Here is a 56,125-nt window from a genome sequence, read left to right as displayed (position 1 = left end):
GTGCCGACAAAACCGCCTCATCCTTTGCGGGGTTCATCACTTTCGCCGCCCTCCTGGATAGAACTCACCTCGCTTGATTTGCAAAGACACCGCCTAGCACCAACGCCTTCAACAACAACGGCATCGTCCGCAACACCAGCGCCACCACGGATGTCACCTTCACGGTGGGCGGTGCCAATGGCACCGGCACCTCCCTCGGTATCATTGAGGACGGCGGAGTGGGCAAGATCAGCGTGGTTAAGGTCGGCACGGGTGGCCAGTCCTGGCTCGGCCTGAGCACTTACACCGGCAGCACAACGATCGGTTCGACTGGGATTGTGACCATCAACAACCTCGCGGACGGTGGATTCGCCAGCGGCATTGGCGCCTCGAGCAACGCCGCAGGCAACCTCATCTTCAATGGCACCAGCGCCACCCAAGCCTACGGCGGGCTCAGCTTCACCGGCACCACCAACGACAGCACCAACCGACTCTTCACCTTCGATGGCGGCGCCGATGGCGGGGTGCGCATTCAGGCCAACGGGGTCAATGGCGCGACGAGCAGTTGGACCAACACCGGAGCGCTCCTTTTTGGTGCCAATGCCACCGGCAATCCGCAAGGCCTCGTCTTCGGCGGGGCCTCGACGGGTGACAATCGCTTTTTCCCGATCATCAGCGACAATGGCGCGGCGGTGACATCGGTTTACAAGGCGGACGCGGGCGTCTGGTATCTGGAAGCAACGAACACCTACACCGGGGCGACGACGATTCGTGGTGGTGCGCTCTATGTGACGACCGGCACCAGCCTCCCGACGGCATCGAACCTCGTTCTCGATGGCGGTTCCATCGCCCGGACTGGAGCCTTCACCCGCACCCTCGGCACGGGTGCCAATCAGGTCCAGTGGACAGCCTATGCAGCGGGCGGTTTCTCCGCTGGAGGTTCTCAGTTGACCGTGGACTGGGGCACCGGGGCCGTCTGGGGCACCGGGCCGTTCCTCGGCACGGGGGCATTGCTGCTGAACAACTCCGGCGTCGCCAAATCGGACGTGGACATCATTAGCGGGTTTGAGATCACCCAGGGCGCGGCGAATGCGTTTAATGCAACAACCACGGCGGCGGGGACGACGGTGACGCTTACATCTGGCACCACCGTGGGACTGGCAATTGGGCAAAGTTTGACCGGTAATGCCAATATCCCGTCCACCGCCACCATCGCGACGATTACCGGCCCGACGACCTTTACCCTTAGCTCTGGAACCGGTGTTCTGGCTGGCACTAGCGTCGCGACTTCTGCCGTCGTTGGGGGCTATCGCCAGATCAATGTCGGCGACTTCACCAGTGTCGGTGCGGATTTCGGCTCGATCAGCGGTATCATCACCGGCGGGGGCAATCTTGCCAAGGAAGGCGCGGGCATCTTGAACTTGCGCGGTGCCAATACCTATACTGGCCAAACCTTGCTCCGCGCTGGCACTTTGGTGGTCGAAACTCTCGGCATCAGCACCGCTCCGGGAGCGACGAGCGTTGGTGATTCGATGCTTGGCAACACGAATGCCGGAGCCATCCTCATCGGAAACGGGGGAACTGGTGCGGGCATTCTGGAATACGTCGGCATCGGCGAGACCAGTGACCGTTATATCCGCCTCAACACCACCACTGGCAGCGTGCAACTCCACGCCGACGGCACGGGGCCGCTGATCCTCACCAACGTGGCCAATGATATGGTCGCCGGGGCCAAGACATTGTACCTGCGCGGCGTCAATGCCTCCGGCAACATGATCACCAGCCAGTTGTCGAACAACGGCGGGAACTTGGCCGTCGCGGTGGACGGCTCCGCCACCTGGATCCTGACCAACGGTGCCAATGATTTCTCCGGCACCATCTCGGTGAACGGCGGCGCGCTGGGGATTGGGCACGACAATGCCTTGGGGGACGGCACCGGCACCCTGTCGATCAGCAACGGGACCGTTTTCGCTTATGGCGGCGACCGCACGATCTCCAATCCCATCACGCAGTCCGCGACGAGCGGCACCATCGCGGGCTTCACCGGCGATTATAGCATCAACCTCACGGGACTCTGGACGGATCCCTCCACGACGAGCAGCACGCGTTTCATCCGAAACAACATCGTGTCTGGCAAGACGCTGACCCTCAGCGGTAACTACTCAGCGACCGCCGGAACCACCAGTCTGGGTATTGGATTCGACGGCTCGGGCGACACGATCCTCAATGGCATCTTCAGCAGCACGATGCCCAGTTTCGGGGTCATCTATGCGGGTACCGGAAGCCTCACCCTGGGTGGAGCCAATACTTACACCGGGCGGACAAGAATCACGTCAGGAACGATCCGTCTGGGTGCAAACGAAGTGATTCCCAACGGGGCCGTCAATCCCGCGAACAACGAGGTCGTCTTGGATCCCGGTTTGGGACTGACCGCCACCCTTGATCTCAACGGCAAAACGGAGACCATCAATGGGCTCACCGCAAACACGGCTGGCACCGCCATCATCGACAATACTTCCAGCACTGCGGCTTCGCTGACCTTTGGGGCGAACGATCAGGCCGTGACCATCGGTGGCATCGGAAATTACACGATTACTGACAGCGGAGCGGGTGCGCTCTCGATCACCAAGACGGGGACGGCCAGCGCCTCAATCCTCACGGGGGTGACGCTTACTTATCAAGGCACCACGAACGTCAACGGCGGCTCGATGAGCATTGCCTCTCCGCTTAATGGCACGACGGGCTTGAGCGTGACGAATAGCGGCAGCGCCCTGACCCTCAGTGGCGGGATCACCGCCCCATCTGTTATCACGAGCGTCGTCGTTGAGAACGGCGGGCTTCTCAACCTCCTTGACGGCGCGGGCAGCAAGTTCAGCGGGCTGACCAGCCTCCAACTTGGCTTTAGCGGCGGCACCATGACCACGCTCAACCTGAACGTCGGCGATCTTCTCGTGGACGGGGACGAACTGAACACCGATACCTTCACCCTCCTTACTGGCGGCACTTTGAGCCTTTTTACCGGGAACCAGATCACCTTCAATCTTACGGACACGGGTCTGAACGCCGGACAGACTTACGAACTGCTCAATTTTGTGGATGGCGGCTTCACCAGCGGACCTCTGGCCAACACGGATTACCTCCTGGGTGCCACTCCAGGCGGTTTCAGTTCGATCACACTGACAGCGAACAACAACAGCGTCTTCATCACCACTGGAACGCTCATCACCGGTTCCTCCTACTGGCGCGGACTGACCGACAACACTTGGAACGCCAATGCCAACAATTGGTCCCAAGACAAGACTGGCACCATTCCCGCCCTTTCCACCCCTGGGCAGGGCACAGATGTGATCTTCCAGTGGGACGCACTCACGAACGCCGCCGTGACAACAACGCTGGAGCAGAACTTCAAGGTCAACTCGCTGACTTTCGAGGCATCCACGACTCCTGCCAACACGCCGACTTCGGTGACGATCGACCCCGGCTTGATCGTGACGAACCGCATCGAGATTGCTCCACAACTTGCGACCGACGGCATCAAGATCACGGCGGGCGGCCCTGCGGCGGTGATCATCAGCGGCCCGGTGCGCCTCGGCGGTCTGGCCACGAGTCAGACTTGGAATGTGGCGGACGCTGGTTCCGTCCTGTCCCTGGGCTCGCTCATGGGCGAGAGAGACGTGACCAAGACCGGTCTCGGCAAGGTCACACTCACCGCTGCTGCCGACCCGACCTTCAACATCGGCGACACGGCCGACGTGACGGTCAATGCAGGCACGCTGGAAATGACCAATGTGGCGGCCCTCGGCGACGCGGTGAATGGCAACTTTGCCACTGTCACGGTCAATAGCACCAGTGCGTTCTACTTCAACAACGCGACGACCAGCACTGCGGTCACTCTGGCGATGCCGCTCACCCTCGCAGGGGGCACGCTCTCCGCAGGTGGGAACATACAGATTTATGGCGGTCCGGTGAATGTCAGCGCGAACTCGTTCATCAACATGCGGGACAGCAACTCCACCGTCACTTCCACTACGGCGCGGAGCATCACCTTTGCCGGAGTGCTCAGCGGTGCTGGCAGGTTGACGGTGGACAGTGTGGACACTCTCGTCGCCGGCAATGCGGAAACCGGAACCCTCACCCTCACTAATCTGGCCAATACTTGGAATGGCGAATTGCTATTCGAGCGCGGATCGGTGGACTTCACTTCCAGCCCCGGAACCGCAGCCAATGCGGGTCATACCGGTGCGGTCACGTTCAACACGCTCGGCCGGCTCATTTACCGGAATATCAACGGCCAAACCCTCAATCGCACCGGTGCCTTGACCTTTGCCGCGGGGTCCATTGGGGAGGTTTTCGTGGACAACATCAGTGCGGTATTAGGGGCGGACTACGTCATCAATCAGAATGGTGTCACCACCCTCGGTTCTGGTGGCATTGGTGCGACCGCTCGCTTTACCATTAACGATGCCGCAAGCACGCTGAACATCGCCGGTGGCGTGGTCCTCGGCGGCAACAGCAGCATCTCCGTGGACGGGGGCGATGCCGATTCGTTGGTGATCATCTCCAGCATCATCTCCGACGGCGGGTCCGGCTATTCCCTCGCCATCAACGACGACGCGGGTGCCTGGGCAGTGACCAATGACATCATCCGACTCACCGGGGCGAATAGCTTCACCGGGAACATCTCCCTCTCAGAAGGCACGCTGGAGTTCAACACCGTCACAAGTATCAGCGGCGGGGCCAGCGCCCTCGGCAATGGCACGGCGATCACGATGAATGGTGGCACGCTCCGCTTCATTGGCGGCTCTCCTCAAGCCACGGACCGTCCCATCACCACCGCCACGGGAGTCGCCACCCTCTCCGCTAACGGCGTGACCTCCGCAGACTCCATCACCTACAACGGAGCCATCACCGTGGGGCCCACTGCCGATGGTTCGCAGATTATCCTCACCGGTGCCGCAGGTCGCGTGGGCATCATCGCCGGTGGCATCACTCAGACGGGTGATGCCGCAGACATGACGGTCAACGGCGGTACTTGGACCCATCAGACGGCCACCAGCCGCATCGGTGACGGCCTGACGGTGACAGGTGCCGACACGATCCTGAACCTTAACAGCGGCCTGTTCCAGGTGCGTAATGATATCTTCGTCGTCTCTGGAGCTAATTTGAATCTGAATGCGACCGGTGCTCTCTCCTTCAACACCACCACATTGAGCGCGGATGCCTCCCTGCGCGCCTACACGGGCGGCATCATCACACTGGGAGCCAATGATGCCATCGTTTCCACAGAGTTTGACGGGCTTCGCATTGGCACGGACGGCACGGGAGTTGGCACGCTGAACATGAGCACCTTCAATCAAACCGTGACCGAATTCATCCTCGGCAACCGCAATTTTGACCGCACCGGGATCGTCAACGGCACTGGGATTCTGACCGTGACAGGGAACCTTGATCTCTACAAAGGCACCATCAACGCCAACCTCGCCAGCACGGGATCGACTGTTTTTGAGAAGCTTGGAAACGGAACGGTAACATTGACCGGCGATAACAGCGGTCTCGCTTCGACTGGAGCCACCATTCATTACGAAGGGGACCTCGTGCTCGACTACACTACGAGCAACACCACCAAACTGCGCGCCGCCTCACAGCTCGACATGCGCGGAAGCAATCTCATTCTAAATGGCAACGCCAGCGCCGCCACCAGCCAGAGCGTCGGCAGTTTCACCCTCGGCACTGGCGGCTCCAGCCGCATCACGCTGAATCCGGGTGCTGGCCAGGAGATCGCCCTGAACCTCAATGCCATCACCCGCGCCGTGAATGCGCAGGACGGCACCATCCGTTTTGTCCTGCCCACAGGCACCCAGAGTGCCACAAACGGCATCACGACTGATACGCTGAACACCATTGGCACGGCTCCGAATGCCATTCTTGGCGGTTGGGCCACGGTGGATAATGGCTCCGGGGTGTTTTTTGCCGCCAATGCCACGAACGCCGCCGATGGCAACATCATCGCCGCCACCACGACCCTTCAAGATACTGTCGGTGCCTGGCTCACGGGTGAGAACATCAGTGACTCCACTGGCTTCGCCGGCACGCTGAATGTGGCCTTCATCAACAGCCTGCGCCTGAATGCCGCGAGTGGCTCGGATGTGATTCTGGGCTCCACGGGTGTTCTCGGCATCAACAGCGGTGGCATCCTTGTCACCAGCAGCGTCGCTGGCACGCCCAGCATCGTGAACGGCACACTTTTCTCAGGTGCCGCAGCAGCCACTCCAGAGCTGATCATCACTCAGGACAGCTCTCAAGCTTTCCAGATCACTGCTGACATCCGTGTCAATCATGCGGTTTACAAGACGGGGGCTGGCACCCTGCTACTAAACGGCAACAATGTTTACACCGGAGTCACCGAAATCCAGGACGGCACACTTCAGGTCACCGGCAGCGGCATCGGCGACACTTCGGTCGTCACATTGTCGGCCAGCAGGCCCAGCACCTTGGAACTGCTGGCCGATGAAACCATCGGACGCCTGCAGGGGGGGAGCCGTAACACGGATTCTGATTTCGGCACGGTGGCGGTCGGGTCCAACACTCTGACCATCAACAACAGCGGTGGTAATACGACTTATGCGGGCTTCTTTACTGGCGATGGCAATATCATCAAGCAGGGGACGCACAACCTGAACCTGAGCAATCTCAGCACGGGCTTCACCGGAGTGCTCACGGTGGAGTCAGGGATGCTCCAGATGAATGGTCTCGGCCAGATCAACGCCAGCATCATCCGGATCAACAAAGGTGGTGCGATGATCTTTGACAACAACGGCACCACCGCCCCGTCCACCGCGCGCATCCTCGACACCACGCCGATCACCCTGAACTCCGCCGACGGCACATTTAACGGTCAGACCATCGTGCGCGGGCTCGCCATCCGCAATGACAACGACGCGACCCGTGATGAAACCGTCGGGCTTATCACGCTCAACACTGGAGCCAGCTACGTCGGTATGGAAGCCACCACGACCCTTGATGACTCGGACATCATCATCAATAATCTGGTGCGCCTCAACAGCTCGACCTTGAACGTGCGCGGCACGAATCTCGGTGGTGTCTCTTCTCAGGAAAACGAGTTCCGCATCGGTGACGCAACCAACCAGACCGCTTTCATTGCCAATTTGGCCAACCTCGTCGGCGGAGGAGGAGCGGCGGCCTCCCAAAACATCAGCATCGTCCCCTGGGCCATCGGTGAATCCACTGGCGGTGCTCTCGCCGCCACGCACATGGGCAACTCCCTCGTCACCTATGTCAGCGGCTCCGGCTTCCGCCCGCTCACTTTTGCGGAATACAATACCTTTGGCACCCAGGCGCTGGCGACGGATAATATCCGTGAGTCCCTCGCTGCCCCACTCTCCCTCGCTTCAGGCCCGGCCAAGACCATCAATGCACTCGTGCTGCACAATGCCAGCGTTGCCGCCGCCACACACGCTGTAAGTGGTGCTGGTGTCGGCGAGTCCCTCGCTGTAACCAGCGGAGCGATGCTGTTCACACTGGACCTTGCGGCAGTGGCCGGAGATTATGGCATCACCCTCGGCGGGTTCGATTCCGGGATCACCGTCGGTACCACGAATGAATACGTCATCCACGTCGTGAATCCCGATGCAGGCACCCCGACCAAGTCGCTCACGGCCACGATTTCCTCGCCCCTTACCTTTGCTGCGGACATCACCAAATCCGGACGCGGCACTCTCATCTTATCCGCCGTGAACACCGCTGGCGGCGGTGCCAACAAGACCACGATCAACGAAGGCATCCTCGAAATCGCCGACCTTGACAACATCGGCGGCAACACCGGTTCCCTCGTCTTCGCCGGTGGCACTCTTCGCCTCGGCACAACTTTGACTGACGACATTTCGCAGCGCACCATCACTCTGCTGGATGGTGGCGGTACTATCGACACCAACACCATCGCTCTCGCTCTTGCCAACAGCGTCGGCTCCGGCCTAGGCGGTCTTACCAAGGTCGGCTTGGGCAATCTCACCCTGAACGCTGCCGCCACCTATACTGGAGCGACAGTGGTCAGCGGCGGCACGCTGACCGTCGGTGCCAACAATGCCACCGGCAACGGCGGGGCGCTCAGCATCGGTGCAGGAGCCACTCTGGCTCTCGGCACCAACAGCATCACTGCCAGTCTTGTCTCCACGAGTGGTGCCAGCCCGGCGATCACTGGCGCGGGTACGATCAACGCCTCCACCGGCTTCTTTTTCAGTAACACAGGCGACATCACGGTTGACGCGGGGTTGGCCGGTTCTGGCGGCCTGTTCAAGAATCAGACCAACGTTCTCACCCTGACCGGTCTCAACACCTACTCGGGTACGACCGAAATTCAAAGCGGCACCCTAAGTTTCAACAGCATCTCCAATGTCGGAGGAGGCGCCAGTGCTCTTGGAAACGCTTCCAATGCAGAAAACGGCATCATTCGCATGGGGCTCACGACCACTGCCACCACCCTCAACTACATCGGGGTCGGCCACAGCAGTGATCGTCTCATCGGCATGCAGGGCACCACAGGCAGTGTCACCATCGATGCGGACGGCACCGGTGCTCTTGGGCTAGGCGGCGCTCGTTTCGAGATGGCCGGGAACAAGACACTGATCCTCCGTGGCTCTTCGAACGGCGCTACCATTGATAACACCATTGGCGCGATCTCCGAGACTGGCGGCGTGCTGACCCTGAACAAAGCAGACAGCAACACTTGGCTGGTCAATGGTGCCGCCAGCTACACCGGTGCCACTCAAGTGGACGACGGCACCCTCAAGATCGGGCTCAATAATGCCCTTCCTGTCGTCACTGCCGTCCGCGTCGGCACGGGTGCTACGGCGGGCATTCTTGACCTTAACGGCTTTGATCAGACCATCGGCTCGCTGGCTGTGCAGTCCACATCCAATGCCGCGACAAACCAGATAATCGTGGACACGGGCAAGACTCTGACGATCAACGGTGCGGTGACGCTGGGTATTGACGCCAACGGCTCGAACACAGCGGTGAATGCCACGGGAGGCGGTTCGATTGTGGTTAACAGCGGTGGAGCCAACTTCATAGTTGGAGCCGCCACTGGCGGGACCAACGACAGCCGAGTCGATGCCGATTTCACGGGACTCTCCAGTTTTACGGCCAATCTGGGTTCTGGAGTCTTTCGTTTGGGAGACGTGAACACCGGACTTGAGGTCAACCCCTCGACGTTCAAACTGGCCGCGAGCAACAGTATCACCGCCTCGCTCATCCGGATCGGCGACGGAGCGGGAGGCTCTGCTACCCACACCCTCACGTTAGGCAGCGGCACCAACGCCCTGAACGCCGACACTATCAACATCGGCTCTGCTGGCAGCACGAATCGCTCGGGTGGTGCCGTGGTTTTCGACGGACTCGACACCACCGGGGCAGTGACAGTACGAGCTTCGAACGGGACGGATCGTGCCGCCATCAACATGATCAACACAACAGGCAGCACCGCAGGCTCCATGGATTCCACCATGAATCTGACCGGACACACGGCGGATATCATGGCCTCGACCCTGACAATGGCCGTACGCACGCAGAATACCGGGGGAGCGACTGCGACCCTCACGTTTGATCAGGGCACAATGGACATCACCACGCTCACCATGGCTAGCCGCACAAGCACAGGCACGGGGAATGCAACGGCAACGGTGAATCTGGGTGACAGCGCCGCGCCTGGATCGCCCACCACCACCATCGGAACGGTGAACATGGCCGTGAACACCAGTGTCGGCGGCACGGTCACGGCGGACCTCAATGTCACCGGCGGCACCGTCACTATTGGCACCGGCAGCGGCACCGCCATCAACATGGCCAACGCTGGAACGGGGCGCACCGTCACCTCCAACATCAATCTCACCGGCGGTGCGGTCTCCGTGACGGGCAACATCATCCGCCAGGGGGGCGCTGGCACTGAAAATGCCACCGTCACGCTGAACGGCGCCACGCTCAACATGAGCGGCAACAGCATCGGTTCCGCCGTCAATCAGATTACCTTCCTTGCCCAGTCCGGCTCGCTGCGAAACCTCAGCGAACTCAATGGCGGCGGTTTGTTCGCCAAGACCACCAGCGGCACGCTGGTCATGGAGACGGCCAACAGTTACACGGGCGCGACGGTTGTTTCCGCAGGCGTTCTGGACATCTCTCATGGCAGCGCACTTGGCGGCACCGCCAATGGCACCAGCGTGGCCGCAGGTGGTACGCTGTCTATGTCCGGCGGCATCACTGTGACTGGGGAGTCACTCTCTCTCACCGCCGACGCGGGCGGCAGTGCCACACTCAACAATCAGAGCGGTAACAATACCTGGACCGGCAACCTTACGGTGGACACTGGTTCCGATGTTACGAATCGGGCTCTTCTGAATTCCGATGCGGGCAAACTCACCGTCAGTGGCAATGTCAATCTAAGCGCAGGCACCCAGGACTTCGTTCTGCGCGGTGATGGCAATGGCGAGATCAGTGGCCAGATCACGGGCTCGCAGCGCCTCTTCAAGAGTTCCGTCGGCGCAGGCACCTGGATTCTGAGTGGAAACAATAGCACGACATTCACCGGCAGAACCTCGATTGGCAATGGCACCATTGAGATTAGCTCCGAATCCAATCTGGGAGCTGCCCCCGGTTCCTTCGTGGCCAATCAGTTGACTCTTGGCGGCGGCAGTTCCAATGGGACGCTCAAGACCACGGCGTCCACGGCCTTGAGCGCCAATCGGGGGGTGACTCTTGGAGCAGTCGGCGGCACCTTTGAGACCGCTGCCACCACCACCTTGACGGTCAATGGTGTTATCGCAGGCACCACTGGAGCGCTGAATAAAACAGGGGCTGGCACGTTGGTTTTGACGGCTGCCAACACCTATGCAGGCACCACCAATGTCTCCGCAGGCACCCTGCAGGTCGGAGAGGGTTCCACAGGCTCGCTTGATGGCACGGGTGGTGTCAACGTCACCGGCTCAGGCAGCAAGCTTTCCGGCTCAGGCAGCATTGCAGGCAGCACCATCCTGGGCAGCGGCACCATTCTGGCTCCTGGCCTGGGTGATACCGATGGAAGCAATCAAATGCTCAACTTTAATGCGGTGGAAGTCCAAAGCGGCGGTCAGGTTCAGCTCAGCATCACCAGCCGCACAGAACAGCTTGGGTCGTCGGATATGACCACTCTCACCGATGCTTTGGCTGGCGGGTCTTACACCAGTGTCGCGGCTCTCTTCGCCGGTGGTCAGCTTGACGCTTACAAGACCACGGCTCCTGGCAATCACGATTTCATCAACATCTCGGGCACTTTCACCATCAATGCGGACAATCTGGCGACGCCGCTGTTCAAGGTGGTCAACCGCACGGGCTTCCCCTACACCACTGCGGCACCTTCCATTGGCGATGTCTTCAATCTCATGGACTGGACCACGCTTAGCTTCTCTGGCTCCAGCACGAGCCTGACGGAGGCCAACTTTGATTTCACCGGTGCCGGATTCACCGGGGAATTCAAATTCGACACCAGCGCCTTTGCCACCCACGGCATCCTTGTCGTCGTTCCTGAACCTTCCCGCGCCTTGTTCATCCTGCTTGGCCTTCTGGGCCTCCTGATGCGCCGCCGCCGGGCTCTCTGATCCGACCGGATCAAACCCAGTCAAAGTGAGTCAAACCATCTGATTTTTTCCGAACAGCCTCCTGCTGGGGGGGCTGTTTGGGGATGGAGAGGCGACAAATCGCAAACTCACGCCTGGAGAAAGGAAAGGTTGCCTTTCGCCCCACGTTTTGGCTAGGCTCGACAAATTCCTCGGCCGCGCTCTTTCTAACGTGGCAGAAACGTCTTTAACCTTCTCATCCCATGCAAACGAACCACACCCCAACCACCCGCCGCACCTTCATTCGCGGCACCGTCGCCGGCGCCGCCGGTCTCGCCGTTCTTCCTTCCTACTCGGCTCCGCTCGGTGCCAACGCGGATGTCCGCGTCGCCGTCATTGGCTTCAATTCGCGTGGCTCCGGCCACATCAGCAGCCTTCTCGGTATCAAAGGCGTCCGCCTCGTCGCCCTCTGCGATGTCGATAACAAGGTCATGGAGAAGCACGTCGCCGCTCTGGCGAAGAAAAACATCACCGTGAAGCAGTACAAGGACTTCCGTGAGTGCTGCGCCGACAAGGAAATCGACGCCGTCACCATCGCTACGCCGAACCACAGCCACACGCTCATCGCCATGACCGCGATCGCCAACGGCAAGCACGTTTACGTCGAGAAACCCGTCTGCCACAACATGTGGGAAGGCCGCAAACTCGTCGAGGCCGCCGCCGTCGCCGAAAAGCAGGGCCTCGTCGTCCAGCACGGCATGCAGCGCCGCTCCTCCCCCGGCTGGCAGGCCGCCATGGATTACGTTAAGAGTGGTGCCATCGGCAAAACCACCCTCTCCCGTGGCATCAACTTCAAGGCTCGCAAATCCATCGGCAAAGTCGCCGCTCCTGTTAAGCCGGACGCCGCAGGCCGCATCGTCGGCACCTTCCGCGACACCGGCGGCAAGCCGCAGCTCATTGATCTCGATTACACCCTCTGGTCCGCACCGCGCCCGGTGATGCCTGTGCAGCGCGAGCAGATGCACTACGACTGGCATTGGCAGTGGGCCTATGGCAACGGCGACATCGGCAACCAGGGGCCGCATCAGCTCGACGTCGCCCGCTGGGCGCTCGGCAATCCTGAGCTGCTTCCGAAGCGCGTCTCCAGCTTTGGCGGTCGCTGGGGCTACGATGACGATGGCGAGAGCGCCAACAACCAGCTCGCCTTCTTCCAGTGGGCCGAGGGTGCTCCCATGCTCTTCGACAACCGTGGCCTGCCCATGAAGGACATGAACTGGACCAAGGGCTACGAACCGGTCTTCCGCATCAACGGCAAAACCGCCGCCCCCCGCATAGGCAACGTCATTCACTGCGAAAACGGATTCGTCGCCGAGGCCAAGGCCTACGATAACGAAGGCAACACCCTCACCAAGTTCGACGACTTCGATGAAGGTGCCGACCACATGAAGAACTTCATCGAGTCCGTGCGCGCTGGGAAGATCATCAACAGCAACCTCCACGTCGCTCACGGCTACCATGCCGCCGCTCTGGCCCAGATGGCGAACATCTCCTACCGTCTCGGCAAGCAGCTCAGCAACGACGAGGTTAAGGAGCGTCTCGCCAACGACAAGGCCGGCCAGGAAACGTTGGCTGACTTCATCGCCAACCTTGAGGCCAACAAGATCGACCTCAGCGCCGAAAAAATCAGCGCCGGCCCTTGGCTCGACTTCGATCCGGCCACTGAGAAGTTCACCGGCGAGTTCGCCGTCGAGGCCAACAAGCTCGCCGAAGACGAATACGCCGCAGGCTTCGAGCTGCCGAAGATCGGTTAAAGTGCAGAACAAGCGTCCCGCTTGTTTTTCCCATGCGGAGCCAGGAAACTGGCTCCGCATTTGTATTTGGCCTTCATGCTGCTTCCTCACATAGAATCCGCCCGCCATGGAATCTCCCACACCACCCACTCTCCCTCCTCCCACGGTCAGCCAGGACGATAAGACCCTTGGAATCGTCATGCATGTGCTCTGCCTCATTGGCTTTCCCATCATCGGCCCGCTCGTCATCTGGCTCATGAAGAAGGATCAGAGCCCCTACCTCGACTCCCAGGGCCGCGAGCTGTTGAACTTCCAAATCAGCTACCTCCTTTACGGTTTCGCGGCCTTTCTGCTGTGTTTTGTGTTCATCGGGCTGTTGCTGCTGCCGGTGATCGTCCTTGCCACGATCATCCTGACCATCATCGGCATCGTCCGCGCCGCCGAGGGGCAGGTGTACCGCTTCCCGCTGACCATTCGCCCGCTGTGAGGCAAAACGGTTGCGACTCCAGTGCCGTGGTGTTAGCAGAGCGCCCCACTTTCCCAACCTCCCTAGATGCGTCCCAACCAACTCCTCCAAGCCATCGGTCCCGAACTGCGTGCGCAGATCATGTCCTACCTGCAGACCGAGCAGCGTCCCGCCTACAAAGCCGTCATTGACTCCCTTGCTCCGGCGCGTCGGCTGCGCCCCGCCTTCATTCTGGAAAAATCCCGCGCCAAGCAGGCCGAGTGGCTCCTGGAGCAGCTCAACACCAAGTCCAACGAGGAGGTCACCGCGCAGATCTTCCAGATCTGGCTTCTCAAAGGCCAGGCAGACATGCTCATCACCTTCCTCGACGCCGCTGAGATCGCCCACGATGGCAAAGGCGAGGTCACCGAGCTCCCCGAAGTAATCGCTGACGAAAAGGCTGAGGCCGCCATCGCAGCGCTCCTCGCCAAATTTCCTGCCAAGCAGGCAGCTTTGTATCTTCACATGTTTCAGCAGCAGCGCGAAGGTGGTTGGCTCTCGCTCACCAAAGCCATCGAGGCCCGCCCTGAGCTGAAACTCGAAGCCTGATCATTCGTGCCATGATGGACGCCCTCGACCGCGTCATCGCCGCCACCCAGGCCCATCTCGAAAGCCTGCGGCACACCAACGGCCACTGGGAGGGCCATCTCAGCAGCAGCGCCCTCTCCACGGCCACCGCCATCGTCGCGCTCTCCCTCGTGGATCGCGAAAAACACGCCGTCTTCATCCAAAAAGGCTCGCAGTGGCTCTGCGACCATCAAAACGCCGACGGCGGTTGGGGTGATACCACCCTCAGCAAGTCCAACCTCTCCACCACCCTCCTGTGTTGGAGCGCTTTGCATTTATGGAGTGCCGACGACTCGTCGGCCAAAAGGAATCCGGATGGGCGACGACTCGTCGCCACTCCTCATCAAACCGCCGCCGACACTTGGATCACCGCCCAGGTCGGCTCCCTCGAACCCCAGGCCATCGCCAAGGCCGTCGTGTCGCGCTACGGCAAGGACAAGACCTTCTCCGTGCCCATCCTTATGCTCTGTGCCTTGTGCGGCACCTTGGGGGACAAACCATGGAAACACGTCATTGCACTGCCCTTCGAGCTCGCGGCTCTTCCTCGCACTTGGTTCGGTGCCATCGGCCTGCCCGTGGTCAGCTACGCCCTCCCGGCACTCATTGCCATCGGCTACACCCGCTTTAAAAACGCCCCGCCCGCCTGGTGGAACCCGCTGCGCTGGATTCGCGCCCTCGCCTGGCCGCGCATCCGCCCGATGCTGCAAACCTTGCAGCCCAGCAGTGGTGGCTACCTGGAGGCCACCCCGCTGACCAGCTTCGTCACCATGGCCCTCGCCGGGGCAGGCCAGTTCGATCATCCCTGCCTACCACTCGCCGTCAAATTCCTCCGCCACTCCATGCGTGAGGACGGATCCTGGCCCATCGACACCAATCTCGCCACATGGGGCACCACGCTCGCCATGCGTGCTCAAGAAGGGAGCGCGGGCACTCCTGCCCGCAGTTCCGCCTCCAAGTGGCTCATCTGCCAGCAATACCGCGAAATCCACCCTTTCACCAACGCCCCGCCCGGCGGCTGGGCTTGGACCGACCTCCCCGGCGGTGTCCCCGATGCCGACGACACCAGCAGCACTCTCATCACGCTCAAACACATCGGTCACGTCGCTGACGCCGCCATTGAGCAGGGGATCGGCTGGCTCCTGAACCTCCAAAACCGCGACGGAGGCATCCCCACCTTCTGTCGTGGCTGGGGCACCTTGCCCTTCGACCGCAGCACGCCCGAAATCACCGCCCACGCCCTCCTCGCTTGGTGGACCTGGCATGATGAGCTTCCACCTGCGTTGCAAATCCGCATCGCCCAAGCCACCCAGCGCGCCCTGCGCTACCTCAAAACCTCGCAAACATCCGAACACGCCTGGATTCCTCTCTGGTTCGGCAACGAACACACCCCGGACGAGAACAACCCCGTCTATGGCACCGCCCAGGTCATCAATCACCTCAGCGGAAACGCCCAACTGGCCGCCCAAGCTTGCGACCTGATCCAAACCGGCCTGACTTACCTCCACTCCGTGCAAAAAACCGATGGCTCCTTCGGCGGCGACAAAAACGCCCCCTCCTCCATCGAGGAAACCGCCGTCGCTCTCCAGGCTCTGTCCGCCTCATCCAGCATCCAGCATCTAGGATCCAGCATCCAGTGGCTCTTGAGCGCCACTGCTCACGGCACCCGCTTCCCCACCGCCCCCATCGGCCTCTATTTCGCTCGCCTCTGGTATCACGAGCGCCTTTACCCCGTCATCTGGACTCTCGGTGCCCTTCACACGGCAAGGCAGGCGCTCCTTCGTGAGAAGCATTGACAATATGGGCGCGGCTCCTAGAATCCGGCTCGAATTCACCCAGCACCAACAGCGAATCGTCAGGCAGCGGAGGTTATCAGCATGAGGAACACAGAATTTGAAGATGAACGGCGTCCGCCTAATCCGCCGCTGCATTCGGAAAAAATCGTCACCGAGCGGAAGATCTTCTTTCTCGATCTCAAGGAGAACGACCGCGGCAAGTTCATCAAGATCACCGAGGACGTGCGTGGCCGCCGCGACACCATCATCCTCCCCATCGACGCCGCTCAGGAGTTCCTGGACGCCATGATGCGCACGCTCGACGCCGCAGGCGTGGATGAGTAAAAGTACGTCGGACACTCCTGTCCGACCGGTTCAAGTTATTCGCTGCTCACAGCAGCGCCCGCAGCGCCTTGCGATCCACCTTCTGGTTCCCTGTCTTCGGCAGTTCCGGCAGGAAGATCACGCGGTTTGGCACCTTCGCAGGCTCCAGTTTCGCGCTTAGCGCCATGACGATGGCCTTTTCATCCAAACCTTCACGCGAGACGGAAACAAACAGGCACAACTGATCCCGCGCCTCGTCCTTCACGCAGCCGGCTGCCACCACGTCGAGAATTCGGCAGGCTTCTTCTTCCACCTCCGCCGGACTCAGCCGGTGACCCTTGTGCTTGATCAGGAAATCGCTGCGCCCGTGGAAATGCAGAAAGCCCTCCGCGTCCACGCTGCCAAAGTCACCGCTAACCAGCACGCGTGAGTGGCCTTCGCCGATGAACTTGTAGCGCTTCGCCGTCTCCTCTGGCGCGCGCCAGTAGCCCAGCGCCAGATGCCGACCACGCACGCATAGCTCGCCCGTCTCGCCCGGTGGCAGGCGGTGGCCGTTCGCATCCATCGCAAACACCTCCGTGCCATCCAGCGCACGGCCTACCGACTCCGGCTTCGCCTCCAACTCCTCCGGCAGCAGGATCGACACGCGCTTGCACTCCGTCAGCCCATACATCGGGTAAACTCGTGCCTGCGGAAACAGCTCGCGCAGGCTTTGAATGTAACTCTGCGGGAGATGATCGCCCGTATTTGTGATCACCCTCAGTTTCGGCAACGCCACCGGGCGATAGCGCTGCATCTTGATCAGCCCGCCAAACAACGTCGGCACGCCCGGCAGCACGCTGATCTCCTGCACCGCGAGAATGCGCGGCAGCTCCGGCCCTGCCATCTCCGGCCGGCCGATGAACACACTCGAACCCACCATCGCCGCGTAAAAGAGCTGATACAGCCCGTAGTCGAACGACATCGGCAGAAATATCGCCACGCGATCCTCTGCTCGATACTGCAACCGCGTCTGAATCGCCGCTGAGACGAAGCGCACGTTGTCATGCGTCAAAATCACCCCGCGTGGCGTGCCCGTCGATCCCGACGTGAACACCAAAAACGCCGGATCTTGGTCAATCCCCGGAAACGGCACAGGTTTCGGCTCCGGCATCGCGATCAATTCAACAAACGGAGTGCGTCCGTTCCCGTCCGCCCACACGATCGGTGTTTCACCAAATTCTTCCCGAAGTGAGGCCGTGGACTGTTCCAGCAGGCCGAGCTTCGGCTCCGTCTGCTCCAAAATGCGCCGCAGCCCCTCCGGCTTCATCTGCGGATGCAAAATCACCGCGATGGCTCCGATCTGCGCCGCGGCGAAAAACAGCAGCACCGTTTCGATGCGGTTCTCCGTCACCATCACCACGCGGTCCCCGCGACCGATGCCTCTGGCATCCAGCCACGCTGCGATGCTCGCGATCCGCCGCCATGCCTCCGCATACGTGAGGGATTCATCTCCATGTCTCAAATACTCCTGCTCTGGCCAGTGGCGCGCTCCTTCGCGCACATAGCTCGCAATCGTCCACGCCGCATGCGGCCCGTCAGGCAAAAAGGAGTGTTCGTCGTGATTCATGGGGCAAATCTTCGAAAACGCTACGGTCCTGCCCGCGTGAAATCAACCATTCGTCATGCGCTATTCGGGTTTCGTCATTTCCCTACCCGCATCCATCTGACCGCCTCCATCCCGCTCGCGAGTTCCTTCACGCGAATTTCCCACGTCCCTGGATCTTCATTTGGCGCGAGGTTGAGACTGAGTTCGACGATGCCGTTCTCGGCGGCGTAGAAGCCGCTGCCTTCGGCTGCGCTGCCATTCGCGTCGCGAATTTCGACACGCACTGGGATGACCGCCTTCGTCGGGGCTTCCTGCGTGGTGGTGATGCGGGCGCTGACTTTGGCGGTGTTGTTCAGTGTCGCGTTCTCCGGCACGTCGAGCTGGATGCCGAGCAGCGGTTTGGGCAGCACCATGAAGATTTTGCCGTCGCAGGGGCCGAGCTCGACCGGCCAGCTCATCACACCGTCTTCACCGCGCTTCGGCACGATGAACTGCGTGCCGGTGAGCTCATACACATTGGCTGATTCCGCCTTCAGACTCACGATGCCCTTTGATGGCAGCCCGTTTTCCATCACCAGGCCGTGCTGGCCGACGTAGCTGCCGTATTCGCGTTTGTCGTTCACGACGAAGACATAAGTCGCGTCGCCGAACTTCCGCACGCGCGTGATGATCTCCGGGTTGTCGCAGGAAACCTTGTGCGGCAGCGCGCTGAAGGCTTTCGCCAGTTCCAGTACCTTTGCTTTGTCCTCGGCGGCTTTTTTCTCGCGCTTGAAGCTCTGGATCACCACATCGGCCTTCAAAGCGGGGCAGAGGAATTCATCCGCCACGATCTTGCCGCCCTTTTTCTGCCAGTCGGCGATGCGGGCCACGACGCTCTTCGTCAGCACATCGCAATACGGCATCACGAGCACCTTGCGACCACTGAGGCCGTTTTTGAGCAAGGTTTCCTCGAAGAGAATGTCCGTCTGCACGTGAGCATGCTGCAACGCCAGCCACACATCCGCCTCCCAGCCGATGTTCGAGCCGTAGCCGCCGCGTCGCGCGAACATTTGCGACGTGAAGCTCTCCAGGAACGCCACCTCGCTCCGCTCGTCAGGAATCGCCATCAGCGTCGGCCCCAGTGGCTCGATCACATCGTGAATGAGCTGCGTCAACACCGGCGCGGTGTTCGGATTGGTGAAGCGATAGGCACCCGGACTGTCCGTCTGCACCAGCGACTGCCAACCGTGATACATGATGCCCTGGATCGGCCGTGCGATCTTCGTCCACAGCGCCTCCTTCAAATGCATCGGCGCAATCGTGATGTAGGCCGCCTCCGGGTCATGATCTTCCCATGCCACGACCTCGCCCGGTGCCTTGCTGCCCATCGGCGCAGTTTGGGAGCGATACCAGATGAGCTGCGTCATCTTCATCACGCGCTGGTTCTTGCCGCTCGCGGCGCTCATCGCGAAAAGCTGATCTGCGCACATGCCGATCTTCTGCGGATCGGGATAGGTGTAGGTCCAGTGCGAGATCACATCCACGCCGCCGCCCGCGCCGCTGATGCTCGGCTGGCGCACGGCGGGATCAAAGAAGGTCCACTGCCTGCCGCTGCTCTTCACACCCTTATGCAGCGCCGTGTGCAGGCCGTTCCAGCCATCGCCCACTGTCCAAAACCAGCGCAGGTATTTTAAGATCGGATGATCATCCGCGATCACGCGATCCTTTGGAAAGTCCTTCAGCTTCGTCCAATCCACACCCCACTTCGCCGTCACCTCCGCCGGGATGTCGGCATTGGCGAACTTCTTGTAAGCCTCCACATCCACCGCGTTGAAACTCACCTGATTGTTGTCGCGCACCTCCGTGTCGATCAGCGCCGAAGTGAAGGCGGGATGATCGCCATACGCCTTCGCCACGCTCTGGCCCACGCTTTGGAAAAATGGCGCGAACTCCGGCATCGACGCCGCGATGTCCTGCCGCGCGTAAGGCACGCCTTTGCGGTCCACTCGCAGGTTTTTCGGGTCCTTCTCTAGCGCATCATGCGGCGAGAGACTCGCGACGACCTCTAAACCGTTCGCCAAGGCCTCGTCGAGATAGGCACGGTTCCGTGCGATGTACTCCGGCGTCCCTGGAGGCAGGATTTTTTTCTCCTTCCACATCTCCCCCGCGTTCTGGGCGCTGAGGCCGATGTAATGCGTGAAACCGATGTCCTTCATTCTCGCCACCTCCTCGCCGCCGCCGCCCCACATGATCACCGGCATGCGCACCGGCATCCGAGCCACGATTTTCAGCGTACTGGACAGTTCCGTGGCATAATCGCTGGTCTCAAACCGCGCCCGCAGTTCATACTCGGCAGGTTTAAGTGCTGTGTTGAGCAAAAACTTCGCTGAGAAGCTCTTCCCGGCCGCCAGATCGGGCACAATGAAGTCCTCCGTCTTGCCACCGAGGCTCACCTTCAGCGCCGCAGCCTTCATCGTCTCGCGTTTCAGGTTGGTCACGACGATGTCGATCGGCTTCGCCGTCTCCATGCGCCGCCACACCTGCCGCGTCGTGGCGATTTGCATCGCCACACGCTCAAAACTCAGCACGCCCTCGCAGATCCGCACCTCGTCGATCAAGCCGGGGAATCCGCCGTAGTTGCTGCCCAACCGGTCGCCGAGGCTCAGCTCCTTTTTGCCCGGAACCACCGCTCCATAACCTTCGAGCTTCGCACCGCCTGCCGCCGTGCCGTTTCGATAAAATTTCCCCTCTCCCACGCCATCGTAAGTGAAGGCCACGTGCTGCCACTCCTCGCCCATCTTGAACGGCTGCGAATAGATCTGCCGCGACTCCGCGCCAAATCCCAGCGTCACCCACATGCGCCGCAGCCCTCCTTTGTCCTCTTCGCCGATCTGCCACTGGTAGTCCGTGTGATCGACATACTTCTTGTCGAGCAGGAAGCAGCGCAGCTCCGGTTTGAACTCCGCCTTCGGCTTGATCCACATCTCCAGTGTGAATGCACCCTTCACCGGCAGCACGCTCACCAGCGCCGCATGCCGCTTGTCCTGCGCCGGAAACCCCGGAAACGATTCCAGCGCCGCACCAAACCGGCCCTTTGCATTCAAAACCGCTCCGTTCAGCTTCAGCCCGTCTGCTTTCTCAAACGACCAGTGCCCGAGCACATGCGCACCTGTGGCATCCTCCTTCGTGTAGCCGGTTTCCCAGGCTTCTTGCAGGGCATGAGCTGACCACGGAAAACACAGAGCGCATAGAAGAAGGAAACGAGCCGGTTGGAGCATGGCACACTCATACGAAGCGGAACGCGGCCTTTGCGCAGCGAACACTGCTCCGATCAAGCTTTGATCGCCCACCGCAGCTTTGCTGGTCCTGCACGCGGATTGTCGCGCATTTCCTGTGAAGACGGGCGGATCACCTCGTCGTTGGTGGCGCTGAAGATGCCGCTGCGCAATCCATCACGGAAGAGGTGCTTCACACGTCGATCTTCGCCGGAATGGAAGGTCAAAATGGCGACGCGGGCGCTGGGACGCAGACTGTTCGGCAATTGATGCAGAAAGGTGTCGAGCGCGGTGAATTCCTCGTTCACGGCGATGCGCAGGGCCTGGAACACGCGGCGCACCGTGGTCTCGCGTTCTTCGTCATCGATACGATGAGGCAAAGCGCGGCGTACGGCTTCGGCCAGTGAGCGGGTGGTGTCGTGATCGGTGCTGGCGAGCGCGTCAGCCAGCAAAGCTGCGTGACGTTCGTCGGCGTTTTCTTCGAGAATCATCTTCAGCTTCGCGGCGGAGAGCTTTTGCAGCAGGTCACGGGCTGACACGCCGCGCTGCGGGTTCATCCGCATGTCGAGCGGGCCGTTGTGCTTGAAGCTGAAACCGCGGGCAGGATTATCGAACTGCATCGAGGAGCAGCCGAGATCGGCCAGCAGCACGTCTACGCCATCGCTCCAGCCGAGTTCGGCGAGCGCACGCGGCAAGCCAGCGAAGTTCATGCGTTTCACGACAAGCGCGGACTCGTCGCAGCCACCCGCACGCAGCCGCGCCTCGGTGCGCACGATCTCGATGGGGTCCTGATCGAGCGCGAGCAACGTTCCGCCCGGCTGCACGGCCTTCAGCAACGCACTGGCGTGTCCGCCGTAACCGAGCGTGCAGTCCACGGTACGTTCGCCGGGCTGCGGGGTGAGGATTTGCATGATCTCAGTCAAAAGGATTGGCACATGCTGCCCGGCAGGCGTTTTGCCGGACGCACGCACCTTCGCAATCGTCTCCGCGTGAAGTTCCGGATTCAGCTCCTTGTACTTGTCTTCAAAGCGCACCGGATTCTTGCCCGAGTAGCGCGGACGGCGGCGGTGCGGTGTTGGAACCTCGGCCTCGCTCACAGCTCGTTGTATTTGGCGTTCGACCCGCGTGCCTTGGCCACGGGATAACGCGTTTCATTGCGCCCCACCTTGTCGAGCATCGCCTGACCGAGATCGACGCCGAGGTTGTGAGCCAGTTCGAAGAGCAGGATGCCCACGTCGGCCATTTCGTCCTTCAACTCGGGCATCTTGTCCTTCACGCGCTGCTCGATCTGGTCCGGCTGCTGCCAGACGAAGTGTTGTAGCAGTTCTCCCGCCTCGGCAGTGATGGCGATGGCGAGTTCTTTGGGGCTGTGAAACTGCATCCAGTCCCGGGCGTCGCGAAACGCGCAGATGCGCGCGGTGATTTGTTCGATGCTCATGGCCGCCATCATGCCGTGCGGGAGTGGCGGGGCAACTGCTACCGCTTCAGCAGTGGGGTGACCTCCAGGCGGCAAAGTTTGTCGAAACAGCTTGGCAAGAAGGACGTAGTCTCTCACAATCCCTGAAGAGACGTGCGCCGCGCGTCTGAGAGAAGCCACCCAGCCCCCCATCATGAAACGTCATCTGATTCTTTCCGCCGCCTGTCTCGCCCTTGCCACCAGCGCCTCCTTTGCCGCCGAGGATCCGCCAGTGGACTTCGTGAAGCAGATCAAGCCCATCCTGGCCGATCGCTGTGTCGAGTGTCACAACTCGGAGGCACTGTTTGGCGACCTCAATCTGCAAAACCGAGCGCTGGCCTTCCGCAAGCGCTTCCCGGGCGGGCCTGCCATCGTGGCCGGCGCGCCTGAGAAAAGCATGCTTTACCTCGCGCTCACGCTGCCGCCGAAGGACAAGAAGGCCATGCCAGCCACCGGACACCGCATTCCCAAGGATGAGGTCAATCTCATCCTCCGTTGGATCAAGGAAGGCGCGAAATGGCCGGAAGGCAAAGAAGGCGTCGTGTCGGTTCAGAGGAAGAAATCATAGTTCCCTGATCGATTCGATGGCAGCGGGGGCTTGTAACTCGGGAGAGAGGCGGGAAGATTTGTGCCCGCACCCATGAAACACCCCGGTCTTCTTTCGCTCTTCTTCTCCGCGACACTTCTTTGCCAGCTTTCAGCCATCGAGATTCCACCGGGCGGCGACGATGTGCGTGGTGCGGCGGTATTGCAGGCGAACTCGTCCCCTGAAGCAGGAAAGGTGGAGCCGCTGGCGGTCGGTAAACGCATCACCATCACGAAGCCGGACGCGGCCAAGGCTTACGCGGCACAGTTCACCGCGCCAATTTCCGCCGAGATCGCGAAACACGAGCGTGTGCTGGCGATCATCAAGGCGCGGGTGGTGGGTGGTGCGGAGTCCGGGGAGGTTTTGGCTAAATTGCAGCTTCGTGGAGCGCCCTACACCGAGTTTGGCGATACCATCGGTGTTGGCATCCATCGCGAGTGGACGGAGCAGCCGGTGGTGTTCATCGTCAATGACGTGGTGTCGGCGGACAAGGCCGCCGTGGTGCTGCTATGCGGGCAGAAGGAGCAAGGCATCGAAGTCGAAAGTATCCGCGTGCTCAAGTATCCGGCGACGATGGACGTGAACAGCTTCCCACGCGCGAAATTGATCAAACGCAGCTACGCAGGCCGTGAGCCGGACGCGCCGTGGCGCCAGGCGGCGCTGGAGCGCATCGAGCAGCATCGGAAGGCGGATCTGTCGATGATCGTGAAAGGCGAGGATGGCAAACCGCTGGCTGAAACGGAGGTGAAGCTCTCTCTGCGCCGCCACGCCTTCGGGTTTGGTTCCGCCGTGGTGGCAAAGCGCTTCAGCGGCGAAAGTGAAAATGACCGGCGCTATCGCGAGATCGTGGACAAGCTCTTCAGCATCGTGGTGTTCGAGAATGACCTCAAAGATGGCAACTGGCCGCCCGATTTCGATGTAAAGCGCAAATCGAGCCGCAATGCGGAACTGGACAAGGCCTTGACCTGGTTTGCCGAGCGGCACATCGCGGTGCGCGGGCATTACCTCATGCAAGTGGCCACGCCGTTCAATCTGCACGACATCCAAGACAACGCCGAGATCCGCCAACGCACGCTCGAGAGCGTGAAGGAGCGCATGGCCTTTGTGAAGGATCGCGTCATCGAATGGGACGTGATCAATCATCCCATCGCCTGGGGCGGCGCGGACATGCTGAACAAACGGCCAGGTCTCGAAAAACTCGACCGCGAGGTCTTCACGCTGGCGCGGTCACTCACGAAGCTGCCTTTCTTCATCAATGAGGATCAGGTCTTCCGGCCAGGGCCGCAGCATGACGACACGTTTGCCTACATCGAGTCGCTGAACTCCGACGGCTTCACGGTCGCAGGTCTCGGCAATCAAGCGCACTTCCACGAGAGCTACCTGCCGTCGCCGGAGCATCTGCTGGCGGTGACGGATCGCTTTGCGAAGATCGTGCCGCATCAGTCCATCACAGAATACGACATCGTGACCACCGAGGACGAGGAACTGGCGGCGGACTACACGCGTGATGTGCTCATCGCCGTCTTCAGCCATCCGGCTTACACGAGTTTTCTGTTGTGGGGCTTCTGGGAAGGTTCGCACTGGAAACCCGAGGCGTCTTCATGGAATAAAGCCTGGAGCATCCGCAAACGTGGCGAGGTGCTGGAGGAGTGGATCGGCCGGAAGTGGCACACAGAGGTCACTTTGAAGACGGATCAAGACGGCTTGGTGAAATGGCGTGGCTTCCCCGGCTGGTATGAGGTGCATGCGGCAGGCCAAAAGCCGGTCGTTCTGAAACCAACGTGGTGACAATGCCGTGAAACCAGGTCCAAACACCGCAGTTGAAGCCAGAAACACCAATGCTCAGAGTGCTCACTTCTTCGGCTGCCGCTGGCGCACGCACTCAAACAGGCACACACCGGTGGCGACGGAGACGTTGAGGCATTCGACTTTGCCACCCATGGGGATCTTGACGAGGAAATCGCAGTGCTCGCCGGTAAGGCGGCGCATGCCGGGGCCTTCCGCGCCCATGACGATGCCGATGCCGCCTTTGAGGTCGATGTCGTAAAGGCTCTGCGTGGCTTCATCCGCCGTGCCGACAAGCCAGATGCCGAGTTCTTTGAGCTTGTCCATGGCGCGCACGAGATTGGTCACGCGGATGAGCGGGATGTTTTCCGCGCCACCGCAGGCCACGCGCACCACGGTCTCGCTGATCGGCGCGGATTTGTCCTTCGGCATGATCACGGCGCAGACACCCGCCGCATCGGCGGTGCGCAGGCAGGCCCCGAGATTGTGCGGGTCCTGCACGCAGTCGAGGATGAGCACGAGCGGGTTCTCCTTGCCTTCGAGCACCGTGGCGATGTCTCCCTCCTCATAGACGCGCACCTTGTTGTCGGAGCGGGCGTGACGATTTTGACGGGCGACGGGTGGTTGGGAAGGACGGTCGGGACGCATGAGTTTGGGTGGATAGTGCGCCGCGAATGAGGTTTGGCAAAATGATAGAAGCACAGGCTTGAAGGCTGTGTGAAGTCACGGGAGGAGTCTCGCATGAAAATGATCTGGAGGCACTGGGGGTTGCGAATCGCTGTTTTGGCGGCACTGGGACTGCTGTTCGTGTTCGGCTGCGAAGAATGGATCGCCATGTCAGGGAAGGGGAGATGCCATGATGAGGTGAAAGCGACCCCTGAGGCGCCTGTGGCGGTGGTGTTGGGCACCTCAGCACGTTTGGCGGATGGCCGGGCCAATCTGTTCTTCCTTCCTCGCATGGAGGCTGCCGCGTCGTTGTTCAAGGCGGGCAAGGTAAAGGCGCTGATCGTCAGCGGTGACAACGGATCGCAAGGCTACGATGAACCAACCGAGATGAAGCGTGTGCTGGTGCAAATGGGGGTGCCAGAAGCGCAGATCGTGTGCGATTACGCCGGATTTCGCACGCTCGACTCCGTGGTGCGGGCCAGGGAGGTGTTTGGGCAGCAGCGTGTGATCTTTGTTTCACAGCCATTTCACAATGCACGGGCGATTTATCTCGCCAAGGCGTTCGGGATCGAGGCCTGGGGCTTGAACGCGGCGGATGTGCCGGTGGCACTCTCTGTGAAGACGTATCTGCGCGAGAAACTCGCCTGTGTGAAAGCGGTGCTGGATGTGAACGTGCTCGGCACGCAACCGAAATTCCTCGGCGAGAAGGTGGCGGTGCCGTTGGAGTGAACGCCGTCACTTCATCAGCTTTGCGAGTTCAGGAGCCGTCTTGCCTAGCTCCTCGGCGATGATTTTGGCGATGACCTCCGCGCCGTGGGCGTTGAGGTGGGTGTGGTCGGCTTTGCCATCCTTGCCGGGCGGATTGAAGGCGTCGGAGGCGGTGACGCCGAGCTGATTGTGCAGATCGACGCTGCGGACAAAAAGATCGACGAGCGGCACCTGCTGCTCGGTGGCGACTTTGCGGGCGGCGTCGGCCCAGGGCTTGAGTTCGCCGCGAATTTTGCCGTTGTCGAAGGTGCGGCGGGCCAGGGAGGTGACGAGGATGGGTTTGGCGCCAATGGCGCGGACTTCCTCGATGTAACGGATCAAATTTTGGCGGTAAGTGGTTTCAGGATCGGTTTCGCGCTTCGGACCTTTGCCGGGCATGTCATTGTGGCCGAACTGGATGAGGATGAAGGCCGGTTTCGAGTCGATGACCTTCTTCCAGTTGCCGGTGTCGCGGAAACTTTTGCTGCTCTGGCCGCCACCGGCGAAGTTGAGGCATTCCGCCTCGGGCTTGAGCAGTTTGGCGAAGGCCGCGCCCCACCCGGCCTTGTCCGTAACGGTGGAATCACCCGCGAGCGCGACTCGCGTCTTGGGGTCGGCGGCATGCAGCAGAGAAACGAGAAACAGGGTGCAGAAGACAAGTCGGGCGATCATGAGGACAGGGCGAACATTTCCACCCGCCCGTATCTTGCAGATTTCTTGAAGCGGGTGGAGATGAGGCGATGAAGCGGCGTATTGTCCCGCCCTCCCAACCGATCCCTGACTTCTGTGAAAACCCCGACCTTATTCTTCTCGACGCTGTTGTTCGCTTCTGTGCTCGCAAACGCCGCGCCGGCGCCCTTGTTCGATGGCAAGACCTTCAACGGCTGGGAGGGCGAAACCACGAAAGTCTGGCGCATTGAGGATGGTGTCATTCTCGGCGGCAGCATGGAGGGAAATCCACAGAACGAGTTTCTCGCCACGAAGAAGCCGTATCGAAACTTCCGCCTCACGCTCGAATACAAACTTAACGGCACCGAGGGCTTCGTGAACGGCGGTGTGCAGTTCCGCAGTGTGCGCATCAAAGAGCCGCCGAATGAGATGTTTGGCTATCAGGCGGACATCGGCGCGGGCTACAGCGGCTGCCTTTATGATGAATCACGCCGCAAAACCATGCTGTCGAAGCCTGCCGAAGAGCTGATCAAGAAGGCCGAGAAGCCCGGCGAATGGAACACCTATGAGATTCGAGCCGAGGACCAGCGCATCCAGCTTTTCGTCAATGGTGTGCGCACCGTGGATTACACCGAGCGCGCCCCGGACATCGCGCTCAAAGGCAACATCGCCCTGCAAATCCACGGCAAGTGCAAGGCGGTCATCGCCTTCCGCAACATCCAGATCGACGAACTGCCCGACGCCCTCGTCCCTGGCCCGAAGGACATCATGAATCGCTTCGGCAATCCCGACAGCGCCCCAACCGCGCTCGCGCCTTTCAAGGATGGCAAGTTCGAGATCTCAGACGGCGAGGTCATTGTCATGGCAGGTCAGACGAACTTCGTGCGAGAGCAGAAGGCTGGTGCGCTGGAGGCCATCCTGACCCACGAACTCGCCAAGCAAGCTCCGCGCTTCCGCAGCATGGCCTGGGAAGGGGACACGGTTTACGAGCAGTGGCGCGACCTGAACTTTGGTGACTGGAAGTCCCAGCTCGATGCCGTGGGCGCGGGCATCGTCATCTGCCAGTTCGGGCAGGTGGAGGCTTTTGATGGCAAGGCGCGCATCGCCGAATTCACCTCCGCCTATCATCGCCTGCTGGATCAGTTCAGGGCACGCACGCCGCGCCTTGTGCTGATCTCGCCCATGCCTTTTCAAGCAACCGGCCTGCCTCATGCCCCGGACCTCACGAAGCTGAATGAAGATGTGAAAGCCTATGCCGATGCAGTGAAGGAAATCGCCCGACAGCGCGGCGCGATCTTTGTCGATCTCATCACGCCGATTGCGCGAAATCCCAGCTGCATGGCGGCCTTCACCGACAACGGCATGCACCTCAATGAAGGTGGCCTGCGCTATGTCGGCAGGCTCATCGCCCAGCAGCTCGGCGTGTCATCGAGTGACTCGGACGATCTCGCGGCACTGAAGGTGGCCATCGTGGAAAAGAACCGCCTTTGGTTCGACTGCTGGCGCCCCGCGAACTGGTCCTTTGTCTATGGCGACCGCGTGACGCAGATGTTTGGCAAGCCCAGCTCCGATGCACCTTCACTGCGCGAGGGCTTCGAATCGCACAAGCCGCTCATCGCCAAGATGGACGCGCGCATTCATGACATTTCCCTTGGCAAAGCGGTGCCTGCCATCGAGCCGCCCGCCAAACCCAAGACCGAGCCCGTGCTCACGCCCGAGCAGCAGATGGCCGCCTTCACCGTCGCCGAGGGATACGAGATGAATCTCTTCGCCTCCGAACTGCAAGACGTGGCCAAGCCCACGCAGTTCTCGTGGGATGAGCGCGGGCGTCTGTGGGTGGCCTGCTCGCCCACCTATCCGCAAACTTTGCCCGGTGTGAAGCCGAGCGACTACATCCTCATCCTCGAAGACACGGATCACGATGGCGTGGCGGACAAACACACGCGTTTCGCCGAAGGCCTCACCATGGTCCAAGGTGTCGAGCCTGGTGATGGCGGCGCGTATGTCTGCGACTTCGACCAACTCCTGCTCCTCAAAGACAACGATGGCGATGGCCGGGCGGATTTTAAACAAGTCCTCTTCTCCGGTTTCGGCATTGGCGACACGCATCAGCTCATCAACTCCATCTGCCATGGTCCCGATGGCACCCTTTGGTTCAGCCAGGGCCTTCATGCCTTCTCCCGCGTCGAGACACCCCACGGGCTCGCCATTCTCGAAAAAGCCGGCCTGTGGCGCTACAACAAGCACACGCAGAAGATGGAAGGTTACTTCAACGGCGGCAAAGCCGGTCACAACTGCTGGGGCGTGGCCTTTGATGATTACAACCAGGTCTTCCACAAGAGCGGCGACCGCCCCGTGGGCTACTTCAGCACGCCCGGACTCTTCTCCATCAAAGACCCTGACGAGTATCATCCCATCGGTGCTCTTTTCGACACCAGCCCGAAGACGACCTCTCTCGAAATCATCGGCACGAAGGCGCTGCCGGATGACATCCAGGGTTGCGCCCTCATCGGCGGCTATTTCGGGAGCGTGGTCGAGCTGCATCGCCTCGAGGACGACGGCAGCGGCTTCAAAAGCACGCAGCTCCCGAAGCTCGTGAAGAGCAGCGACACTTCCTTCCGCCCCGTGGATGTGAGCGTCGGCCCGGATGGCGCGATGTATCTCTGCGACTGGTTCAATCCCGTCATCGGCCATTATCAAGCAAGCTATGCGGACCCGCGTCGCGACCGCAGCCACGGCCGCATCTGGCGCATCACGGCGAAAGGCCGCCCCACGGTGAAGCAGCCCGATCTGACCATGATGGAGCCTCCCGCCCTGCTGGAGCAGCTTCGCTCGCCGGAGCGCTGGACGCGCTACCAGGCGAAGAAGCTGCTTTTCCAATGGGCAAATCCACGCGGCATCGCCGCTGCGGATGCCTTCATCGCGAAAGAAACCGACGAACGAGTGCTCATGGATGTCTGCGGCCTTTACGAAGCTTGGCAGACCACGAAACCCGAGCTGCTCACACGCCTGCTCACCGCCAAAGATGCTCGCGTCCGCGCTTATGGCGCACGCGTTATCGGCGTGTGGCAGAATGAGGCGCTGCTCGCCAAAGCCGCGAATGACGAGCATCCCCGCGTGCGGCTTGAGGCAGTCGTTGCCAGCGCACGCCTGATGAAGCCTGAAGCCATCACCATTGCCGCACAGGTGCTCGATCATCCAACGGACAAGTTCATCGACTACGCGCTGAAGCAGGCCGTGAAGGCGCTGAAACCGGATGTCGCCAAGCTCACCTTCACCAAGCCAGCTCATGCCGAGTTTGTCAAAAAAATCGCCAGTGCCGCACCCGTCATCGCGCATCCGGGCAAGGCCGTTTATGACGCTCTCTGCCTGAACTGCCATCAGCCCGAGGGCAAAGGTCTCCCAGGCGTGTATCCGAGCATCGCGGAGAGTGACTGGGTCAAAGGAGATGCCGCAAGGCTGATCAAAATCGTGCTTCACGGCCTGAGCGGGCCGATCAAGGTCAATGGCAACGACTTCCCGCAGCTCGCCCCGCTGCCCATGCCACCGATGGGGCTCGATGATCAGCAGATGGCGGACGTTTTGACCTATGTCCGCGCCGGGTTTGGAAATCAGGCCGCCGCGGTCACTCCAGCGGAGGTGAAGGCCGTGCGAGCGGCCAACGCGGCCCGCGCCACTCTCTGGACGCAGGAAGAGCTTCAGAAGTAATCACGCAGAGATGAGCCGCCATCTCGCGCGATGAATCTCGCGGTCGATGTCGAGCCAGCTTTGCTCAAAGTCGGTCGTGGGATAAAAAAACGCATCGTCAGGCCAGTCGAGACGCTCGAACTGATGCGCGCGTGAGTCGAAACTGACGAGCGCGTCCTCGAAGTAGGGCTGGTCGTCGGTCTTGAGCAGGAATTCACCCCCAGGGACGAGGATGCGCGTCAGGCCGTCGAGGAACTCGGCTTGGTTCACGAGACGACGCGCGGCGTGCTTCTTCTTCGGCCACGGATCGGGGCAGAGCAGGTGCAGGCGGCTCACGCTCGCCCGTGGCAGCAGCCAGGCGACGGTGTAGGCGCTTTCCAGACGCATGATGCGGGCGTTTGGAAGCTGCATGCGCTCGATTTTTCGCGCCGTTTTATCCACGCGGCCCAGCATGCGCTCCACGCCGAGATAATCGCGCTCTGGATGCTGCACCGCCATGCCAGTGATGAAGGTGCCGTCACCGCAACCCAGGTCGATCTCAAGCGGACGCGAGGGGTTGGGGAAAATTTCGTCGTGACGGAGTTCGCGGAAATGATCGGGCGGAATAAAAACAGGAGGCATCTCGAAATGAGGAATGAAGGCGGGGAAGGTGAGCTGGAATCGCCCAGGGGTTCACCCTGGACGAGCACTTGACTTGCCCACTGCCTTTTGATCCAGAGTCGGATGATCGCGAGCTAAATCTCGGGATTACTTGAGCTTCTCGGCCTCCGCCTTGGCCTTCGCCAGCACCTCGGCCAGCGCGACGGGCTTGCCGCCCTGGCGCAGGCTTTCGTCGGCGGCTTCCATGAAGGTGAAAATTTCGAGAGTCTCCTCCGCGCTCACTGGAGGCTGGCCGCTGCGGAAGAATTTGCCGATTTGGCGGCAAAGCCCCTCGTAGCTGACGGCTTTCGCTGCCTGGCCGATGCTTTTGCTGCCGTAGGCCACCGCGCCGAAGTCGGCCTTGCCCTTCACAATGCCACGATAGGCGCCGACGCGTCCGTCTTTCCAGGTGCCGGTGGCGATGTCGTGGTTCGCACCTTTGACGCGTGAAACGGTCTCACAACCCGTGCCCATGATTGTGTAGAGCGCCTCGATGCCGTGAATGCCGTAGAAGAAAAAGTCGGGTGTGCCTTCCTGATACGAGCATGGGCCCCAGGTCGCCGCGCCGAGGATGTCGCCGACTTCCGCGTTGCCCTTGAGCGCCATCAACTCAGGGCCGAAGCGTGAGGACGAACTGCTGAAAAACGGCACGTTGTGCTTCTTCGCCAGTTCCACGATGGCGATGGCCTCGGCGAGCGTGCCGGCAAGCGGTTTGTCGATGAAGACCGGCTTGCCCGCCTTGAAGATTTCCCGCGCTTCTTGGAGATGAATGCGGCCATCGACACTCTCCAGCAGGATGACATCGACCTTTTCGAGCAGCTTTGGAATGGAATCAACAATCTCGACACCCATGTCGCGAAGCTGCTGCGTGAACTTTTCTTTGCGGGTGGCGCTGGCGGGCATGTCCGTGCCACCTGTGTAGCCGGTGGTTACTTTGATGCCTGCCAGCTCGCCCTCCGTTTCGCCTTTGTTGAAGAGTTTTGTAAACGCCGGCACATGCGAGGTGTCGAGGCCCACGATGCCCGCGCGGAGCGGTTTGAGGTCGTTTTGGGCGAAAGCTGATCCAAGAAGACCGAGAAGAGTGAAGGCGAGAAGGGTGGCGTATTTCATGAGCGGCTACTCATACGCGATCTGTCAGCAGGGTTGTGCATCAGGCTCGGCCACTCCAAACCAGAGCGATCACGCCAGCACTTCCTTCACCACGCGTGCCGGATCGACGCCAGTAAGACGGAAGTCGAGACCCTGGGAGCGAACACTGAGGCGTTCGTGATCGAGGCCGAGCTGGTGCAGGATGGTGGCGTGGATGTCGTGGACGTGAACGGGATTCTCGACGGCACCGAAGCCAAACTCATCGGTCTGACCGTAAGTGACACCGCCTTTGAAGCCGCCACCGGCGAACCACATGGTGAAGGCGTCGATGTGATGATTGCGACCGGTGGATTCGCGCACCTCGCCCATCGGCGTGCGGCCGAATTCGCCGCCCCAAATGACGATGGTGTCGTCGAGCAGGCCGCGTTGTTTGAGATCCTTCACTAGCGCGGCGCTGGCCTGGTCGATGTCCTGGCATTTGAGTGGCATGTGCTTCTCCAAGTTCTCTGTGGGGCCGCCGTGGTGGTCCCAATTGGTGTCGTAGAGCTGCACGAAGCGCACTCCGCGTTCGACGAGGCGTCTTGCGAGCAGGCAGTTGCGGGCAAAACTCGTCTCCTTCGGGTCTTTGATGCCGTAAAGGTCGAGCGTGGCTTGCGATTCGCCGCTGGTGTCCATCAACTCCGGGGCGCTGGTCTGCATGCGGTAGGCCATCTCATAGGCGTTGATGCGCGTGGAGATTTCATCATCGCCCGTTTCGACAAGGCGCTTCAAGTTCAACTCACGCACGGCATCCACCACCTGCCTCTGCTGCGCGACGCTGATCTCCTTCGGCGTAGAGAGGTTCACGATGGGATCGCCCGTGTTGCGCAGCGGCACGCCTTGATATGTCGTGGGCAAAACACCGCTGCCCCACAAAACCGCGCCGCCACGCGGGCCACGCGGTCCGCTTTGCAGCACCACGAAGCCGGGCAGGTCGTCGCACTCGCTGCCGAGGCCGTAAGTGACCCACGCGCCCATGCTGGGGCGTCCAAACAGGCCGCTGCCGGTGTTCATGTAGAACTTGGCGGGCGCGTGGTTGAACAAGTCCGTCTTGCAGGTGGTGACGATGCTGAGGTCATCGACGATTTTTGCTGTGTGCGGCAGATAGTCGCTGACCCAGGCGCCGCACTGGCCGTGCTGCTTGAAGCCGATCTTGGGGCCGAGCAGATCGCTGCGGTGGCTGCTGTCCATGAAGGCGAAGCGCTTGCCCTTCGTGTAGCTTTCAGGAATTGGCTTGCCGTTGAGCTTCGTGAGCAGCGGCTTGTGATCGAACAGCTCCAACTGCGACGGTCCGCCCGCCATGAAGAGAAAGATGACGTTCTTCGCCTTGGCCGGAAAGTGCGTCTTCTTCGGCGCGAGCGCCGCATCCCGCGCCATGAGCGATCCGAGCGCCATGGAGCCAACGCCGATGCCGCAGCGGCTAAAGAAATGACGACGTGTTTGGTGAAGCAGAGGGTTCATGGCAGTTCACGGATGCGGAGTTTGCGGAAGAGGATGGGGGAGCCTTCGCTTTCGAGGCAGAGGTAGCCTTCGGCAGGATTACAGCCGGTGCCGCCGCTGACTTCCTCGCCATTCACCCAGAGGCGGACCTCGCCGTTGATGGCGCGGATGTAGTAGTGGTTCCAATCGCCGTGGCCTTTGGCGAGGTGCTTGCGGGGGAAGCTGCGGCTGCCATCGGGCGAGAGCGGCGGGAAAGGCGTCATCTTCACGCCAACGGGAAACACATCGCCATTCGTGCCGAACCAGTCGGTCTTGCCGCCAGCGGCCTTCACTTTGTCCGTGTAGCCGTGATCGAGAACCTGCACCTCGATCCCCTGTGGCAGGCCGGGCTTTCCCGCGGCAGTCAGCTTCTCAATCGAGGCCGGCGTGGCCCACACAAAGACACCGGAGTTCCCGGCGGGTTTCTGATGACTCCACTCCACCACCATCTCGAAGTTTTTGAACTCCTTCACCGTGCGCATCACGCTCACCGGCTTGCCCGTGCAATGCAGCACGCCGTCCTTCCAACTCCAGGTGTCTTCGGCGCTGTTCACCTTCGTAAAATCCTCCGATTTCAAATCGCGAAAACCGGGCTGTGTGTCGTCGATGAAGGCGCGAACCGGATCAGCGGCGAGCAAGGGCAGTGAGGTGAGAAGGAGGGTGAAAAGCAATTTCATGGTTTTATTCGCGGGTGACGGTTTCGTCGAGGTTCAGCAGCGTGCGGGCGGCGTTCAGCTTGTCGAGTTTCTTCAGCACAGCGAGCTCATCAGGCTTTGGAACGCGGGATGTGCAGCGTTGGAAGGCGGTTTCGAGGCCGTCTTTCTGGATGATTTTTTCCAAGGCGGTGGCGAATTCGAAGAAGCCGCTGTCGTTCATCAAAGTGAGCGCCTGGAGCGGTGTGTTGCTGCGGATGCGGCGGGTGCAGGAGTTGAAGCCTTCGGGCGCGTCGAAAACGGTGAGCGAAGGCGGCGGTGAGGCGCGGTAGATGAAGGTGTAGAGGCCGCGGCGGTATTTGTCAGTGCCTTTGCTGACGCTCCACACGCGCTTCACCTGCCCCACGCCCATGACGCCATCTGGAATCGGCGGATACACGGGCGGACCGCCCAGTTTGGGCGAAAGCAGGCCGCTGGCGGTGAGGGCCACATCGCGCACGACCTCGGCATCAAGGCGCAGCCGCGTCTGGCGGGCCAGGAGATAGTTGTTGGGGTCTTTTTCGCGCAGATCGGGCCGGTTGGCTGAGCTTTGACGGTAAGTATGCGAGGTAACGATGGTCCGATGCAGATCTTTGAGACTCCACTTCTTCGCCATGAACTCGAGGGCCAGCCAGTCGAGCAATTCGGGGTGGGAAGGGGCTGTGCCCTGCATGCCGAAGTCATTTTCAGTCTCCACGATGCCCCGGCCGAAATACTGCTGCCATACGCGGTTTACGATGACACGCGCGGTGAGCGGGTTCTGCGGGCTGACGATCCATTTCGCGAGATCGAGGCGGTTTGGCTGCATGCTGGTCGTCTCAAAGGCGTGCAGCACTTTCGGTGTGCCGGGCGTCACTTCATCGGCAGGCCGTGTGAAGTCGCCTTTGATGAAAACCGTCGTCTTGCGCGGTTTGGGCAGCTCTTTGAGCACCATCGTCGTCGTGCCTTTGTTGAGCTGGGTGTCGAGTTCCTTGTAGCGATCATTCAGGATGTAGAGCGGGTCGTTTCTCGGCACGAAGACGGCAAACAATTCGAGGTTGTCGGTGAGCGAGCGCTTTGCCGCGGGCTTGGCCAGCGCCTTCTTCACTGGCGCGGTAAGCTTCTCGCGGAAGCCCTGCGCCATCTCCTTCTCCCACTGGGTGACCTCGTCATAGCGCTCCTGCATCATCGTCTTCAGCTTCGACTCGACGTCTTTGAAATCAGCGGCGAGAGCCGCCACGTCCACCTTGGGATCATAGACCTTCATCTCAGGCTCGTCCTGGTTGTTCAGAAAGGCAAAGAGGCGGTAGTACTCCTTCTGCTCGATGGGGTCGAACTTGTGGTCGTGGCATTGCGCGCAGCCGATGCTCAGGCCGAGCCAGACGGTGCCGGTCGTCGCCACACGATCAAAGACGCTGTCGATGCGGAACTGTTCTTTGTCGATGCCGCCTTCTTGATTGATCTGCGTGTTGCGGTGGAAGCCGGTGGCGATCTTTTGTGCCTCGGTGGCGTTCGGGAGCAGGTCGCCAGCGAGCTGTTCGATGGTGAATTGATCAAAGGGCATGTCCGCGTTCAGCGCGTCGATGACCCAGTCGCGGAATTTCCAAATCTGGCGCGGCGCGTCGATGGAGTAGCCGTTCGAGTCGGCATAGCGCGCCTGATCCAGCCACCAGCGGCCCCAGCGCTCGCCATAGTGCGGACTCTTGAGCAAACGGCCCACCAGACCGCGATACGCGGCGTCCGCGTCCTTCGCGGACGCTTGAACGAAAGCATCAATCTCCGCCGGAGTCGGTGGCAGGCCGGTCAGATCGAGTGACACACGACGAACCAGTGTCGTGACGTCCGCCGGTGGTGAAGATTTCAAGGAGTTCTCCTCCAGTTTTCTCTCGATGAAGTAATCGATGGGATTTGCCGTGGGTGGATGCAAAGACACCCGTTTCGGCGGCTCGAAGGACCAATGGCGCTCATACTTCGCGCCTTGCTCGATCCAGATTTTCAAAATCTCACGCTGCCTGGCCGTGAGCGGTGGCTTGTGGGACTTCGGAGGCGGCATGAGCTCGTCCCTGTCGTCACTGATGATGCGCTGCCAGGCGTCGGACTTGCTCAAATCTCCCGGCACGATGCCGCGTGATCCATCGCGATCCTGCGTGGCACCGTCGAAGGTGTCGAGCCGCAGGTCGGCTTCGCGGTGCTTTGGATCGAAGCCATGGCATGCGAAGCAGTTTTCCGACAAAATCGGCCGCACATCGCGGTTGAACTCGATCTTGGTCGGCGCGGCGGCGTGCAGCGAGGCCAGAGCGAAGACGGAGGGGATGAGGAGGCGAAATGTCATCGAATGTAGAACGAGTTTTACAAGTTGTTCTTGTGCGGGAAACCGAGTTGGAAAACTCGGTTTACATCAGCCCCTGGATGTCGATCAGGTGAAGCTGGCGGCCGTTTTTGCCATCGGGAGCGTCGATGCAGACCCAGCGCTCGTCACGGCTGCTGCGCGGGTGGCAGTCCACGCGCCACTCACCTTTGTATTCCTGCGGCTGCGGGAAGTAGCCGAGGTCGATGCGCTTGTTGGTGGCGATGTGATACAGGTGCGGCGTCTGGATGCGGCGCACGCCCTTGGGATAAGTGTCGTTGAGAATCCACTCGTTGTTCTTCAAATACGTCAGGTGACCGCTGCCATCGAGCACGCCATGGCCGATCTCCGCCACGATGCCGCTGTCCTTGTCCTCGAAGAGGAAATCGCCCCACTCGGGATTGCCGAGCCAGTTCTTGCCCTGGGAGAGGATGTGCGTGGCATCGCGCCAGATGAAGTGGGACGCATAGCCGTTCGGAATGACAATGCGCAGGTCGCTGCCGTCCATGTTGGCGGTGATGAGGCGCGTGAGATGGCCGCCCTTCGGCTGCGTCCAGCGGTGCAGCATGATGAAGCGTTTCCCATCCGGCCCCACGAGCAGGTGATAGGCATGATGCTTCGAGGTCGGATGGTTTTCCATCACCTCGCCAGTCTTCGAGAGCAATTCGTGGCTCACGATGAGCTTTTCCGCGCCGGTTTCGAGATTCACATGCGTCACACCGCTGCCAGCCGGGGCCATGTCGTCAAAAAAGCGGTCTTTGATGCCCGCGTAGCCGTATCCAGGCCGGCAATCGGCCACACGGGAGAAATCGCAGCTCACGGCCTCTTTGCCGTTCGGGCTCAAAGAGTAGATCGGAGCCGGAAGCGTGTGCTTTTCCATCGTCTTCACATCCAGGATGTGGCTGACGTATTGGTCCTTCTCGCGGTCGTTCCAGAGCACCTTCGACTCCGTGCCGGGAATCCATTGCAGCATGCAGCCCTGCTGCCAGTTCCACGCGTTCGATTTGCCGAGTGGAATCCATTTGTCCCCGTCCTGGATGTCCACCATGCCCACCTCGATCACGTCATCCGCCGTCGGTGAGCGATGCTCAAACCCGACCTTGTTGCTGAGCACGAAGCGGTTGGTGGGATCGAACTGGAGCTTGTCGTAATACGCGAACCAGTGGAAGCCGGGGCCTTTGGTGATCATGCGCGTCGGCGGGAACGTGGGCACCTCCTGCCCGCGTGCGGCAAAGGGCGCGAGGGCAAGCGTGGAGAGAAACTGGCGACGGCTGGGGCGAGAATTCATGGTTTGGAAATTACGCGTGAGTCTCTCATTTGTTTTGGCCCTTGGCACTGGAATCTTGCGCAAGTGGCCGGCCCAGACGAATTCCTGCCATGTCCGCCGCCATCCCGAACGAAATGATTCTCGCCTCCGCGGGCTCGGGAAAGACGTGGCAGCTCACGAACCGCTTCATCGCGCTGATGGGCCAGCAGTTGCTCGCAGGCCAGGACGTGACGCCGGAGCGCATCGTGGCCGTGACGTTCACGCGCAAGGCGGCGGGCGAGTTCTTTGATTCGATCCTGGTGAAGCTGGCGAAGGCGGCCGCGAATGCCGAGTTCGCCGCAAACCTAGCGGGTGATGAAAAAAACGACCCCGAGGCCAAGGATGATCCGCTGCGGCCGATTTTGCGCGCGTTGAAGCCTGCGGACTATCAGAAGCTGCTGCGTGTGTTCATCTCGCGCATGCCGCGTTTGTTCCTCGGCACGCTGGACAGCTTCTTCTCGGCGATCCTGCGCAGTTTTCCGGCGGAGTTTGGCCTGACGGGTGATTTCGAGATCCTCAGCGAGCATCTCGGCGGCATGGAGCGCGAGCGCGTGTGTCGTGCGGTGTTTCAACGCACGCTTCCCGGCTTCAAAGCCCGCACGGAAGGCCTCGCCGCCCAGCAGGAATTCCTGGAGGCGTTTCGACGCGCCACCTTCGGCAGGGAGGAGTCCAGCATCCGCGCCGTGCTGGATCAGTTCATCGAAAACCAGCACGAAATTCTGCTGCATGCCGCCAACGGCGCGTTGTGGGGCAATGCGCAGGCCATCTGGCCACAGGGCAGTCACTGGCTCGAAGCGAAGGTCGATCTCAAAGAGGCGACGCAGCACCTGATGCAGCTTTTGGAGGCGACGGACACGAATGACAAGGCGTGGGAGTTCTGGGAGGAGTTCCGCGATCAACTGGGCGATTACCAACCCGGCGGCAAGTTGATGAACCGCGTCGAGTTCTTCGTGAAGAAGGCCTTGGAGCAGTGGCAGGACATTGAGGCCAAGAACTGCACGCTCACCGTGAACCGGCAGAAGCAGACGCTCGAAGGCCGCCTGTGCGACGCCTTCGCGGCCATCATTCGCCACATCGTCGGCAGTGAACTGCGTGCGCGGCTGGAGCGAACGCAGGGCGTGTGGGCGGTGCTGAACCAGTATGAGCAGACGTGGTCGCGTCAGGTGCGGCGTCGCGGGCGGCTGACGTTTCAGGACATGGAGCTGATCCTCGCCGGGCATGAGTTTGCTGCAGGTCTGCCGAAGCCGATGCTCTCGCAGGTACCCGGCGAGGACGAGCGCCTGCGCATCGACTACCGGCTCGACGCGCGTTACGACCACTGGCTGCTCGATGAGTTTCAGGACACGAATCACATCCAGTGGTCGGTCATTCAGAACCTCATCGACGAAGCCGTGCAGGACACGAGCGATGAGCGCACGCTGTTTCAGGTGGGCGATGTGAAACAGGCCATCTATGCCTGGCGCGGCGGTGACACGCGGCTGTTTGAAGACATCTACCAGCGCTACAGCTCCGAGACCGTCCAGCGCATCCACAAACGCCCGCTGAACGTCTCGTGGCGCAGCGGACACGATGTCATCGACATGGTGAACCGCGTCTTCGGCAACGAAACCGCGCTCGCCGAGCTGCAACTGCCGCAGGACACGATCAAGCGCTGGCCCTGGCAACCGCATCAAGTTGCGGGCATTCATGACACGATGCCAGGGCATGCTTTGCTGCTGCATCCGATTCCCGCAGAAGGCGAGAGAGTGACCGAGGAAGATCGTTTCGCGCTCACGCTCGGTCTGCTGGAAGAAATTCACCCGGTGAAGCGTCACCTGAGCTGCGCGATCCTCGTGCAGAGCAACAAAACCGGCCGTGAGCTCGTGGATTATATCCGTGCGCATTCAAAGTCGCGCATTCCGGTGATGTGCGAGTCGGAGATCGCCATCGCCACGGACAATCCGCTCACGCTCGCGCTGCTCAGCGTCATCAAGGCCGCCGCGCATCCCGGCGACTCGATGGCGTGGGAGCATCTGCTCATGACGCCTTTTCGCCCGCTGCTGGAAGGCAAAACGCCGGGCCATCTCGCCCGCGAAGTTTTACAGATGATCTTCGACGAAGGCTTCGAGGCCGTGCTCTGGCACTGGACGCGCGAGCTGGAGAAGATCGACGTGACGCTGGATGCCTTCAGCAAGCGGCGCGTGGAGGATTTCGCGCTCGCCGCACGTTTGTTTGATCAAGGCGGCAGCCGTGATGCGGATGAGTTTCTCGCTTATGCGTCGACTTACACCGTCCGCGAGCCTGACACGCACAACGCGGTGCAGGTGATGACGGTTCACAAATCGAAGGGGCTTACCTTTGACTGCGTCATCCTGCCGGACGTCGAAGGCAACAAGCTCACCGAGCTACGTCGCGGCATTGGGGTGAAACGCGACCGCGAGCGGCATGTGGAGTGGGTTTTCGACCTGCCGTCGTCGGACTTTGTGAAGGCAGATGACATGCTGGCCGCCTTCCGCGCCGACCAGGAGGCCGACGCGGCCTACGAGGAGCTGTGCAAGTTCTACGTGGCTCTCACACGCGCCAAGCACGCGAACTACATCATCGCTAAGCCGCCGAGTGAGAAGTCGCGCTCGAACAACTTCGTCAAACTGCTCGATCTCACCCTCGGCGCGGAGAAAAAGCCGCCGCAGCGCGAGTTCGGCGGCGTGCAGGCCGAGGTGGTCTTTGAATCGAGCACCCAGGCCACGAATCCGCGTTGGTTTGAGGTGCCAAGGAAGCTTGAGAAGCCTGTCGAGGCCGCTCAACCTGAACCCGTCACCGTTTCAGGCCGCCAGCGCCCGGTGCGTCGCACACCGAGCGGCTCGGAGACGAGCATCGTCACGGCCAAACAGCTCTTCTCACGCGGCGGACGTTTCGCCCGCTCCTATGGCACGCTGGTGCATGCGTTCTTTGAGCAGATCGAGTGGCTGGACGAGGCTGACGATGCCGCTTTGTCCGCTCTCTGGGCCGACGTGCCTTGTGTGGACGATGGTTTGCGAAGCCGGGCCGACGACGAAGTGCGTCGCTGCCTCGCCGCGCCGGAGGTGCGGGCCATTTTGAGCCGTCCGTCGCCGCAGGCCGAGTGCTGGCGTGAAAAACGCTTCGAGATCCTCCTCAACGGCGAATGGCTCAGCGGCACCTTTGACCGCGTGATGATCGAGCCGCACCGCGCCACGATTCTCGACTTCAAAACCGACAAGCCCGATACCGACGAGGCATTCGCCGCCCGTGTGGATGGCTACCGGCCGCAGCTTGAAACCTACCGCGAGGTGCTGGCCCGCATGACCGGGCTGCCGCATTCACAAATCGCCTGCCGTCTTCTCTTCACGCATCGACGCGAGGTTGTGTCGGTGTGAAGGCCATCTGATCAGCAGGCACATCGAGTCTAATGTCCGTGCCGTAGCCAAGTCCTTCCGTCCACGGCATCAGCAGTTCGAGGACATCTGGATTCTGAAAATGCTCCGGCTTTGTCTCGGGATGCGGAAAGTAGATCAAACCGCTCGCAGGTGCTGCATCATCGCGATGCATCACGACATCGAAGAACGAGAAATCCTCCGCTGGCTCCGCGGGATGCCATTTCACGTTCTGGAAGGTCCATTTCGGCTGCACGACTCGATAGCTACGCGGAGCGATGCTCACATTCAGCGTCCCAAGATGATAGCGGCTCAGATTGAGTCCAAGATCGTGGAAAAACGGCAACTGCATGCGCAACGTACCGCCGGGGAAGCGCGGATTACCGTTGAGGCCCGAAGCGACTCGGTGGCCTTGGACGATGGTGGCGGGGATCATGCCAGGATCTGCTTGATCACCTTGCACGGCTCCACGCCGGTCAGTTTGAAATCGAGCCCCGCAGCGCGGAAGGAAAGCCTCTCGTGATCCATGCCGAGCTGGTGAAGGATCGTGGCGTGGATGTCGGCCACATGGACTTCGTCTTCGATGATGTTGAAGCCCATCTCATCGGTCGCGCCGAGAGTGACGCCGCCTTTGATGCCGCCGCCGGCCATCCACATCGTAAAGGCCTGCGGATGGTGATCGCGGCCCATGCTGCGACCGAGTGACACGCTGGCCTCGACCATCGGCGTGCGGCCGAATTCACCGCCCCATACGACGAGGGTGTCATCGAGCAGGCCGCGTTGTTTGAGGTCTTTGATCAGCGCGGCGCTGGCTTGGTCGGTGTTCTTGCAGTTGTTGCGCACGTTGCCCTCGACGTTGCTGTGAGCGTCCCAGCCTTCGTTGTAGATGTTGATGAAGCGCACTCCGCGCTCGACCATGCGCCTTGCAAGCAGGCAGGCGCGGGCAAAGGACGGCACCTTGGGATCGCAGCCGTAGAGTTCGAGCGTGGCCTTGTCCTCACTGGTGAGGTCCATGAGTTCTGGCGCGGAAGATTGCAGGCGGTAGGCCATCTCGTAGTTCGCGATGCGCGTGGCGGTCTCGCTGTCGCCATCAAGCTTGAGGCGGCGGTGATTGAGCGAATTGATGAGGTCGATGGTGTCCTTTTGCGTGCCCGCCTCGATGCCCTGCGGCGTGCTCACATTCAAAATGGGATCGCCTGTGTTGCGGAAGCGCGTGCCGGAATACACGCTCGGCAAAAAGCCGCTGCTCCAGCATGCCGCACCGCCACTGATGCCGCTGCCTGTGCTCATGACGACGAAACTCGGCAGATCGCGCGACTCCGAGCCGAGGCCATACGTCACCCACGAACCCATGCTGGGCCGCCCAGGCTGTGAAAAGCCCGTGTTCATGAAAATCTGCGCCGGAGCGTGATTGAACTGCGTCGTGCGACAGGACTTCACGATGGCGATGTCGTCCACCACCGTCGCGAGGTGCGGCAGCACTTCAGAGAGCTCCGCTCCGCACTGCCCATGCTTCGCAAACTTGAAGCGCGGCCCCAACACCGCCGCGTCCGGCCGGATGAAGGCATACCTCTGCCCGCCGATCACCGAAGGCGGCAACGGCTTGCCTTCATACTTCGTCAGCATCGGCTTGTGATCGAAAAGCTCGAGCTGCGACGGCGCTCCTGCCATGAACATATGGATGACCGCCTTCGCCTTCGGCGCATGATGCGAAGCCGAGGCCATATTCGGACTCTTCGGCGCTCCATAAGCCGATTCAGCCAGCAGCGAAGCCAGAGCGATCTTGCCCGTGCCTACGGCGCAATCATTGAAGAAGTGACGGCGGGTGATGTTGGGGGTGTTCATGGGGTTTGGGGCCGAAGATTGGAAATCAGCAGCGGTTTAGACGGAGGAGGCGGCCTTGTGGCGCTGATGACACGCGTGGCGGCCACCATTTCCTCCAGCATGCGCAGCTTCTCACCCACAGGCAGCGCGGCGAGCTGGCGGCGACGCTCCACTTTGCGGGCGATGATCTGCTTCATGACCTCGCTCAGGCTTGCAGGTGGGTGTTTTGAAAGCGGGTCCATGTTTCGTTCAGATTGTGTTTTTGGAGGATACTCTCGAAGCGTTCCGCATCAAGCACCCCAGCCTCCAGGAAGCGCAGCACGCGATCGTGATCTTTGGCTCGTCCGACTTGCAGGCAGATGGCGGCGAGATGCTCCGCTGTGAACACGCGAGTAAGGACACCGTTCACATCGCGTGTAACAGCCTGCTCCAGCGCCTCTTCGACCAGCGGCGTCCCTGGTGGCACAAATTCGACGGCCCAGCCTTCGATGAGGATGAACTGCCCCTGCGGCGCATGTCCACGAGCGAGCAGGTATTCATAGATCGGCCCCAGCGTCAGCAGCGATCCTCCAGCGGCGGTCGGCAGCGCCACGAAGACATCCAGATCCTTTGTGGTGAATGGCTCCAGCCAGAAAATAGCCCCCACCGCGCCACCAATGGCATAGCGGCCGATCACGCCGTCGGCCTCCATTTGATTCAGGATGGTGAAGATGCGTTCCATGGAATCATGAGTGAAAACTCGACAAGAACAGTCCCAACATGCCCGTTCCGACGGCGCAATCCTGGAAGAAGTGTCTGCGGGTGATGTTGGGGGTGTTCATGGTGATTGAAGGGGAAAACAGGTGAAAGAGGACTTCTTGCCGATCTGCGAGCGGTCGGTTAAGATGAAAGCATGACAACACATCTCGCCATCGATCTGCCTACCTGCCTGAGCTTGCAGGGCAAAGACCGCGCCGAGGTGGAACAGCGCAGCAAGTTCCTCCTGGCATTGAAATACTTCGAGCTTGGGGAAATCACCTCCGGCCAGGCAGCCAGCATGTGCGGGATGAGTCGTGCCGCCTTTCTTCAAGAGGCCAGCAGGCATGGGGTGCCGGTGATCGACCTGAGTGAGGAAGAAATGGCGCAGGAGTTCGCTCATGTCTGAGTTCTTCCAGCGCCCGGTTGTCTGCAACACCAGCCCGGTCATTTCACTGTGCAAAGCGGGACTGGGGCATTTGTTTGGGGAGCTGTTCACGAAGGTGCTCACCACCCGCAAAGTCGCGGAGGAGCTGAAAGCCAAAGAGGCCGGAGATGCTGTCTCGATCCAGGAAGCACTGTCTGCGTTTGAAATCCTGCCGACGCCGCCTCTCGATCCCGTGATTGCGACGATTCTCGATCCCGGAGAGGCCTCAGTCCTGCAACTCGCCAAAGAACACGGTATTTCGGGCGTCGTTCTGGATGAAAGACGCGGACGCCGTGTCGCCATGGATGTGTTTGGCCTCGAAGTCGTCGGCACCTGCGGCCTTCTGCTGCGAGCCAAAAAACTTTCGCTCATCGCCGAAGTGCAGCCCCATCTTGACCGCATCATCGCCAACGGGCTTTTTGTCAGCCCTCGTCTCCGGCTCCAATGCCTGCGGCTGGCGGGGGAGTGATTCATCTCCGACAATACTCGCCTCGTGCCGACGACGGAGTCGTGGCGGAAGTGGCTGTGAGTGATTTTGGGGGTGTTCATGGGGCGCGAAGGGATTTCAAGGCACAGATTAGCGCCGATTGTCATCAGGTGATTCGAGTGTTGCTAAAAAGTGCCTCAAGGAGGGTGAGAGAATAGAATCTATTTTGGAGGTGCTATTCACATGCCTGATTGAGCCGTCACAAACCCTTAGCAAAAGATGGCCGTCTGAGTCTTCACCAATCACGCACGCTTCTTTTTTCTTCCACCAATCGGCAGCCAACGGTCTCCATAAGCTCAATGGTATCAAAGAACGAACTTGGATGCATGCATCGGCTGCCTTGAAGACGTTCCGATAAGGGAGCTTCAAGATTGCTTTGTTCAGAGTCTCTGCCAACTCGTTCATTCCTTAATCTTTCTGGTGTCAAGGGTGCGTGATGGCTTCGTCCAGATTCAGCACCGCGCGGCACACCGCCGTCCACAGCGCTTCGCCGTCGAGTTTTTGGGCGCGTTGTTTGGTGAGAAAGGTCTTGAGCATCGTCAACTCATCCGCAGCGGGCGGGCGGGTGAGGCAGCGGCGGAAGGTGTTGGTGACGCGGGAGTCGTCGTCGGGGGATTCGGCGATGACGGCTTTGGCCATGGCTTGGGCGGCTTCCATGAACATCTGGTCGTTCAGAAGCGTGAGGGCTTGCAGCGGGCTGTTGGAGACGTCGCGTTTGGCGAGGCATGCCTCGCCGGTGGGGGCGTCGAAGGTGGTGGACATGGCAAACGGCGCGGTGCGCTTGATGAAGGTGTAGAGGCTGCGGCGGTAGCGATCCTCGCCCTCGCTGGTCTTCCACTCAAATTTGCCGTAGGTTCCCTCGGAGGTGATGCTGGCGGGCTGCGGCGGATAGACGCCGGGGCCGCCCATTTTTGGCGACAAAACGCCTGCGGCCTTCAACGCGGAGTCGCGGATGATTTCGGCGTCGAGGCGGAAACGAGCGCCGCGAGCCAGCAGGATGTTTTCGGTGTCGCGTTGCGCGAGTTCGGGCGTGATGCGACTGCTTTGCTTGTAGGTGGCGCTGGTGACGATGAGACGATGGAGCTTTTTCATCGACCAACCTTGCTTCACGAACTCGACGGCGAGCCAGTCGAGCAGTTCGGGATGTGACGGCGGCTCGCTTTGATAACCGAAGTCTTCGAGCGACTTCACGAGGCCACGACCAAAGAATGCCTGCCACTGGCGATTCACCGTGACGCGTGCAGTAAGCGGGTTTTCGGGCGCGAAGAGCCACTTCGCGAAGGTGAGGCGGTTCGCGGGCGCATCCTTTGGCAGGGAAGGCAGGAAGGCGGGCACGGCGGGCGGCACAGTTTCTTTGGGCGAGAGGTATTCGCCGCGATGGTAGCGGTTCGTGGCGCGCGGATTCGTGGCCGGGCGCTCGCTCATGACGAGCGTAGGCTGGCCGCGTGGAGGGTTCTTTCGCGCGGCGAGCAAGGGCGCGGCGGCTTGTTTCATCTCGGGCGCGGTTTCGAGGAAGCGACGCAGAAGAACTTCGTGTTTCGATGAATCTTTGGCGGCGAGAGCTGCTTCAACCTCAAACGGATGGCCGGTGGCAGTCGCGTGGTCGCTGGTGGTCACGGAGATTCGGAAATGGCCGAGCGGGCAGGCGAAATGTTTTTCAAAGAGCATCTTCAAATCGAAGCCGCTGGTGAGATCGACGGGTTGCTCGAAATGAAACACGGCGGCGTGCTGCTGAGCGTAGCCGCCGAGCACCTGCCAGCCGCTGGACATCTCAGCATCGAGCGTGGCGCTGGCGTTGTTGGTTTTACGCGGCTTGGCGGCGGCTTTGGCCTTCGCCTTGGGTTTAGCGGCGGCCTGGTCGTTGATCTTGTCCTCTTCCTCGTCGTTCGTGGCCTCAGCGCGGGCGATTGGGACGCGCTGGCCGTTTTGGAAGGCTTGCAACTCGCTAAGGAAGAAGCCACCAAGCGGGCCTTCGTAGTTGGTGAGGCCGGGGCCGTCGTTGGGCAGGCTGGGATGGCTGGCGACTTCGATGCGCAGCGCAGTGACACCTTTGATCGGCGCTTTGAGGTTCAAATCATAGACATCGCTCTTCGAGATGTCGCCGCTGCCGAGGATGAAGCCATCGGGTTGCTGCTCGAGATGCGGCATGGTGGTCTTCATGGTCGTGGGGCGGATGATTTGCCATTTCGAGGCGCGTTTGGATTCGCCTTCGATCCAGCCAGCGAGACGGCTCTGCATCGCTGCTTCACCACCGGGGAATTTTTTTGGCAAATCGGCCTCCAACTGCGCGATCTTCGCGGCGTGAGCTTTCTGCTGCGCCTTGATGTCCGGTGTGGGGATGTGGTAGAGCGGCTCGTCGGCGTTGTTCAGCAGCGCCATGACGCTGTAGTAGTCGGTGTGCAGAATGGGATCGTATTTGTGCGTGTGGCACTGGCAGCAGTTCAGCGTGAGGCCCATCCATGCCGTGCCGGTGACGCCCACGCGGTCCACCATGGCGTAAAAGCGGTATTCATTCGGATCGATGCCGCCTTCCTCGTTCAGCATCGTGTTTCGATGAAAGCCGGTGGCGATGAGGTCCTCCGGCGTGGCGTTTGGGAGCATGTCCCCGGCGATTTGTTTGATGCTGAATTGGTCGAACGGCATGTCGTCGTTCAGCGCCTTCACGACCCAATCACGATACGGCCAGATTTGTCGTGGACGGTCTTTCTCGAAGCCGTTGGTGTCCGCATAACGTGCCAAGTCGAGCCAGCGCCGTGCCCAGCGTTCGCCGTAGTGTTTGGAGGCCAAAAGGGTATCGACGAGCTTCTCGTAAGCCTCCGGCGACTTGTCATTCACAAAGGCATCCGCTTCCGCAGGCGTGGACGGCAGGCCTGTGAGATCGAGATACACCCGCCGCACCAGCGTGTAGCGATCCGCTTCGGCAGAAGGCTTCAGTCCTTCCTTTTCGAGACGCTCACGGATGAAATGATCAATGCTGGCTTTCGGGTCCTTCGAAGGTTGTGGCGGCGAGTAGGCCCAATGCGCCTCGTATTTCGCTCCTTCGGCGATCCAGGCTTTGAGAGTGGCCTTGTCCTTGTCGGACATGACCTTCTTCGTGTGCGGTGGCGGCATGACCTCGTCTTCGTCGGTGGAGAGGATGCGTTTCACGACCTCGCTGGCATCCGGCTTGCCGGGGACGATGGCGATCTCCCCGGATTTGCCTTTGCCGTAGGCGGATTCGCTCAAATCGAGGCGCAGCTTGCCTTTGCGGCCGTGATCGTCCATGCCGTGGCAGGTGAAGCACTGCTGCGCGAGCACGGGGCGCACGTCGCGATTAAAATCGACGGCGTGGGCGGAGGCACTGAGCAGCAGGAAAAGGGCGAAGAGAGGCTTCATCACCTTCACTAACGGCGTAAACCCCGGCTTTTCACGGCAAGTTCAGCCAATGACAAGACAGGACAAGTCGGAGGCATGATCCGACAACTCGCTCTGTTCCACCAATCACGCCTTCGGCTTGATGAAGATCACCTCGGCACGCTCGATCCAGCCTTTGCGCAGGTCCATGCGGAACCAGCCGTCGCTGTTCTTGCGGTGAATTCGGCAGCCGGAGCGGGGGCCAAACTCCTTGAGGTCGTATTGCGCCCAGGTCTTGCCCATGTCGGGCGAATAGATGATGCCGCACGCATAAGTCGAGGCTGGGGCGCAGTGCGTGGCAAGCATGACGCCGTCCTGTACGAGCATGTTGGCGGATTCAAACATGGGATTGAACAACAGCGTGTGCTTCGACGTGTCGGTGATGTCTTTCGGGTCGCACATGAAGATGCCGCGGTCATGGCGATTGGCGATGGCGGGGCCGTTCGCGTCGGCGATCCAATACATTTTACCGTCGATGAAGTTGATGCCGCCGCATTTGAAGCGGGAGTTTGAGTCCACCGAGATGACGAGCTTCCAGTCCCATGCGTCGGTCTTGGCATCGTAGGTGCCACGCAGCCAGTGGACCTCCTTGCCATGCGTGCGGTCGATGTCACCGGTGCAGGCGTAAAAGGCGTTTTCGGCGGGGTTGTAGGTCACGTTGTGTACGTGACGGGCGATCAGCTTGTTATTCGGATCGCCGAGCAACGGCGCGTCGGGTGGTGCATCCTTCTGTTGGAACTTGGGATTCTGGCCGAAAGCATATGCTAGCTTCACGGTCTCGCCGTTGTCGGTTGAGTAGTAGATGTTCACCGGCACCGGGCCGCCGAGGACATTGCAGTAGTTCCCCCACACGAGCATTTCCTTGCCATCGACCTCGAAGCAGTGCTCGCCATCGAGCGAATGGAAATACCAACCCGGTTGATCGGCCTTCACCGGCGTGTGTGGTCGGTAGTCGCTGCCATCGGGCTTCTTCACGATGATCTCGCGATGCGTCTTGAGATTGTCGGTGCTGAGGAAAAGCTGCGCCCGCGTGGCGAAGAGGATGTTCCCGTTCTTCAGGATGATGCTGAGCGTGATGTTGTCCGCCTCGGCAAACGCCGCGCTGTGCGGCCACGTTTTGCCGTTGTCCTCCGACAGGTAAATCTTCCCGCCACCGAAGCCGAAGGCTTTGTTGTCACGCTGCGAGTCGATGTGTGGCCCCTCGGGCGCGAGGCGATAGAAAAAGTGCTCTGTCTCGGCCGTGTCCGACAGGGCGGCGTTCAGTTTCGAGCTGTCTGGCAGGAAAAGTCCGCCAACGGCGGCTGCGGTGGTTCCGAGAAACTGGCGGCGATGGAGTGCGGTTTGTTGGATCATGGTGATCCTCATCAAACGCTCCAAGAACTGCGAATCGAACGCTTCAGGTATCAATAGCCGCCCGCACCGATCTTTCCGCCTGCGGCATCCAGCGTACCGGCGGCCTCGCGTTTGCGGTAGTCATCCATCATGGCTGCCGTGGCCGTCGCACCACAGCGGGAGCCGCCAAGGTCGCGGACTTTGATGAGGCCGTCGAGATCGCGCACGCCACCGGCAGCTTTGACTTGGACTTTGGAGGACACATTAGCACGCATGAGGGCGAGGTCGTGTTCGGTGGCTCCTTTGTAATTGTAGCTGCCGTCGGGTTGCTTCACGAACCCGTAGCCGCTGCTCGTCTTCACCCAATCCGCACCCGCGCGCTCACAGAGCTGACAGAGTTTAATTTTGAAATCGTCGCTGCTGAGACCCGCGCCGCCATTCGTGAGGTAGTCGTTTTCAAAGATCACCTTCACCTTGGCATCGTGCTTGTGCGCTTCATCGCACACAGCCTTCACGTCAGCTTCGACATAGTCCCAGTCGCCGCCGAGCGCCTTGCCGATGTTGATGACCATGTCGATCTCCGCCGCGCCATCCTTGCAGGCCAGCTCGGTCTCGTAGCGCTTCGATTCGGTGGTGCCGTTGCCGTGCGGAAAGCCGATCACCGCGCCGACGAGCACGCCCGAGCCGCGCAGCCACTCTACGGCCTGCTTCACGGCGTAAGGTTTGATGCACACCGAGGCGACTTGGTATTTGGCGGCCACTTTGCAGCCTTCTTCGAGGTCTTTGTCGGTCATCGTCGGATGGAGTAACGAATGATCGATCATCTTGGCGAGGTCCGAGTAGGAGCAGTTCATGGCAGGGGAGCACCCATTAAACCGGAGCCACGAACGAGAGCAAACACGGCTTGATCCTACTTCAGTCGCAGTTCCGGGCTGGAGATCGTCAGGGTGGAGCCGTTTTCAGTGTGCGCGTGGACGGTGATGACGTTGAGTGTCTTCACATCGCCTTCGACGGTTGTTTCGCCCGTGTAGGTGGAGGCGCCGGACTTTTGCAGCGGCGCTGAAGTCCACGCATCGAACTCCATGGCGATGGAGTAATCAGGGTGGCGGTTTACCGACCACCAGAGCTGGTTGTCTTGCGGTTCACTGCCATCGGGGAACACGACTTTCACCGCAAGACGATGCGTGGCCTTTTCCCACTGCGTGGTGACTTTCGGCGGAGCGACCATGCGGCGTGCGTCGAAGAAGTGATGTGTGGCGAAGGCATAGAGGTTTTCATCCACCTCGGGCAAGCCGCCGACGGATTTCACAAAGCCCGCTTCCTTCGCGCCGCCGTGCTGACCACCGGGGACAATGAAAACGGGCAGTTCAGGGAAGCGGCGACCGAGTTCGACGAGTCCGGGGCTGACGTTGTCGTTTGAGCCTTGGTTGTAAAAAACCTCCGTGCCGCGCTTCTTCAACACATCAAGGTAGTTCGTGGTGCGGCAGACTTCCCATGCGGCGTTGCAGGCGGTTTTCATCTCCGCTTCCGTCCAGCCAGCATCGTGCGCCATCTTAACCGTGATGCGCTCGTCGGAGCGTGCTTTTTGACGGATGAGCAGTTTTTCGCGACCCACGGGATCGGTCATCGCGGCAATGAATGCCTCGTTCATTTGCGTGATCTCTGCGGGCATCATGCCTTCGACATACGGGCCGCCGGGGCTCTCAATCACCGGTGCGACGACGGGCATGATGGCGGTGAAGCGATCATCCGCGATGCCTGCGGCGGCCGTGGCGACGCCGCGCTTCGATCCGCCGGTGGCGAGCACCTTCTTCGGCTGAAACACGTCCTTTTCGGCCATCGCGCTGGTGAGCGCACGCATTTCGCCGATACCCCAAATCCAAGCGGGTGTATAGCGCGTGTTCTTGGTCTGGATGAACCTTTCCTCCATCATGAGATGCAGTTTACCAACCGGTTCCATCGTGTCGATCGGCACACAGCCGATGAAGACTAGGCCCACGCCATGCTCCTTGAGCAGACGGAGCTTCGCGCCGGAGGCGGCCGTCACCTTCAACTGCGCGTTGGTGTTCTCGATGAGCACGTTCGTGCAGACACCCTTCGCAGGTGCGAGCATCGTCACCGGCAGGCGCACCTTCTGGCCCGGCCACCATTCACAGACGGTGATCTCGACGAGTTTTTGACGGATCGCGGCGTCTTTGGGGTTCGGATGCCAGTCCTCGATCACTTTCGTTTCCAGCGTGGAGACATCGCGAATCTCCTTCAGATCAAACTTGCCGATGGTGATGTCCGCGTGAGCGATGAGTGCGCTGAGAACGACAAAAGCGGCTCCGGTGATGAGTTTCATGACTTACCAACGGAGCCACGGGACGATTTGAACCAAAAAAGACCGGCCTTGCGGACACAGGTCACACAAGGCCGGTTGGGGAGACTGTTGAATGGGTGTCCTACTTGGCGAGAGCGCCCGCGACGTTGCCGACGAGATCCTTGCCGGGTGTCAGTGTCTTGGCACCGGGCTTCCAGTTGGCAGGGCAGGCCTCATTGGGATTGGCGAGGAGATGCACGTTGGCTTCCATCTTGCGGACGAGCTCGCTGGCGTTGCGGCCGACGTTGTAGAAGTTCACCTCGGAGGTCACGAGCTTGCCTTCAGGATTGATGATGAAGGTGCCGCGCAGAGCGAGACCGCTGCCACAGTCATAAACGCCGAAGAGACGGCTCACGGTGCCGGTCGGGTCGGCGGCCAAAGTGTACTTCACATTCTTCATGAGGCCTTCTGTGTTGCGCCATACCATGTGGGCAAATTTCGTGTCCGTGGAGACGGCGATGACGTGTGCGCCAAGGGCGGCGAGCTTGTCCTGCTGATCGGCGAGGTCGGCCAACTCAGTCGGGCAGACGAAGGTGAAGTCAGCGGGATAAAAAACGAGGATGGTCCATTTGCCGGACTTCTTGATGTCGGCGAGCGAGACCTTGCCGAAGTCGCCCTTGGCAGGCTCGTAGGTTTCCATGCTGAAGTCGGGGACGTTGCCGCCGACGGAGACGGTGAGATTGGCTGATTCCATGGGGATGCGATTGTTTTGGGGTTGAACAGGCGCTTTGAACAACGCCAGGAGCGCGACTTTTGACGCCCGGAAGTTCTTTGGTCAAACGCTAACGCGGCGGGAGGCCGGAATGACGGCCCTAGAAACGTTTGCGCGGTCCCTTGGAGCCTTTGGAGGCGGGACGGCGGCCTGGAGGACCGGAGCGACTGCGGGGCTTGTCACCGCGCGGAGATTCCTCGGAGCGACGAGGTTTGAAGCCCTCGCGCTTGGGTTTGAAGCCGGTCTTTGGCTTGCGGCTGGCAGCGGCGGGAGACGGGCGCTCCGGTTTGTCTTCCTTCTCAGCAGCGGGTTTGCGGGCCAGGGCCGGTTTGGCCGGGGCTTCTTTGAAGAAACGCTCGACCTCGGTGGGGGTCAGTTCTTTCCACCCGCCCTTGGGCAGGCCTTTGAGCTGGAGCCAGCCGATGCGGGTGCGGGTGAGGCGCTCGACCTCATAACCGAGATAATAAAGCATCATGCGAATCTGGCGCTTGAGGCCCATTTTGAGGACGATGTGCGCCCGGTAGGCGGTGTCCATCCAGGCGCGTTCGGCGCGGGCGAAACCTTCCTCGGTCATCATGCCTTTGACGAGCTTCGCCATGACCTCGGTAGTCAGCGGCTGATCGACGACGACCTCGTATTCTTTTTCCGCGCCCTGGCTGGGATGAATGAGCCGGTGGGAGAGGTCGCCTCGGTTCGTGAGCAGGAGCAGGCCTTCGCTTTCTTTGTCGAGACGACCGACGTGGTGAAGGTTTTGGAACTTCCCCGGCAGCAGATCGTAGATCGTCATGCGCTCATGGGTGTCGCCGCGAGAGCAGAGGTAGCCCTTCGGTTTGTTCAGGGCGATGACCAGCGGGGTCTCGGTGCGGACGGGGGAACCGTCCACGACCACCTTGTCCTCCGGCTGCACCTGGGTGGCCAGCTCTTTGATGATGTGCCCGTTGATGGACACACGCCCGCCGAGGATGATTTCCTCCGCGCCGCGCCGTGAGGCCACGCCGCACTGGCTGAGATAACGGTTAAGGCGCACAGGAAAGCCTTATTCGGGCTTGGTCTTCGGCAGGTTCGTCGGGAGACGGCCTTCTTTCCAAAGTCCACGGGATTTGAGCAGCTTGACGCGCTCGCCGCGCTTCAAAACACTGCGCTTGGTGCCGACGGAGCCGGAAGTCTTGAGGCTGCTATGCTGGGACATGATGGATAACGGGGCTGGGGGTGGTCTGAAAAAGGGCGCGGAGAATAGCCGCCCGCTCCCGAGGTGCAAGGGGTTTGTACAAGGGCGGCCAGGGCTCTCAACTCAGCCCAGAACCTTCTTCCGAACGATCTCGGTGACCATCTTGGGGTTCGCTTTGCCCTGGCTGGCTTTCATGGCCTGACCGGTGAACCAGTTCATGGCCTTTTCGTTGCCAGCCTGGACTTCGGCGACTTTGTCGGGATTCGAGGCGAGAATTTGCTCGACGATGGCCTCCAGAGCGCCGGTGTCGCTGACCTGCTCGAAGCCTTTGGCCTTGATGATCTCGGCGGCGGGTTTGCCGGTCTCAGACATCTCGACGAAGACTTCCTTGGCCTGGTTGTTGGAGATTTTCCCGGCTTCGACAGTGGCAACGAGCGCACTGAGCGCCTCCGGCTTGACCGGGCACTCCGAAAGGCTGAGCGAGCGATCGTTGAGAGCGCCTAGGAGGTCGTTGATGACCCAGTTGGCGATCTTTTTGGCCGGAACGCCTTTGTCGGCGGCCACGGCTGCCTCATACCAAGCGGCGAGCTCTTTCTCGCTGGCGAGCACCCCGGCATCGTAGGCGCTGCAGCCGTAGTCCTGCTCAAAGCGGGCGCGTTTTTCATGCGGCAGTTCGGGAACCTGCGGTTTCATCTTGGCGACGAGCGCGGCGGTGCGAACCGGGAGCAGATCGGGATCAGGGAAGTAACGGTAGTCGTGCGCGTCCTCCTTCGTGCGCATGAGCGTGGTCTCACCGCGGTCATCATCCCAGCGGCGGGTGCTTTGGATGAGTTTTTCGCCACGATCCAGGGCCTCGGCCTGACGCTCGGTCTCAAACTTGATAGCGCGGCGCACGGCGGACATCGAGTTGAGGTTTTTGAGCTCGATCTTCGCTCCCAGCTCATTCTGGCCCTCGGGCCGCAGGGAAATGTTCACATCACAGCGCAGATTGCCCTTTTCCATGTCGGCATCGCTCACGCCGCCGTAGATCAAAATCTGCCGCAGGCTGGTCAGGTAGGCGAATGCCTCCTCGGCGCTGTCGATGTCAGGATCGCTGACGATTTCCATCAGCGGCGTGCCCGCGCGGTTGAAGTCGAGCGTGGTGAACTTGTCGTAGTGCGTGGATTTGCCCACGTCCTCCTCCAAGTGGATGCGCGTGAGCTTCACCACCTTGCCGGGTTTCGCGATGCTCTTCTGCGCGTCCTTCGGATAGGCCAGATCATACAGCGGCACGCCGCCGCCGATGCACAGCGGCAGATCGAACTGCGTGATCTGGTAGTTCTTCGGCATGTCCGGGTAGAAGTAGTTTTTGCGGTCCCACTTCACCAGCGGCGGCGTCTCGCAGCCCAGCATCATGCCGGTGAGGATCGTCTTCTCGATGGCGGCAGCATTCAGCACGGGCAGCGCGCCCGGCAGGCCGAGGCAGGTGGGACAGGTGTGCGTGTTCGGCTCCGCGCCATACTCCACCGGACAGGCGCAGAACATCTTGCTCTGCGTGGTGAGCTGCGCGTGAACTTCGAGGCCGATGGTGACGATGTACTTGGGCATGACGGAATGCGGCAAGCCAAAGCCGAAATCGTGGACGGTTGCAAGGGCGAAGCTGGCGGCGACAAATAATCTAGGCGGTGTCTTCGCAAATAAAACGCCTTTCTGGCAAGGTGCTGGAATGGGCGGGAGTTGAGAAGGAGCCATGTTCAACAAACTGACCCGGAGTCTGCAAACCGCCC

The 56,125-nt window shown here is 60.7% G+C and carries 38 protein-coding genes; 13 read left to right on the top strand and 25 right to left on the bottom strand.

Going from position 1 to position 56,125, the window contains the following annotated elements; translation table 11 throughout:
- Positions 1-164: 164 nt before the first annotated feature.
- From ACILSI_RS16115 to ACILSI_RS16090, 6 genes are all read left to right on the top strand, one after another.
- Positions 165-11,624 (top strand): autotransporter-associated beta strand repeat-containing protein, encoded by an 11,460-nt coding sequence (locus ACILSI_RS16115; protein ID WP_395722923.1) that lies wholly within the window; start codon positions 165-167, stop codon positions 11,622-11,624.
- 221 nt (positions 11,625-11,845) lie between these two features.
- Positions 11,846-13,393 (top strand): Gfo/Idh/MocA family protein, encoded by a 1,548-nt coding sequence (locus ACILSI_RS16110; protein ID WP_395722922.1) that lies wholly within the window; start codon positions 11,846-11,848, stop codon positions 13,391-13,393.
- 106 nt (positions 13,394-13,499) lie between these two features.
- On the top strand, positions 13,500-13,859 hold the full coding sequence (locus ACILSI_RS16105) for a DUF4870 domain-containing protein (protein ID WP_395722921.1): 360 nt from the start codon (positions 13,500-13,502) through the stop codon (positions 13,857-13,859).
- A 66-nt stretch (positions 13,860-13,925) separates the two neighbouring features.
- Positions 13,926-14,426 carry a hypothetical protein gene (locus ACILSI_RS16100; protein WP_395722920.1) on the top strand — a complete coding sequence of 167 codons (501 nt, stop codon included), beginning with the start codon at positions 13,926-13,928 and terminating at the stop codon, positions 14,424-14,426.
- An 11-nt stretch (positions 14,427-14,437) separates the two neighbouring features.
- Positions 14,438-16,237 carry a prenyltransferase/squalene oxidase repeat-containing protein gene (locus ACILSI_RS16095; RefSeq protein ID WP_395722919.1) on the top strand — a complete coding sequence of 600 codons (1,800 nt, stop codon included), beginning with the start codon at positions 14,438-14,440 and terminating at the stop codon, positions 16,235-16,237.
- An 81-nt stretch (positions 16,238-16,318) separates the two neighbouring features.
- Positions 16,319-16,561 carry a DNA-binding protein gene (locus tag ACILSI_RS16090; protein WP_395722918.1) on the top strand — a complete coding sequence of 81 codons (243 nt, stop codon included), beginning with the start codon at positions 16,319-16,321 and terminating at the stop codon, positions 16,559-16,561.
- A 46-nt stretch (positions 16,562-16,607) separates the two neighbouring features.
- Here ACILSI_RS16090 and ACILSI_RS16085 read toward each other — a convergent pair whose 3' ends face one another.
- From ACILSI_RS16085 to ACILSI_RS16070, 4 genes are all read right to left on the bottom strand, one after another.
- Positions 16,608-18,149 carry a class I adenylate-forming enzyme family protein gene (locus tag ACILSI_RS16085; RefSeq protein WP_395722917.1) on the bottom strand — a complete coding sequence of 514 codons (1,542 nt, stop codon included), beginning with the start codon at positions 18,147-18,149 and terminating at the stop codon, positions 16,608-16,610.
- Positions 18,150-18,223: 74 nt separating this feature from the next.
- On the bottom strand, positions 18,224-21,385 hold the full coding sequence (locus tag ACILSI_RS16080; RefSeq protein WP_395722916.1) for a LamG-like jellyroll fold domain-containing protein: 3,162 nt from the start codon (positions 21,383-21,385) through the stop codon (positions 18,224-18,226).
- A gap of 53 nt (positions 21,386-21,438) precedes the next feature.
- Positions 21,439-22,479, bottom strand: a complete 1,041-nt coding sequence (gene rsmH, locus ACILSI_RS16075; protein ID WP_395722915.1) for a 16S rRNA (cytosine(1402)-N(4))-methyltransferase RsmH — start codon at positions 22,477-22,479, stop codon at positions 21,439-21,441.
- Positions 22,476-22,820, bottom strand: coding sequence for a nucleotide pyrophosphohydrolase (locus ACILSI_RS16070; protein WP_395722914.1), 345 nt, complete (start codon positions 22,818-22,820; stop codon positions 22,476-22,478). Before ACILSI_RS16070 ends, rsmH begins: the two co-directional genes overlap by 4 nt.
- A gap of 172 nt (positions 22,821-22,992) precedes the next feature.
- On the opposite strand from ACILSI_RS16070, the gene ACILSI_RS16065 reads away from it, so the two are divergent.
- Positions 22,993-23,406: a c-type cytochrome domain-containing protein gene (locus ACILSI_RS16065; RefSeq protein ID WP_395722913.1), complete on the top strand. Its 414-nt coding sequence runs from the start codon at positions 22,993-22,995 to the stop codon at positions 23,404-23,406.
- Between the two features lie 72 nt (positions 23,407-23,478).
- Positions 23,479-25,212, top strand: coding sequence for an endo-1,4-beta-xylanase (locus tag ACILSI_RS16060; protein WP_395722912.1), 1,734 nt, complete (start codon positions 23,479-23,481; stop codon positions 25,210-25,212).
- A gap of 63 nt (positions 25,213-25,275) precedes the next feature.
- Here ACILSI_RS16060 and rlmB read toward each other — a convergent pair whose 3' ends face one another.
- Positions 25,276-25,857 carry a 23S rRNA (guanosine(2251)-2'-O)-methyltransferase RlmB gene (rlmB, locus tag ACILSI_RS16055; protein WP_395722911.1) on the bottom strand — a complete coding sequence of 194 codons (582 nt, stop codon included), beginning with the start codon at positions 25,855-25,857 and terminating at the stop codon, positions 25,276-25,278.
- 216 nt (positions 25,858-26,073) lie between these two features.
- Here rlmB and ACILSI_RS16050 point away from each other — a divergent pair, with 216 nt between their 5' ends.
- Positions 26,074-26,604 carry a vancomycin high temperature exclusion protein gene (locus ACILSI_RS16050; protein WP_395722910.1) on the top strand — a complete coding sequence of 177 codons (531 nt, stop codon included), beginning with the start codon at positions 26,074-26,076 and terminating at the stop codon, positions 26,602-26,604.
- 6 nt (positions 26,605-26,610) lie between these two features.
- Here the strand turns inward: ACILSI_RS16050 and ACILSI_RS16045 are convergent, their stop codons facing one another.
- Positions 26,611-27,294: a rhamnogalacturonan acetylesterase gene (locus ACILSI_RS16045; protein ID WP_395722909.1), complete on the bottom strand. Its 684-nt coding sequence runs from the start codon at positions 27,292-27,294 to the stop codon at positions 26,611-26,613.
- 114 nt (positions 27,295-27,408) lie between these two features.
- Between ACILSI_RS16045 and ACILSI_RS16040 the strand changes: the two genes are divergently transcribed.
- Positions 27,409-30,999, top strand: a complete 3,591-nt coding sequence (locus ACILSI_RS16040; RefSeq protein WP_395722908.1) for a PVC-type heme-binding CxxCH protein — start codon at positions 27,409-27,411, stop codon at positions 30,997-30,999.
- Here the strand turns inward: ACILSI_RS16040 and trmB are convergent, their stop codons facing one another.
- The 6 genes from trmB to ACILSI_RS16010 all read right to left on the bottom strand — a co-directional run bounded on the left by trmB (position 31,000) and on the right by ACILSI_RS16010 (position 38,530).
- Entirely contained in the window at positions 31,000-31,599 is a 600-nt protein-coding gene (gene trmB / locus ACILSI_RS16035) for a tRNA (guanosine(46)-N7)-methyltransferase TrmB (protein WP_395722907.1), read from the bottom strand.
- Positions 31,600-31,725: 126 nt separating this feature from the next.
- On the bottom strand, positions 31,726-32,727 hold the full coding sequence (locus ACILSI_RS16030) for a Gfo/Idh/MocA family protein (RefSeq protein ID WP_395722906.1): 1,002 nt from the start codon (positions 32,725-32,727) through the stop codon (positions 31,726-31,728).
- Positions 32,728-32,796: 69 nt separating this feature from the next.
- Positions 32,797-34,206 (bottom strand): DUF1501 domain-containing protein, encoded by a 1,410-nt coding sequence (locus ACILSI_RS16025; RefSeq protein ID WP_395722905.1) that lies wholly within the window; start codon positions 34,204-34,206, stop codon positions 32,797-32,799.
- Positions 34,203-34,901: a DUF1080 domain-containing protein gene (locus tag ACILSI_RS16020; RefSeq protein WP_395722904.1), complete on the bottom strand. Its 699-nt coding sequence runs from the start codon at positions 34,899-34,901 to the stop codon at positions 34,203-34,205. Before ACILSI_RS16020 ends, ACILSI_RS16025 begins: the two co-directional genes overlap by 4 nt.
- A gap of 4 nt (positions 34,902-34,905) precedes the next feature.
- A complete protein-coding gene (locus ACILSI_RS16015; protein ID WP_395722903.1) occupies positions 34,906-37,227 on the bottom strand; it encodes a PSD1 and planctomycete cytochrome C domain-containing protein in 2,322 nt (773 codons plus the stop codon).
- 61 nt (positions 37,228-37,288) lie between these two features.
- Positions 37,289-38,530, bottom strand: coding sequence for a hypothetical protein (locus tag ACILSI_RS16010; RefSeq protein WP_395722902.1), 1,242 nt, complete (start codon positions 38,528-38,530; stop codon positions 37,289-37,291).
- 89 nt (positions 38,531-38,619) lie between these two features.
- On the opposite strand from ACILSI_RS16010, the gene ACILSI_RS16005 reads away from it, so the two are divergent.
- Positions 38,620-41,922: a UvrD-helicase domain-containing protein gene (locus ACILSI_RS16005; protein ID WP_395722901.1), complete on the top strand. Its 3,303-nt coding sequence runs from the start codon at positions 38,620-38,622 to the stop codon at positions 41,920-41,922.
- Here the strand turns inward: ACILSI_RS16005 and ACILSI_RS16000 are convergent.
- From ACILSI_RS16000 to ACILSI_RS15980, 5 genes are read right to left on the bottom strand one after another with little or no spacing between them, the layout of a single operon-like run.
- On the bottom strand, positions 41,891-42,355 hold the full coding sequence (locus tag ACILSI_RS16000) for a hypothetical protein (protein WP_395722900.1): 465 nt from the start codon (positions 42,353-42,355) through the stop codon (positions 41,891-41,893). The genes ACILSI_RS16005 and ACILSI_RS16000 overlap by 32 nt on opposite strands.
- Positions 42,352-43,764, bottom strand: a complete 1,413-nt coding sequence (locus tag ACILSI_RS15995) for a DUF1501 domain-containing protein (protein WP_395722899.1) — start codon at positions 43,762-43,764, stop codon at positions 42,352-42,354. Before ACILSI_RS15995 ends, ACILSI_RS16000 begins: the two co-directional genes overlap by 4 nt.
- The gene (locus tag ACILSI_RS15990) at positions 43,761-43,940 is read right to left on the bottom strand and encodes a hypothetical protein (RefSeq protein ID WP_395722898.1); all 180 of its coding nucleotides are present in this window, start codon (positions 43,938-43,940) and stop codon (positions 43,761-43,763) included. Before ACILSI_RS15990 ends, ACILSI_RS15995 begins: the two co-directional genes overlap by 4 nt.
- Positions 43,941-43,948: 8 nt before the next feature.
- Complete coding sequence (locus ACILSI_RS15985; protein WP_395722897.1) at positions 43,949-44,464, bottom strand: hypothetical protein; 516 nt, start codon at positions 44,462-44,464, stop codon at positions 43,949-43,951.
- Positions 44,465-44,468: 4 nt separating this feature from the next.
- Positions 44,469-44,564 carry a twin-arginine translocation signal domain-containing protein gene (locus ACILSI_RS15980; RefSeq protein WP_395722896.1) on the bottom strand — a complete coding sequence of 32 codons (96 nt, stop codon included), beginning with the start codon at positions 44,562-44,564 and terminating at the stop codon, positions 44,469-44,471.
- 71 nt (positions 44,565-44,635) lie between these two features.
- Between ACILSI_RS15980 and ACILSI_RS15975 the strand changes: the two genes are divergently transcribed.
- Together ACILSI_RS15975 and ACILSI_RS15970 are read left to right on the top strand one after the other, a co-directional pair.
- Positions 44,636-44,887, top strand: coding sequence for a UPF0175 family protein (locus ACILSI_RS15975; RefSeq protein WP_395722895.1), 252 nt, complete (start codon positions 44,636-44,638; stop codon positions 44,885-44,887).
- Positions 44,880-45,374, top strand: coding sequence for a DUF3368 domain-containing protein (locus ACILSI_RS15970; RefSeq protein ID WP_395722894.1), 495 nt, complete (start codon positions 44,880-44,882; stop codon positions 45,372-45,374). Before ACILSI_RS15975 ends, ACILSI_RS15970 begins: the two co-directional genes overlap by 8 nt.
- A gap of 441 nt (positions 45,375-45,815) precedes the next feature.
- Here ACILSI_RS15970 and ACILSI_RS15965 read toward each other — a convergent pair whose 3' ends face one another.
- From ACILSI_RS15965 to gatB, 8 genes are all read right to left on the bottom strand, one after another.
- On the bottom strand, positions 45,816-48,767 hold the full coding sequence (locus tag ACILSI_RS15965; RefSeq protein WP_395722893.1) for a PSD1 and planctomycete cytochrome C domain-containing protein: 2,952 nt from the start codon (positions 48,765-48,767) through the stop codon (positions 45,816-45,818).
- A 105-nt stretch (positions 48,768-48,872) separates the two neighbouring features.
- On the bottom strand, positions 48,873-50,138 hold the full coding sequence (locus ACILSI_RS15960; RefSeq protein ID WP_395722892.1) for a hypothetical protein: 1,266 nt from the start codon (positions 50,136-50,138) through the stop codon (positions 48,873-48,875).
- 50 nt (positions 50,139-50,188) lie between these two features.
- Complete coding sequence (gene deoC / locus ACILSI_RS15955; RefSeq protein ID WP_395722891.1) at positions 50,189-50,971, bottom strand: deoxyribose-phosphate aldolase; 783 nt, start codon at positions 50,969-50,971, stop codon at positions 50,189-50,191.
- A gap of 56 nt (positions 50,972-51,027) precedes the next feature.
- Positions 51,028-52,461, bottom strand: a complete 1,434-nt coding sequence (locus ACILSI_RS15950; protein ID WP_395722890.1) for a PhoPQ-activated protein PqaA family protein — start codon at positions 52,459-52,461, stop codon at positions 51,028-51,030.
- Between the two features lie 100 nt (positions 52,462-52,561).
- Entirely contained in the window at positions 52,562-53,173 is a 612-nt protein-coding gene (locus ACILSI_RS15945) for a peroxiredoxin (protein WP_395722889.1), read from the bottom strand.
- A gap of 118 nt (positions 53,174-53,291) precedes the next feature.
- Entirely contained in the window at positions 53,292-54,218 is a 927-nt protein-coding gene (locus ACILSI_RS15940; protein ID WP_395722888.1) for a pseudouridine synthase, read from the bottom strand.
- A gap of 9 nt (positions 54,219-54,227) precedes the next feature.
- Positions 54,228-54,380, bottom strand: coding sequence for a small basic protein (locus ACILSI_RS15935; protein ID WP_322278884.1), 153 nt, complete (start codon positions 54,378-54,380; stop codon positions 54,228-54,230).
- Positions 54,381-54,482: 102 nt separating this feature from the next.
- On the bottom strand, positions 54,483-55,946 hold the full coding sequence (gene gatB, locus ACILSI_RS15930; RefSeq protein ID WP_395722887.1) for an Asp-tRNA(Asn)/Glu-tRNA(Gln) amidotransferase subunit GatB: 1,464 nt from the start codon (positions 55,944-55,946) through the stop codon (positions 54,483-54,485).
- Positions 55,947-56,125: the final 179 nt, after the last annotated feature.

Source organism: Prosthecobacter sp. (assembly GCF_044232965.1).
GTDB lineage: Bacteria > Verrucomicrobiota > Verrucomicrobiia > Verrucomicrobiales > Verrucomicrobiaceae > Prosthecobacter.
The sequence above is the reverse complement of the archived record's forward strand: the minus strand, read 5'-3'. Positions and strand labels throughout refer to the sequence as shown.

What these genes read in the sequence shown, in the direction of transcription:
- ACILSI_RS16110 (WP_395722922.1), top strand. Translation starts at nt 11,846, where the DNA reads ATGCAAACGAACCACACCCCAACCACCCGCCGCACCTTCATTCGCGGC.
- ACILSI_RS16105 (WP_395722921.1), top strand. Translation starts at nt 13,500, where the DNA reads ATGGAATCTCCCACACCACCCACTCTCCCTCCTCCCACGGTCAGCCAG.
- ACILSI_RS16100 (WP_395722920.1), top strand. Translation starts at nt 13,926, where the DNA reads ATGCGTCCCAACCAACTCCTCCAAGCCATCGGTCCCGAACTGCGTGCG.
- ACILSI_RS16095 (WP_395722919.1), top strand. Translation starts at nt 14,438, where the DNA reads ATGATGGACGCCCTCGACCGCGTCATCGCCGCCACCCAGGCCCATCTC.
- ACILSI_RS16090 (WP_395722918.1), top strand. Translation starts at nt 16,319, where the DNA reads ATGAGGAACACAGAATTTGAAGATGAACGGCGTCCGCCTAATCCGCCG.
- ACILSI_RS16085 (WP_395722917.1), bottom strand. Translation starts at nt 18,149, where the DNA reads ATGAATCACGACGAACACTCCTTTTTGCCTGACGGGCCGCATGCGGCG.
- ACILSI_RS16080 (WP_395722916.1), bottom strand. Translation starts at nt 21,385, where the DNA reads ATGCTCCAACCGGCTCGTTTCCTTCTTCTATGCGCTCTGTGTTTTCCG.
- ACILSI_RS16070 (WP_395722914.1), bottom strand. Translation starts at nt 22,820, where the DNA reads ATGAGCATCGAACAAATCACCGCGCGCATCTGCGCGTTTCGCGACGCC.
- ACILSI_RS16065 (WP_395722913.1), top strand. Translation starts at nt 22,993, where the DNA reads ATGAAACGTCATCTGATTCTTTCCGCCGCCTGTCTCGCCCTTGCCACC.
- ACILSI_RS16060 (WP_395722912.1), top strand. Translation starts at nt 23,479, where the DNA reads ATGAAACACCCCGGTCTTCTTTCGCTCTTCTTCTCCGCGACACTTCTT.
- rlmB (WP_395722911.1), bottom strand. Translation starts at nt 25,857, where the DNA reads ATGCGTCCCGACCGTCCTTCCCAACCACCCGTCGCCCGTCAAAATCGT.
- ACILSI_RS16045 (WP_395722909.1), bottom strand. Translation starts at nt 27,294, where the DNA reads ATGATCGCCCGACTTGTCTTCTGCACCCTGTTTCTCGTTTCTCTGCTG.
- trmB (WP_395722907.1), bottom strand. Translation starts at nt 31,599, where the DNA reads ATGCCTCCTGTTTTTATTCCGCCCGATCATTTCCGCGAACTCCGTCAC.
- ACILSI_RS16030 (WP_395722906.1), bottom strand. Translation starts at nt 32,727, where the DNA reads ATGAAATACGCCACCCTTCTCGCCTTCACTCTTCTCGGTCTTCTTGGA.
- ACILSI_RS16025 (WP_395722905.1), bottom strand. Translation starts at nt 34,206, where the DNA reads ATGAACCCTCTGCTTCACCAAACACGTCGTCATTTCTTTAGCCGCTGC.
- ACILSI_RS16020 (WP_395722904.1), bottom strand. Translation starts at nt 34,901, where the DNA reads ATGAAATTGCTTTTCACCCTCCTTCTCACCTCACTGCCCTTGCTCGCC.
- ACILSI_RS16015 (WP_395722903.1), bottom strand. Translation starts at nt 37,227, where the DNA reads ATGACATTTCGCCTCCTCATCCCCTCCGTCTTCGCTCTGGCCTCGCTG.
- ACILSI_RS16010 (WP_395722902.1), bottom strand. Translation starts at nt 38,530, where the DNA reads ATGAATTCTCGCCCCAGCCGTCGCCAGTTTCTCTCCACGCTTGCCCTC.
- ACILSI_RS16005 (WP_395722901.1), top strand. Translation starts at nt 38,620, where the DNA reads ATGTCCGCCGCCATCCCGAACGAAATGATTCTCGCCTCCGCGGGCTCG.
- ACILSI_RS16000 (WP_395722900.1), bottom strand. Translation starts at nt 42,355, where the DNA reads ATGATCCCCGCCACCATCGTCCAAGGCCACCGAGTCGCTTCGGGCCTC.
- ACILSI_RS15995 (WP_395722899.1), bottom strand. Translation starts at nt 43,764, where the DNA reads ATGAACACCCCCAACATCACCCGCCGTCACTTCTTCAATGATTGCGCC.
- ACILSI_RS15990 (WP_395722898.1), bottom strand. Translation starts at nt 43,940, where the DNA reads ATGAAGCAGATCATCGCCCGCAAAGTGGAGCGTCGCCGCCAGCTCGCC.
- ACILSI_RS15985 (WP_395722897.1), bottom strand. Translation starts at nt 44,464, where the DNA reads ATGGAACGCATCTTCACCATCCTGAATCAAATGGAGGCCGACGGCGTG.
- ACILSI_RS15980 (WP_395722896.1), bottom strand. Translation starts at nt 44,564, where the DNA reads ATGAACACCCCCAACATCACCCGCAGACACTTCTTCCAGGATTGCGCC.
- ACILSI_RS15975 (WP_395722895.1), top strand. Translation starts at nt 44,636, where the DNA reads ATGACAACACATCTCGCCATCGATCTGCCTACCTGCCTGAGCTTGCAG.
- ACILSI_RS15970 (WP_395722894.1), top strand. Translation starts at nt 44,880, where the DNA reads ATGTCTGAGTTCTTCCAGCGCCCGGTTGTCTGCAACACCAGCCCGGTC.
- ACILSI_RS15965 (WP_395722893.1), bottom strand. Translation starts at nt 48,767, where the DNA reads ATGAAGCCTCTCTTCGCCCTTTTCCTGCTGCTCAGTGCCTCCGCCCAC.
- ACILSI_RS15960 (WP_395722892.1), bottom strand. Translation starts at nt 50,138, where the DNA reads ATGATCCAACAAACCGCACTCCATCGCCGCCAGTTTCTCGGAACCACC.
- deoC (WP_395722891.1), bottom strand. Translation starts at nt 50,971, where the DNA reads ATGAACTGCTCCTACTCGGACCTCGCCAAGATGATCGATCATTCGTTA.
- ACILSI_RS15950 (WP_395722890.1), bottom strand. Translation starts at nt 52,461, where the DNA reads ATGAAACTCATCACCGGAGCCGCTTTTGTCGTTCTCAGCGCACTCATC.
- ACILSI_RS15945 (WP_395722889.1), bottom strand. Translation starts at nt 53,173, where the DNA reads ATGGAATCAGCCAATCTCACCGTCTCCGTCGGCGGCAACGTCCCCGAC.
- ACILSI_RS15935 (WP_322278884.1), bottom strand. Translation starts at nt 54,380, where the DNA reads ATGTCCCAGCATAGCAGCCTCAAGACTTCCGGCTCCGTCGGCACCAAG.
- gatB (WP_395722887.1), bottom strand. Translation starts at nt 55,946, where the DNA reads ATGCCCAAGTACATCGTCACCATCGGCCTCGAAGTTCACGCGCAGCTC.